Origin of the sequence: Nisaea acidiphila (assembly GCF_024662015.1) — a bacterium.
GTDB lineage: Bacteria > Pseudomonadota > Alphaproteobacteria > Thalassobaculales > Thalassobaculaceae > Nisaea > Nisaea acidiphila.
Map to the genome: position 1 here is coordinate 4649694 of NZ_CP102480.1, position 55005 is coordinate 4704698.

Here is a 55005-nt window from a genome sequence, read left to right on the forward strand (position 1 = left end):
CGCCGCGCGAGCCCATAAAGACGGTCGGATGCTCGGCGCTGATACGCGGGCCGTCGGAAGCGATCAGGAAGTCGGCCTTCAGCTTCGCTTTTTGTTGCTGAGCGAAGTCCGCCAATCCCGGCGAGCCGGATTCCTCGCCGCTCTCGATCAGGATCTTGGAATTGAAGCCGAGCTTGCCGCGGGTCTTCAGCACGGCATTGATGCCGGCGATATTGATCGAATGCTGGCCCTTGTTGTCGGCGATGCCGCGGCCATAGACCCGCTCGCCGACCTCGGTCAGGGTCCAGGGATCGCGATCCTCGGCCCATTGGCCCTCCATGCCGCGCACGACATCGCCGTGGCCGTAGGTGAGGACGGTCGGCAGGTTGTCGCCCTCATGCCGCGTCGCGATCAGGAAGGGGCCGCCCTTGGGCGAGGGATTGTCGAACCGCTCGCAGACATAGCCCATGGGCTCCAGTGTCGCGCGCATCTCCGCGAGATAGGCTTCCATCTCCGGCTTGCGCTCTTCATAGAGCTGGCTCTCGGTGCGGATCGCCACCCGGCGGCTCATGTCCTTCAGGAAGTCGCCGCTGTCGAAATAGGCGGCGGCGGCTGAGATGGCTTGCTCGCGGCTCACGTGGAAGCTCCTTGGATACGTGAAGTGATGTGAAATCAGGTAAGGGGGACGTCGGGCAGGGGAACGACCTCTATCCCCTTGGCCTCCAGTGCCCTGCGCACGGCGTCCGCGACGGCGGGGCCGGTCGGCTCGTCGCCATGGACGCAAATGGAATGGGCGATGACCGGCACCTCGACGCCGTCGGTCGAAAGGACCTTTCCGGTCTCGATCATCCGAAGCACATGCTCGACCGCCTGCTCCGGGTCTCGAATCATCGCATCGTCGCGCTTGCGGCTCGTGAGGCTGCCATTGGCGTCATAAGTCCGGTCGGCGAAGACCTCGGAGGCGGTTGGAACGCCGAGTTGCTCTCCGGCCTTCAGCAGTTCCGAGCCGGTCGTCGCCAGCAGGATGATCGCGGAATCGACCGCCTTCGTCGCCCGTACGATTGCCTCGGCGAGGTCTTTGTCCTCGGAAGCCATGTTGTTGAGCGCCCCATGCGGCTTCATATGGGTGACTTTGAGCCCGTGCATCGCCGCCATCGCCTGCAAGGCGCCGACCTGATAGGCCACCATCGCCTCCACCTCGCGTGTCGACATGGAGATGCGGCGCCGCCCGAAGCCCCAAAGGTCGTTGAACCCCGGATGGGCGCCGATGCTGACTCCCTCCGCTTTCGCGGCGGCGCAGACCCGGTCCATGACATTGGCGTCGCCGCCGTGGAAGCCGCAGGCAACGTTCGCGGATTTCACGATCTTCAGCATGGCCGTGTCGTCGCCGATGTCATAGGCGCCGAATCCCTCCGCCATGTCGGCGTTCAGATTAACTTTGGTCATGTGTCGCTCACGTGGCTATTGTCTGGGAGTGCGCGGGCGCCTCCCGGACGGAAGTCGATGGGTGCCCGAAGACTAACGCCATTTCCTTCGCACGGTCCATGTCCTCTGAAGAACCATAGTCATGTCGGAACCTGTCTTTCTTCCCGCGGGCGATACCGCGCTTGTGGTGCAGTTCGGCGAGGCGGTCGATGCCGCGGTGAACCGCCGCGTGCGCCATCTCGCCCTCAAGCTGCGTGAATCGGAGCAGAAGGGCATCGTCGATATCGTGCCGACGATCCGCTCCCTGATGGTGCACTACGATCCGCTCGTAACCGGGGCCGCGACGCTCGAGGCGGCGATCTCGGAGATGCTGCACCACGAGGATGCCGGCGAGGATGCCTACAGGCTCTGGTCGATACCGGTCTGCTACGAGGGGGATTGCGCGCCAGATCTGGACAACGTCGCGCGGGAAATGGAGCTCGATACCGCCGAAGTCGTACGGCGTCATGCGGCCGAACCGCTGGAAATCTTCATGATGGGCTTCCTGCCGGGGTTTCCCTATCTCGGCCTGTTGCCGGAGGAATTCGATATTCCGCGCTTGTTCGAGCCGCGCGTGAAGGTTCCCGCGCGCTCGATCTCGATCGCGGTGCGGCAAACCACGATCTACACTGTCGAATGCCCAGGCGGCTGGCACCTGATAGGCCGCACGCCGGTCGAGTTCTTCGATCCGTTTCGCGCCCAGCCGATCCTGGTGGCCGCGGGTGACCGGATCCGTTTCGAGCCTGTCGCCGCGGGCGAGTATCAAAGTCTGCGCAAGGCCGTTGAGGCCGGAGACTACGAAGCGGTCTCAGAGGAGGTCGCGCCGTGAGCAGTCTCAAGGTCATACAGGCCGGTTTCGCGCCGACGCTGCAGGATTTCGGCCGGCCCGCCTTCCAGAATCGCGGCGTGCCGGTCTCGGGCGCACTCGACCCGGTTTCGCTTCGCATAGGCAATGCGCTGGTCGGGAACGATGGCGGGGTCGCGGCCGTAGAGTTTCGCCTTGTCGGCCCGACCCTGGAGGTTTTGGCCGAGAGCGTCCGCGTCGCCCTGACCGGGACGCGCTCCGAATTGATCGTCGAGGCCGGTGAGCGGGTGGTTCTGCCGTCTTACCAGAGCGTGACGCTGCGGCGCGGCCAGCGCCTGTCCGTGGCACCGGTCGCCGATAGCGGCGTCGCCTATCTCTGCGTCGAGGGCGGGTTCGATCTGCCGCGGGTCTTCGACAGTCTCTCGACCTATGGCCGCTCCCGGATCGGCGGTTTCGAGGGACGTGCCTTGCAGGAGGGAGACGAGCTGCCGTTGCGGCTTGCCGAGGTCGAGGCACGGGGAGAGCTCCGGCTCGAAGACCTTTCCTATCTCGAAGAACGTGGCCCGATGCGCGTGGTCTTCGGCCCCCAACGCGATTATTTCACCGACGAAAGCGCGGCGGCCTTTCTCACGTCGGAATACACGATCAGCCGGGAAGCGGACCGTATGGGAATGCGTCTCGAAGGACCTGCGCTGGAGCATGCACGCGGTTACAACATCACTTCCGACGGGATCGTCACCGGCGCGATCCAGGTGCCTGGCAACGGCCTGCCTATCATCCTGCTCGCGGACCATCAGACGACCGGCGGCTATCCGAAAATCGGGACGGTGATCTCGGCCGACATTCCGCGTCTCGGGCGGATGAAACCCGGTGACACACTGTTGTTCGAGGAAATCGATGTCGCCGGGGCGGAGGAGGCGCGTCGCGCCCAGGAGAAAGAAGTTCTGAAATTGCTCGGCGCGTTGTCTCCGGCTGCGGCCTGGCTGGACGAAGCCGCGCTCTACCGGGAAAATCTCATCAGCGGTGTCGTGCAGGACGGGGAAATCGGCTAGGCGGCGCGCCCGTAAAGATAAGTCCCGTCTTCGGCCTCGTCCCTCCGGATCTCCCCGTCCCGCATCAGCAGATGCAGGTGCGCCAGCGTCTCCCCGATCGCGAAGCGGGTCTGGTGCAGGTCGAGTTCGCGGTCGAAGAGTGATTTCATGATCACAGCCGCCGAGGCGGGGCGCTCACAGGCCGAGATCGTTTCGTCCAGCCGTTCCTCGTGGTGGCTCTTGAGGGCGCCGATGCGGAAATTCACGCCGCGATAGGGGCCGTCATGGCCGGGCAGTACGAGCATTTCGTCCTCGCTGCCCTCCATACGGCCGAGAAAACTGAGGAAGTCCTGCAGCGGATTGGCGTCCGGTTCGGTCCACCAGACGGCGATGATCGGCGTGATGCGCGGCAGCAAAAGATCTCCGCCGAGCATCAGGTTATCCGTCTCCGAATAAAGGCAGACATGATCCGGTGAATGACCGGCGCCGAAATACGGCCGCCAGACCCGGCCGCCGATCGTGAGGCGCGTGTCGGGCCCAATCCGGTTGAAGGCGGGCGGGATCGGAGAGACCAGTTTCCGGTACTCGTTGCCGATCGCCCGCATTTCGCCGCTGACTTCGCCACCCAGTCCGAGACGCCCGTAGAAGCCGACCATTTGTTCGACGAAGTCGTCGGAGGTATCGAGATAGTAGGCTCGTGCGTTGAGCCATTCGGTACGGCTCATCCATAGCGGTGCGCCGGTCCGTTCCTGGAGCCAGCCCGCGAGGCCGACATGGTCGGGATGAAAATGGGTGCCGATGATGGCCTGCACCGGGTCGCTGCCGATGACGTCGGCGAGGATGCGCGACCAGGCAGCCCGGCAGTTCTCCGAGTTGAGGCCACAATCGACGATGACCCAGCCGGCATCGTCTTCGAGTAGGTAAAGATTTACGTGATTGAGCGCGAAAGGCAGCGGCAGCCGGAGCCAGTAAATACCCGGGGCCACTTCGAGCAGCGTGCCGTCTTCGGGGCGGCGGTCGCCCATTACGTAATTGAGTTCCTGAAACATGCTGGAGAATTTAGTTTGGGTTTGAAATATCTGAAAGTGCCGAATTTGCATGATCGAGAGCCAAACCGCTATTCGGTTCCGAAAAAACTATGTGACCATTTGATTAAATTGAAAAAATCGCGGGCAGAGCCCTCGCCAAAAGTGATGCCGCCGGGTACTACGGGAGTATGATTTTTAGCGTGAGGCCGTGCGATGCAGAATGAAGCCGGAACCGGGATTCTGTGGCTGGTTGTCGGCCCGTCAGGGGCCGGAAAGGATAGTCTTCTTGACGGTGCGAAAGAGTTGCTGCGGGAAAGTCCGCAGCACGTCTTCGTGCGTCGTGACATCACCCGTCCGGCGGAGGCCGGAGGAGAGGACCACAATCCGGTTTCCGTGGAGATCTTCGAGAGCAAACGGAATCGCGGTGAATACAGCCTCAGTTGGGGAGCTCACGGACTGTTCTACGGCGTTCCTGCTTCAATTGAGGTGGAGCTCGCGCGCGGCGCGCATGTAATCGTCAATGTCTCCCGCTCGGTCATCGACGAGGCGCGCGAACGTTTCCAAGACGTCCGAGTGATCAACATCTCGGTGCCGCGCGATGTCCTCGAGTCGCGTCTTCGCAGTCGCGGGCGGGAAACGGAGCAGGATATTCTCCGCCGCCTCGATCGCGCGGAGAGCGTGAGGTTGGAAGGCCCCGACGTGATTCAATTCTCCAATGACCGCCCGCTGGAAGAGTCCGTAGCGGATTTCACCGCGCTCATCGCGCGATAGCGGGCGGCGGAGAATGTCCGGCAATCGTGCCGGATAGTTACCGGTATTTCGCGAGAAAGTCGGCCGCCGAAAGGGCGCGAAAATCACCCATTCGCTCGGCCAGGAGGTCGTGCGGCCAATCCCACCATGCTAGGTCGATAAGGCCTTCCGCCGTTTTTTCGTCGACCCGGCGCTTGATCTCCTTCGACGGGACGCCGCCCACGATCGTATAGGGGGCGACATCCTTGCTGACGACCGCGCCCGCGGCGACGACCGCCCCCGTGCCCACATTGACGCCGGCGAGAATGGTCGCGCCATGCCCGATCCAGACATCGTGCCCGATGGTGCAGTGATGCTGACGGCGCCAATCGAAGAATGCCGCGTCGTCAGGCCCCATATCGTAGGCCTCGCTGCGATAGAGGAAATGATGCTGAGAAGCGCGCCAACTCGGATGATTGCCGGGATTAATCCGCGTATGCGACGCGATGGAGCAGAATTTTCCTATTGTCGCGTAGATGATGTCGCTGTCATTCACGACATAGGAATAGTCCCCCATCTCCGTTTCGATCACGGAGGTGCGGGCGCCGACCTCCGTCCAGGAACCGAGCTCGGAATCGCGGACCGTTGCGGTCTCGTGCACGCTCGGCATTGGGGAGAGTTTCTTCTGGCCCATTTCACTCACTCACTTTCAGACAGGCGGAACTACGCGACGCGCAGACCGGAGCGCATGACTTTCCGGATGACGGGGGTGCCGTCCTTGGCCTGACGGACGCGGACAATGTCAGCGCGCTTGCCGGGGGCAATCTCGCCGCGGTCATCGAGGCCGACCATGCGGGCGGGGTTGCGGGTCACGGTCGCGATGGCTTCCGGGAGCGGGACTCCGTGTTTTTCGTTAAGCAGGAACGCGCCGTGCAGCAGGCTCGCGGGCACGTAATCGGAAGAGAGTGCGTCGAGCACACCCGCTTCAGCAAGTTCCCCGGCCGAGACATTGCCGGAATGGGAGCCTCCCCGGACCACGTTCGGCCCGCCCATGATATTGGCGAGGCCTTTCTTGCGGGCGTGCTTGGCCGCCTCGAGTGTCGTCGGGAACTCGCTGATGGTGAGGCCGAGCTCGTGCGCCTCGTCGACATGCTCTTCCGTCGCATCGTCATGGCTTGCGGTGACAATGTTTCGTGCGACACAAGCTGCGGCGATGGTCCGCCGGTGTTTGTCCGAATAGAGAACCTGGTTCTTCTTGCGGTCCTCGATCATCTCGTCGAATTCGGCGTCGCTCATGGCTTGCTTGCCGAGATAGTAGACCCGCAATTTCTCGATATCGACGAACTGGCGCTGGCCTGGGGTATGGTCCATTAGCGAGACGAGGCGTACGAGCGGGTCGTCCTGGAACGGCTCGAACAGGGCTACCGCGCGGGGATTGCCGACTTCGCACCGCATGTGGAGGAAGTGGTTGGCGCGGAGCATGTCATTCTCGCTGGCCTCGTGGATCGCCGCGGCGGACTCCACTAGGATTTCGTCCCGGGCATCATCTTTCACGGTCCCGCCGACGGCGACGGCGTCGAGCACCGTCGTGATTCCGGCTGCCGCAACCTGCGCATCGTGCGCCATCAGGGCCGAGACCACCGGCCAATGTACTTTCGGGCGCGGGATCAGGTGTTTCTCAAGATTATCGGTGTGGAGTTCGACCAGGCCCGCGATCAGGAAATCGCCTTCGTAATCGATTGCTCCGGGGAGGGAGACGGGGCCTTCCGAGATATCCTCGATCTTGTCCCCGCGAACCGTCACCGTGCCCCGGACCTCTCCTTCCGGCAGGATGATCCGGGCATTGGTCAGGACGGCATCCGGCGTTTCGGTCTTGCTCACGCGGCTTTCCTCGCTTCTTCCAGGGTATAGGTCCGGGTCCCCACGGCCTCGCGGACCTGGCTGTCATGGAATATCCCGACAATCGCGGCGCCGCCCTCGCGGGCCTCGTTGATAAGGTCGACAACAGTCTGGCGGTTCTCGGCGTCGAGCGACGCGGTCGGCTCGTCCAACAACAGGACCGGATAGTCGAGAATGAGGGTCATCGCGATATTGACCCGCTGTTGCTCACCGCCGGAGAACGTCGCGGGCGGCAACGACCAGAGACTCTCGGGGATGCGCAAGCGGGTCAGCAGCGTCGCGGCTTTTTCCCGAGCGCCCCTCTCGTCCATACCGCGCGCGAGCAGCGGTTCCATAACAAGATCGAGCGTACTGACCCGCGGGATCACCCGGAGAAACTGGCTGACATAGCCGAGCGTGCGGGCCCGGATGTCGAGCACGACATGGGGCGGTGCCGTCACCAGATCGAGAAGCTCGTCGTCGTGGCGAACTTCCACCTTGCCGGACTGCGGCAGGTAATTCGCATAGAGCGACCGCAACAGGGTGGATTTCCCGGAGCCGGACGGACCGGCGAGAATGATGCATTCGCCGCGTTCGACAGAGAAGGAGACATTCTCGAGCACCGTAAGCGTGACGCCGCCCTGATTGTGCAGCGTGAAGCTCTTCACCAGGTTTTCGACATGAATCATTTCGTTGGAAGTGTCGGTCATATCGGGCTCACACGGGCAGGATCGAGGAGACAAGGAGCTGGGTATAGGCATGCTGCGGATCGTCGAGGACCTGGTCCGTAAGGCCTTGCTCGACGACCCGTCCCTTGCGCATCACCATCAGCCGGTCGGACAGCAGGCGGACGACGCCGAGATCGTGGGTGACGATGATGCAGGCGATGCCGAGCTGGCGGACAAGGCCGCGCACCAGGTCTAGAAGGCGTGCCTGTACCGAGACGTCTAGTCCGCTGGTCGGCTCGTCCATGAAGACGAGACGCGGCTTGGTTACGAGGTTCCGGGCGATTTGCAGGCGCTGCTGCATGCCGCCTGAGAAGGTCCGGGGCAGATCGTCCATCCGTCCGAGATCCATCTCGACCTTTTCCAGCCACTCGCACGAAGTCTCTCGGATCGACGCATAGTTTCGGTCGCCGACCGCCATCAAGCGTTCGCCGACGTTTGCGCCTGCCGAAACGTTCATGCGCAGACCGTCACGGGCGCTTTGATAGATGATGCCCCAATCGGTCCGCATCAGCATGCGGCGCTCGGCTTCCGAGAGCGCATAGATATCCTGCAGGCCGTCCACCCGGGTATTGAAGCGGACAGTGCCGCCTGTCGGCTGCATCAGCCCTGAGGCGCAGCGGAGCAGGGTGGATTTTCCGGAGCCGGACTCGCCCACGATGCCGAGCACTTCGCCGGGATAGAGCGAGAAATGGACGTCCTCACAGCCGATATTCTGGCCGTATTTCTGGGTGACGCCTTCAACTTCGAGGAGGGGGCCGTTATCTCGCCGCGCCGTCATTCTGCCGCTCCCTTGATTTCATCTTCGCCGGACTTTTCAGGCGTCACGCCCAGGTGGCCGACATGGCCGGCTTCGCGCCGTTCGGCACAGTAATCGCTGTCCGAGCAGACAAACATCTTGCCGCCCGCATCGTCGGTGATGACCTCGTCGAGATAGCTGTCATCCGCGCCACAGAGCGCGCAGGTGTCGTCCCAGGACTGGATGGTGAACGGATGATCCTCGAAATCGAGGCTTTTCACGTCCGTATAGGGCGGGACGGCATAGATCCGCTTCTCGCGACCGGCGCCAAAGAGCTGGAGCGCGGCCATCTGGTGCATTTTCGGATTGTCGAATTTCGGGATCGGGCTCGGAGCCATGATGTAGCGGCCGTTGACCAGCACCGGGTAATTGTAGGCCGTGGTGATGCGGCCGTACCGCGCAATGCTCTCGTAAAGGCTGACATGCATGACGCCATATTCCTCGAGCGCATGCATCTTGCGCGTCTCGGTCTCGCGCGGTTCGACCCAGCGGAGCGGTTCCGGGATCGGCACCTGATAGACCAGGATTTGTTCCTCGGTCAGCGGCTTCTCCGGGATCCGGTGCCGGGTCTGGATGACAGTCGCGTCCGAGGTCTTTTCCGTCGTCTCGACGCCGGCGGTCTTGGCGAAGAAGCGGCGGATGTTCACCGCGTTGGTGGTGTCGTCGGCTCCCTGGTCGATGACCTTCAGGGTGTCGTCCTCTCCGATCACCGCCGCCGTCACCTGCATGCCGCCGGTGCCCCAGCCATAGGGCAGCGGCATTTCCCGGCTGCCGAACGGAACCTGATATCCCGGGATCGCGACGCCTTTCAGAATGGCGCGGCGGATCATCCGCTTCGTCTGTTCGTCAAGGTAGGCGAAGTTGTATCCCTCGACCTGCGCGACCGGCTTGTCGTGTTCGGGCGCCTGCCAGGGCTGATTTTCTTGAGTGGTGCTCATGTTGTCGTCCTACTCGGCCGCGGCCAGTTCGTCGTCTTCGCTTTGGTTATGGTTTTCGCTCGCTTCTATTTCGGCCCTGAGCTCCCGGACCGTCACCAGTTCGCCCTGGAAATCGACATAGTGGGGAAGCTTCAGGTGCTGGACGAAGCCGGAGGCCTCGACATTGTCGGAGTGATAGAGCACGAATTCCTCGTCCTGCGCCGGCGCCGTGATCTCCTCGCCGAACTCGCGTGCCCGGAGTGCCCGATCCACCAGAGCCATGGACATGGCCTTGCGTTCGCAATGGCCGAAGGTCAGCCCATAGCCTCGGGTAAACTGCGGAGGAACCTTCGCTGAGCCCTTGAACTGATTCACCATCTGGCATTCGGTAACGGTGATCTCGCCGATTTCGATCTCGAAGCCGAGTTCTTCAGGGACAAACGAGACGGCCAGCTCGCCCATGCGTATTTCGCCGGCGAAGGGGTGATTGTTGCCGAAGCCGCGCTGGGTCGAATATCCGAGCGCAAGAAGGAAGCCTTCGTCGCCGCGGGCGAGGTTCTGAAGCCGCGTCGCTCGATCGGCGGGGAACGACATCGATTCCCGGGTCAGGTCGGAAACCGGCGCATCCTCGTCGTCCGGGATCTCAAGCTCTATCAGGCCTTCGTGGTCCAGGATATCCGCGACCCGCGGCATGCCGTCGGCTACCGGTTCGTCGGCTTTCGGCGCCTCGCCGGTTTCGCCGTTCGCGGCAAGAGTGAAGTCGAGCAGGCGATGCGTGTAGTCGAAGCTCGGGCCGAGGATCTGGCCACCCGGCAGATCCTTGTAGGTCGCGGAGATGCGTCGTCGGATGTGCATTTTTCCAGTGTCTATCGGTAAAGACGCTCCGAAGCGGGGCAGGGTGGTTCTGTAGGCGCGGAGTAGGAACACGGCTTCTTGGATGTCGCCATTGGCCTGCTTGACGGCGAGGGCCGCCAGATCGGGGTCATAGAGCGAGCCCTCGGTCATCACGCGGTCGACGGCCAGAGGCAGCTGTTCGCGGATCTGCGCGATCGTGAGTTCGGGAACGCGCCGGTCGCCACGGCGGACGTCGGCAAGATAGTGCAGCGAGTTCTCGATGGCCTTGTCGCCGCCTTTGACAGCTACATACATGGCACTATTCCTTTCCTGCCGTGAGGCTGACGGTCGTGGTGCGCGGGATCGCGACCATGGAGGCACCGGAAACGAAGACGAGGTCGATGCCGCGCGGGAAGTAGCGCTGCTTTGCCTCCCGTGCCGCCCAGAAACTGTCCGGGACGTCGGAAAGGCCGAGACGAGCCTGATCCTTGATGCCCGGGCCGGTCAGGACGAGGGGGCCGTCGTCCGAGATGGTTTCAATCTGGATGAGCAGTGTCGCGCCGTTTTCCGGATACTCGTCGGTACCTGAATTGAAGGCCGAGAGGTCGTCGGGCGCGCCGTCGAGGATGGCGAAAGTCGCGTCCTTGCTCTCGGTTGTGATCTGCGTGCCGCAATGGAATTTCAAATAGGCCCGAGATGCTTCGGTAGAGAGCGCGGGCGAGAGGTAGAGCGGCGTCTCGTAGTCCACGAGAGCGAGGGCAATGGCCGTTGCCGCGAGATCCAGGGTAGCCGGCCCGTCTATGTCAATTTCAATTGTCTGTGGCTTGCCGGGCCGCGACATGGCTTCGAGGAGCCGGCGAAAGACGTTCTGAGAGTCCGCGACGACATCGGGGAACCCGGGTGTGAGTGCGGTGGGCTGGGAAAGGTTTGCGTTCGGCATTGGGTCAGTTCTCCCGCGCGACAGTGAAGAACTCGACCTTGGTCGCTGCCGCCTTTCGGCTTTCTGCGAGCCGGCTTTGCTGGTGGCGGAGTTCGAGCGGTTTGATGATGGAGTGCTCGACGGTCTCTGCTCGCTCCTCGTGCTGCATCAGTGCATCTATTACTGCGGCGATTTCCGCATGGTCCTTGTTGCGTCCGGAAACATAGCCGTGTCCGATAACCCCGGATTTCAGCCCGACCGTGCAGCGCGTCACGGTCATTTCGCCCGCGTTAAACCGGTTGCCGGTTCCGCCCATGCGTCCCCGAACCATCACCATGCCGATTTCGGGCGCGCGGATGCGGCTCCATTCGGGCTTATCGGGCAGGTTCTGCCAGAGGCTGTTCAAGTCGTCATAGGAAGCTTTTGCGAGGATTGACATCCATCGCTTGCGGGGTGCTGTCGGGGTGGCGGGGGGCTGCCTGTCCATCTGGGCCTCTCGTTCGACAAATCGAATATTTGTCTAGATGTCTATATCTTTTAATGTTATAGACCTCCCGGTCGGTCCGCGCAATGGCACGGCCGGTGAAATTTTGATGACTCTCGGGGGAGTGCCGCGTGATCGAACGAAAAAGTGGTCAGGCTTTGTGGCGCCAGATTGCGACCGACATTTCAAACGCCATCCGCTCGGGCCAATTCGCCCCGGGAAGCAAATTGCCGACGGAAGCCGAGCTGTCGGAACGTTACGGGGTGAACCGGCATACCTTGCGACGAGCGGTCGCTGAGCTTGCCGAGGACGGAGTGATCCGGGTCGAGCAGGGACGGGGGAGTTTCGTTCAGGAGCATGTCCTGGACTATCTCGTCGCGAAGAAGACCCGGTTTTCGGATAACGTCCTGCGCCAAAAAAGAACACCGGGTGGGCGAACCCTGTTGGTCGAGACCGTGGAAGGGGATCCATCGATCCTGAAACAGCTCGAATTGCCGGAAGGAAGCGAGCTTATCCGGCTTGACCGGATCGGCGAGGTCGACGGTCGGCCGATCTCGGTCGGGAGTCATTATTTTCCGGCATCCCGTGTGCCAGGTTTCGCGGGGATTTACGAAGAGCTGGACTCGATCACCCGGACCCTGACCCACCTTGGCCATGGGGAATATACCCGAAAGGTCACGCGAGTGACGGCGTCGATGCCCGATGCCCAGGACGCCGAATGCCTTCAGCAACCGCGCAACCGCCCGGTCCTTATGGTCGAGTCCATCAACGTCACGCCAGACGGCGCGCCGATCGAGTATGGACTTGCAAGATATGCGGCGGATCGTTTCCAGCTCGTGTTCGAGAGCTGATTCCTTTGCTGGAACGATTGTTCGTCACGGATTCGAAAGAAACTGATCGCAAAGCGATCCTTGACCTCGGAAGCGCCACGGGCGAGGTAGTAGCGTCTTTGTAACCCGCGTGAAGCGGGACGATTCAAGGGAGGCGGGCAGCAGACCTGCCGATGGGACCGATGGCGACATCCACCTACGTATTGCGTCTCGTCAAAGACGTTTTCTCTCCACATGCCGTGTCCAAGAGCCTGCCTGACGCGTTCCGGATTCTGTATTGCAATTCCGGCGACCTCGCTTTCGAGGGGGGAGCCGCATTGAGGCCAGACGAGGCTCTGTACATGCGTACGGGCTATGCGCTGCGGGCCGGAACGGAAGGCGGAGAACTCTGGCGCTGGGAAGTCGGCGAATCCGCTGCAGATCCCGATCTCGATCTCGGCGAGGGGATCCGCAGCGAACTCGTGGTGGGCAACCCGGTGCCGAATGTCGAGAAGCTTGAGGACTGGCTGATCCGCTGCGACAGCGTCCTGTTTCCGACCGGCGGCACGGCAGTCCCTCACACCCATATCGGTCCGGGCATCCGCTGCATGCGGAACGGAAAGCTGACGCTCTCGACGGACACCAAGTCGCAGGATTATTACCCCGGCGACGCCTGGTTCGAACCGGGCGGCGAGGCGGTCTGGGCCAATGCCTGCACCGAGGAATGCACGACCTTCATCCGCGTGCTCCTGCTGCCCAAGGATCTGAAGGGCAAAAGCTCGATCCGCTATCTGAACGAAGCGGACCGGCAAAAACCGAAATCACAACGCTATAAGAGTTATGTCGATGAGCTCCTCTCCCTCAAGTAACGGTTCCGGTGCCAGCCGCCTCGGCGGCCATATTCTTGTCGATGCACTGGTGACCGAGGGGGTCGATCTCGTCTTTGGTGTGCCGGGCGAGAGCTATCTCGCGGTGATCGACGGTCTGCAGGAACGGAACGGGATCCGTACCGTGATGTGTCGCCAGGAAGGCGGCGCGGCGATGATGGCGGACGCCTACGGCAAGCTGACCGGCCGCCCCGGCGTCTGCATGGTGACCCGCGGTCCGGGGGCGACCAATGCGAGTGCTGGCGTGCATGTCGCCTTCCAGGATTCGACGCCGATGGTGCTGCTGGTCGGCCAGGTCGCGCGCTGGATGGTCGAGCGCGAGGCGTTTCAGGAAATCGATTACCGCCGGATGTTCGGCCAGATGGCGAAATGGGTGGCCCAGATCGACGACGCGGCCCGCATTCCGGAATATATCAGCCGGGCTTTCCACACCGCCGTGTCAGGCCGTCCGGGCCCCGTGGTTCTGGCGCTGCCGGAAGACATGCTGATGGACTATGCGGAGGCGGCGGAGATCGCGCCGTATGTACCGGTCGAGCCTCATCCGGGCCCGCAGCAGATGGCGGACTTCCGCTCCATGCTGGAGAAAGCCGAACGGCCGCTGATGATTGTCGGCGGCGGGGGCTGGGACCGGGCTGCCTGCGAGCAGATCGAGCAGTTCGCGGTCGCCAACGGGATTCCGGTCGGTGCCTCTTTCCGCTGTCAGGATTATTTCGACAACCGCCATTCGAACTATGTCGGCCATGTCGGAATCGGCATCGACCCGTCGCTCGCCGCCCGCGTGCGCGAAAGCGACATGGTGATTGCGCTCGGTACCCGGCTCGGTGAGATGACCACCGGCGGGTATTCACTCTTCGATATCCCGCGCCCGAAACAGGGGCTGGTCCATATCCACGGCAGTGCCGAGGAGCTTGGCCGGGTCTATCAGGGCGATCTGCTGATCAACGCCATGCCGCGGAGTTTCGCGGCGGCGCTGGCGTCCATGGAGCCGGTCGACGGCAGCGCGCGCGCGGAGGACATCGCCCAGGGCCATGCCGACTATCTCGCGACGCTGGAGCCGTCTCCGGTCCCGGGGGATGTGCAGATGGGCGAGATCGCGGCCTGGCTTAACAAGACCCTGCCGGAAGATGCGATCATCACCAACGGGGCCGGCAATTACGCTACCTGGATGCACCGCTATTATCAGTATCGTGGCTTCCGCACCCAGCTCGCGCCGACCAGCGGGTCCATGGGATATGGCCTGCCGGCGGCCGTCGCCGCGGCTCTGGTCCATCCTGACCGGGTCGTCGTGTCGATGAACGGCGACGGTTGCTTCATGATGCATGGCCAGGAACTGGCGACCGCGATCCAGCATGGCGCAAAACTGATCGTCATCGTGATCAATAACGGTATGTACGGCACCATCCGGATGCATCAGGAACGGGAATTCCCGGGCCGGGTGAAGCATACCGAGCTGCAGAACCCGGACTTTGCCGCGCTTGCCCGCGCCTATGGCGCGAACGGGGAGACGGTGCTGGAAACCTCGGAATTCGCGCCGGCTTTCGAACGGGCGCTTGCCGCCGACAAGCCGACCCTGATCGAGGTGAAGATCGATCCGGAAGCGATAACGCCGAAAACGACGCTTTCGGCGATCCGCGCGGCCGCGCTCTCCAAAGCCGACTGACTTCACGCAAGGTCCCGTCCTCGCGTCTATCCGATTGGAGTGGCATCGATCATGATGCCGCCCGTTTTCGTCGGACGCGGAGGAGTAGATCCATGCGAGCGCGGAGATGGTTGATGTGGGAACTGGAGCGGGAACGCCACGAGATGCCGCTCTGGCCTTTTTACTGGTTCGCCCCCCTGAGCCAGGTCGAGGCGGTTATTCTGGAAGCCCTGAGAGTGCGGCGAAACGTGGTCCGCTGAACCTCAGTCGTCGTCAAATCGGCGTTTACGGTCGAGCTTCTCGACAAGTTTGCGGCGCTGCTCGGGCGTCAGCTCTTCCATGATTTCGATCATGAAACTGTGCGTCTCGGCACGCATCCGGTCATGTACCGCACTCATACGATCCAGCGCCACCAGATAGGCCTCCCTGTCGAACGGCTCCTGGATCAGGATGTCGCGGATCTCGCGCCGACTTTCGCGGGACTCCCTGAAGGTCTCCTGCATCGCATCGTGATGCCGCTCGAGGCGCTCCCGAATCTCTGGCGTCAAGCTGTCTCCGAGCGTGTACTCGATGATCTTGGACATCGGTTTGCCGTGCCGGGGGCCGTCATGCGGGCCCCTGTGCCAGTCCCACCGGTCCCATCGCCCGACGGACATGCCGGCGACAAAGAGGTTGAAAGCGACAGAGACGAACAGCAGCAGCGCGAGTGTACGGGTCCGTGTCCAGGTCATTGGTCTATCTCCAGCGCGTCGGCACCGAGTGCCCGCTCAACGATCGTCAGTTGGTCTGTGTAGGCGGTCGAGGCTTCCGTAGCGGATAGGTCGTCGATATTCACGCCGACGAGGAACCCGGCCAGGCTGGCGACAGCAAGGCCCGCCGCCGGCTGCCAGAGTCCTCCGAACGGCCAGAGCGAGTTCAGCAAGCCGCGAATGTCGAACCCGCCACCCTGTTCCAGAATCGGATCGCGCATGAAACCGGTGTCGTGGAGCTCGGCGTCGTTCATGAAGCCGTCGAGCAGCGCGTCGAGTTCGGAACTCGCGTGCAACACTGGCGAGAGATCCGGTGTTTTCGACAGGAGGGCAAGGGCCGCGTCGCGCTCTTGCTCCGGCCATCTCTCCAGATTTCCGCCAAACGCGTCGGCGAGCTCCCGGAAGCGGGTAATGGTCATCTCGGTCATCAATGCTCTCCAACTGCCGTTCTGGCATAGGCATCCGGTTGTTGTTCCCGGACGATCTCCTTCAGTTTCGCACGCGCTCGCCGGAGCAGGGATTCCAGTGCGTCGACACTGATCTCCATCGTATTCGCGACCTCATCGGCGGTCATGTCTTTCAAGTGAAAGAGAGAGACCGCAATCCTCTGACGTTCGGGAAGCCGGGCGACGGCGTCGTGAATACCCGTTTCGGCGCGTTTCCTGGCCAGTTGCTGTTCCGGGTTGGGTTTCGTGTCCTCGAACTCCCGCCCTTCTATATCGACGGTCGGCCGTCTGGCTCTCAACCGGTCTATGCAGAGATTGTGCACGATCCTGTAGATCCATGATTTCGCACTGCCGTCCGGGTTCCAGCGTGGTGCGTTGCTCCATACTCGGGCGAAACACTCCTGCAGGATCTCGTCGGCGTCGCTACGGTTGCCGAGCATACGGTACGCGAACGCGGATGCCGGACCGCGATGGCGGTACACAAGCCTGTCGAATGCCGCCCGGTCGCCGTTGGCGACCAGGCTGAGCAGGTCGTTATCCGACTCGGCCATGCGTGTTTCCGGTATCCTGTTGGATTGATCGCCTATTAGTGCCGGTAACCCCGGCCGTCGCAAGAGCCGCCAAATTTGCCGCCCTGCCTTCCGGCATGAGGTCCCCGCATCTCGGTGACTTCTTCCAGCGTGACGACGCCGTCCCGATCGCTGTCCATACGCCGCATCATGAAGGAGTCGGCGCGGGCATATTCTTCGGTCGTGACCACGCCGTCACCGTCGGAGTCGAGCCGGTCGAGCATGCGCGCCATCCGTTTCATGCGGACTTCCTTTCGGGCAGCGTCCATCTCCTCGGCGCTGATCGTACCGTCATTATCGGTATCGATAGCGGCGGCGCGGGCGCCCCGGGCCTGATACATTTCGGCCTTGGTGAGCTTCTGGTCGCCGTTGGCGTCCGCTTCCTTGAACCGCTCCAGCATTTCGGCCTTGTGCTCGGCCGCGCCTTGGCCGCCGCGCATTCCGTGGCTTTCGGCAACGGTCGGCAGCAGAATCGCGGTACCGAGCAGGGCGGCGACAATCATCTTTTTCATTTGAGCAGATCCTTTGTCTCGTTAACCCGTTCCTTGTGAGCGGGATAACCTTTCAAACGACGGCGGATCCGGAATCCGTCGCACGGGTGAGAAAAAAATCTCTCGTGCCGCCGCGGCGCTTTTAAAGCGCTGGGGTGGGGAGTAGCCTGCAAGCGGTTCAACGGCTTGATAAAAAACTGGAGGAAGCGATGGCCGCGGCAAACAACAAAGTGATTATTACCTGCGCGGTGACGGGATCGATTCATACCCCGACGATGAGCCCGCATCTGCCGCTGACGCCGGACGAGATCGCGAAGGATGCGATCGCCGCCGCCGAGGCCGGCGCCTCCATTCTCCATCTACATGCGCGTAATCCCGAGGACGGCAGCCCGACGCCGGATCCGGACATGTTTATGCAGTTCCTGCCGCGCATCAAACAGTCCTGCGATGCCGTTGTGAACATCACCACCGGCGGCGGGCACGGAATGTCTCTGGAAGAGCGGCTCGCAGCGGCTTTTCGCGCCAGCCCGGAGATGACCTCGCTGAATATGGGCTCGATGAATTTCGGCCTGTTCCCGATCCTCGACAAGATCAAGGACTTCCAGCATCCCTGGGAGCCGCAGTTCCTGGAAAACTCCCGCGATTTCATCTTCCGCAACACGTTCAAGGATATCGAGTACATCCTGAAGGAGCTGGGCGAGGGGCACGGGGTGCGTTTCGAGTTCGAATGCTACGATGTGGGCCATCTCTACACGCTGGCGCATTTCGCCGACCGTGGTCTGGTGAAGCCGCCATTCTTCGTGCAGACGATCTTCGGCATCCTCGGCGGTATCGGTGCGGACGAGGAAAACCTCATGCATATGCGCCGCATCGCCAACAAGCTGTTCGGTGACGATTACCAATGGTCCGTGCTGGCGGCCGGACGTCACCAGATGAATTTCTGCACCATGGCTGCGATGCTCGGCGGCAATGTCCGGGTCGGCCTCGAAGACAGTCTCTTCATCTCGAAAGGCAAGCTGGCGGAGAGCAACGCGGATCAGGTGGCGAAGATCAAGCGCATCGTCGAGGATCTGTCGCTCGAGGTGGCCACACCGAAGGAGGCCCGCGAGATGCTCGCACTCAAAGGCGGCGACCAGGTGAAGTTCTGAACCCATGGCAGCAACCCTCGACGTAACGGGGAGAACGCGCGTTTACGGTTGTATCGCGGATCCGATCGATCACGTGCGCGCTCCCATGGTCTTTAATCCGCTCTTCGAGGATCGCGGCATCGATGCCGTTATGGTTCCGGTGCATGTCGCGCCGGACCGCCTCGGGGAAGCCGTGGCGGGTCTAAAAGCACAGCTCAATTTCGGCGGTATGGCGGTAACCGTTCCGCACAAGCTTTGCCTGATGGAGCTCTGCGACGAAGTCGGGCGGCAGGGACAGCTGGTCGGGGCGGTCAATGCGGTCAAGTTCGACTCACGGCGCAGGATGATCGGGGATAATTTTGACGGTGCCGGGTTCGTCGCCGGCATGCGTGCGGAGGGATATGAGGTTGGCGGCCGATCCGTTCTCCAGCTCGGCGCCGGCGGTGCAGGACGCGCCATCGCCTTCGCTCTTGCCGATGCCGGAGTGTCGCGCCTGGTGATCCATAACCGGACGCGCGAGAAAGCGGAGGAATTGGCATCCGCGGTCTTAACTGCTTACCCGGAGGTTCCGGTAAGTGTCGGCGATGCCGATCCGGACGGATGTGACATCCTGGTCAATACGACATCGATCGGTTTGCATTCTGAAGATCCCCTGCCGCTCGACGGTTCGCTGTTGCGAGCGGACCTGCTGGTCGCCGAGATCATCATGATTCCGGAGCGGACGAAGCTTCTCGAAGCGGCGATTGAGAAAGGGGCAAAGGTTCACTACGGAAGACATATGCTCGATCATCAGATCGAACTCATCGGTGAATTTCTCGGCTGTTTTCCGTAAAAGTGTGACGAATTGGCACCATAAAGTACACAGAACGCACGCTAGTGGACTGATTTCTGGTCTTTTGCCGAAAAATTGTGTCTTCTCAAACGGTTTGGTAAGCAGGCCTGGGACCGAGTGGGAGGTCTATGAGCAAAGAGGCTTCTAAAGCGGATCTTTCGCAAATCCGCATCGCTCTCTGCGGTCTGAATCGGCAGGTCCTTCTGCCTGTGCGCTCCGAGTTGATGGAACTCGGGTATCGTAGTGCCGAATGGATACGCTCCGACGAGGCGCTGCGCCTGTGGACCCAGCAGGGGATCCCGGATCTCATCGTTGCCGATCATCAGTTAGATGACGGTGCGGCAGTCAAGACCGTCCGGGAAATCCGGAACGGGGATCTGGGCGCCAACCCTTTCGCCGTTGTGATCATGACGACATGGGCCAATGATCCGGAGAACGTGCGCGAGGCGATCAATAGCGGCGTCGACGATCTACTGGTTGCCCCCTATTCGACGGGACAGCTACTGGAGCGCATCAAGAAACTGATAACGGACCGCAAGCCTTTCATCGCAACAAGCGATTATGTCGGGCCCGAAAGGCGCCGCGATCCCGCGCGTAAGAGTGAGATTCCAACTTTCGAGCCGCCGAACACGCTGCGGATGCGTCAGGAGGGCGAACAGGTGGACGCGGCCGCTCTCAAGGAACAGATCGAGGCCAGCAACACGCAGATTCAGGAAGAGAAACTCCGGCGCATCGGGTTCCAGATCTCTTTTCTCGTCGATCTCGCTTTACCGAAATTCGGCGTCGGGGAGTTCGATCAGGATACCAAGGAGCATCTAGATAGACTGGCGATGATGAGTGGCGAGGCGGTCCAGCGGTTGGACGGGACGCAGTACGAGGGAATTTCTCAGCTCTGCAAGTCGATGCACAAACTCGCGAAGCGGATTGCCGCCGATCCCTCGGCGGCGTCGGCGGACGATGTCGAACTTCTGAAACCCTTGTCCCGCGCCATTCTCGAAGCGTTCTTCCCGTCCGAGAGCACTGGCGACCTCGTCAGCCAGATCGCCGGTGCGATCAACAGCTACAACGACCGCAAGAACCGTTTTTCCGGCTAATTGGACCGAAATTGAAAGGCCCCGGACATTGTCCGGGACCTTTCAGATGATTTTCCGGCGGATTAGCCGGCCTTGGCGACAGCCCGCTTCGCCATCACCGTAATCAGGTGCGCGCGGTAGGCTGCGCTGGCGTGGATATCTGCGTTCAGATCGTCTTCCGCCACCTTGATTCCGGAAACCGCGTCGGCAGAGAAATTACCTGAAAGGGCGCTTTCCATCTCCGGCACCCGGAAGACGCCGTCCTGACCCGCGCCGGTCACGGCGACACGCGCGCCGCCGCCGGTCTGGGCGACGAATACGCCGACAAGGGCGTAGCGCGAGGCCGGATTTGGGAACTTTTCATATGCCGCCTTGCTCGGCACCGGGAAGGAGATCTTGGTGATGATCTCGTCTTCCGCCAGCGCGGTTTCGAAGAGGCCCGTGAAGAAATCGTCTGCGGAGATTTCACGTTGGCTCGTGTGGATGGTCGCGCCGAGGGCCAGACAGGCAGACGGGTAATCTGCAGCGGGATCGTTGTTGGCGACCGAGCCGCCGATCGTGCCCATGTTCCGGACCTGCGCGTCGCCGATATTGTCGGCGAGCTCCGCGAGGGCCGGGATCGCGGACTTCACGTCAGCGGAGGACGCAACCTCGGCATGCTTGGTCATGGCGCCGATGGTCACGGTATTTCCCGAAACCGTGATGCCTTTCAGCTCGCCGACACCGGAAAGGTCGATCAGGTCGGACGGGCTTGCCAGCCGCTGTTTCAGGGTCGGGATCATGGTCTGGCCGCCGGCGAGCAGCTTGCCGTCATCCGCGCCCTTCAGGGCGCTGACCGCGTCGGCGACGCTGCCCGGTTTGTGATGCTCGAACTCATACATCGTCAGGGTTCCTTCCTGGCTATCGCTTACTCGGCCGCCTGCAGGGCAGACCAGATCTTCTCCGGCGTCGCCGGCATGCTTATATCGCGCACGCCCTTGTCCCAGAGCGCGTCGATGACGGCGTTGATCACCGCCGGCGGGGAGCCGATGGCTCCGACCTCGCCGACGCCTTTCACGCCGAGAGTGTTGTGGGTACAGAGCGTGCTCTGCGTCGCCACGTTGAAGGACGGCAGATTGTCGGCCCGCGGCATGGTGTAGTCCATGAAGGAGCCGGTCACCAATTGGCCGCTTTCGTCATAGACTGCGTTCTCGAGCAGCGCCTGCCCGATCCCTTGGGCGACACCGCCATGCACCTGGCCTTCGACGATCATCGGATTGATGACCCGGCCGATATCGTCGACCGCGGTGAAGTTCACGACCTCAACCGTGCCGGTATCCGGATCGATCTCGACCTCGCAGATATGGCAGCCTCCCGGATAGGTGAAGTTGGCGGGATCGTAGAACGCCTTCTCGTCCAGGCCCGGCTCAAGTTCGTCATGCGGGAAGTTGTGCGGAACGTAGGCTGTCAGCGCCACGTCGCCGAAGGCCATGGAGCGGTCGGTACCGGCGACGGTGAAGTTGCCGTCCTTGAACTCGATGTCCTCGGCCGAGGCTTCGAGCACATGGGCCGCGATTTTCTTCGCCTTGTCGATGATCTTGTCCACGGCACGGATCAGCGCTTCGCCGCCGACCGCGAGCGAGCGGGACCCGTAGGTTCCCATCCCGAACTGCACCTTGTTGGTGTCGCCGTGGCTGATCTCGATATTCTCCAGCGGCAAGCCGAGCCGGTCGGAGACGAGCTGAGCGAAGGTCGTCTCGTGCCCTTGGCCGTGGCTGTGTGTGCCGGTGAACACCGTGACGGAGCCGGTCGGATGGACCCGGACCTCGGCGGACTCGTAGAGCCCGGCACGGGCGCCGAGCGAGCCGACGACGGCCGACGGCGCGATGCCGCAGGCCTCCAGATAGGTCGAGAAGCCCATGCCGCGGAGCTTGCCTCGGCTTGCCGCCTCGGCTTTGCGGGCCGCGAAACCGTCAACGTCCGCGATCTTGGTCGCGGAGGAGAGGGTCGCCTCGTAGTCGCCGCTGTCATACTGCAGCGCGACCGGGGTCTGGTAGGGGAAGGCGTCGGCCGGAATGAAATTCCGGCGGCGGATCTCCACCTTGTCGATCCCGGTCTCGCGCGCCGCCTGATCGACGATGCGCTCGAGCAGGTAGGTAGCTTCCGGCCGTCCGGCGCCGCGATAGGCGTCGACCGGCACGGTGTTGGTGAAGATCGCCTTCACATTGGCGTGGATCACCGGCGTGGTGTAGGTGCCGGCGAGCAGCGTTGCCGAGAGATAGGTCGGAACGCAAGGCGCGAAGGTGGAGAGATAGGCACCCATATTGGCCTTGGTCTGCACCTTGAGCGCCAGGAACTTGCCGTCCTTGTCGAGGGCCAACTCGGCGTGGCTGATATTGTCCCGGCCATGGGCGTCGGAGATGAAGCTCTCGGCCCGTTCCGCGACCCATTTGATCGGCCGACCGACTTTGGGCGCTGCCCAGGTGACGATGGCCTCCTCGGCGTAGTGATAGATCTTGGAGCCGAATCCGCCGCCGACATCCGGCGCTACGACACGCAGCTTGTGCTCCGGAATGGAGAGCACGAAGGCGCCCATGAGCAGGCGAATCACGTGCGGGTTCTGGCTCGTTGTGTAGAGCGTGTATTCGCCCGTCGCCGGATCAAATTCGCCGACCGCGGCGCGCGGTTCCATCGCGTTCGGGACCAAGCGGTTGTTCACCAGGTCGATCTTGGTGACGTGTGCCGCCTTCGCGATCGCCGCATCCACCTCGGCTTCGTCGCCGATCTCCCAGTCGAAGCAGAGATTGGTGCCGATCTCGTCATGCACCAGGCTCTTGTCCGTGAGCGCCGCGTCCATCGTTGCGGCCGAGGGTAGGATCTCGTAACCGACCTCGATCATTTCCGCGGCGTCCTTGGCCTGTGCGTAGGTATCCGCGATCACGACCGCGACCTGATCGCCGACATAGCGGACCTTGCCCTGAGCGAGTGGCGGGTGGCCGGGCTCGTGCATCGGCGTGCCGTCCTTGGAATGGACCTGCCAGCCGCAGGGCAGGGAGCCGACCTGCATGTCCTCGCCGGTAAAGACCGCCAGCACGCCGCTCGCGGCCTTGGCAGCGGATGTGTCGATCGACGTGATCTTCGCATGCGCGTGGGGGCTGCGCAGAATATAGGCGTAGCTCTGGCCCGGACGGTCGATATCGTCCGTATAGTGGCCTTTACCTGTCAGAAATCTGAAATCCTCGATCCGCTTCACCGAAGCGCCGATACCCGTACCGTTATTCCCGTCCGGCATTTTATCCTCCCTCATCCTGAAGCGGTTGTTCCGCTATTATTTTCAGGTATTTAGACGCCGGCGGCCTGTTGCACCGCCTTGACGATATTGTGGTAACCCGTGCAGCGGCAGATGTTGCCTTCGAGCCATTCTCGAATTTCGTGCTCGCTCGGTTTCGGGTTCTTCTGCAAGAGGTCTACCGCGCTCATCACCATGCCGGGAGTGCAGAAACCGCACTGCAGGCCGTGATTATCCCGGAAGGCTTCCTGCATCGGATGCAGCGTGTCGCCGTCGGCAAGTCCCTCGATCGTCGTAACGTCGGCACCATCGGCCTGAACCGCCAGCATGGTGCAGCTCTTCACCGAATTGCCGTTCACATGGACGACGCATGCTCCGCACTGGCTGGTGTCGCAGCCGACATGGGTGCCGGTCAGACGCAGCTGTTCGCGGATAAATTGAACAAGAAGCGTGCGCGGCTCAACATCTCCGCTGACAGCTTTCCCGTTCACCGTCATGGATACGGTGGTCATATTGTCTCTCCCTGCAATCTCCCCAAGGCGTCGCTAGGGTCGACGCCCTCGGATCCCAAGATCCTGAATATGCCGAAAAGTTCGCGCCTTCCGACCTTGGCGCTCAGTCTCACAGCCAATCGCGGTCGAGGTCAAGCGACGATAGAAGCGACGGCACATTCGTGATCGGGAGGTATCCGTTCGAATGAAAAACGGCGCGTGGACCGAGCCACACGCCGTTATGGACCGGCCGTCTCCGGCCGGGAAATTCAACCGCTTAGAAGGAAAGCGCGGTCATGGCGAACCAGATGAGGCTGCCGATCGCGACGACCGTCGTCAGCGCCGCCGTCCAGTGCAGGCCGTGATACTCGTTTTCCGCCGGGATGCCGTCTTTGGTCATGTCCTTGTCCTTCCCATGATCTGCCGTAACCGGGGCGGATGCCTCCGCCGCCGGCGCTTCGCTACCTTCTCCAACGACCTCGCTGAAGGTCTTGAAGAAATCGTTCGCCATTTTTTTCGCGGTCGAGTCGATCAGCCGCGCCCCAATCTGGGCGAGCTTGCCGCCGACCTGTGCGTTGACCTCGTATTTGAGCATCGTGCCGCCGTCGGCATCTTCCAGCGCCACCTTGGCACCGCCCTTTGCGAAACCGGCTGCTCCGCCTTTGCCCTCGCCGCTGATCGTGTAGCCGTTCGGCGGGTCGATGTCCGAGAGGGTCACCGCACCGGCGAAGCGTGCTTTCACCGGTCCGACCTTGGCCGCGACTTTCGCGTCGAAACCGGTGTCAGAAGTCCGGTTCACTTCCTCGCACCCGGGGATGCATTGCTTGAGCACCTCGGGATCGTTCAGCGCCTCCCATACTTTTTGCCGGGGCGCGGGGACGAGATACTCGCCGCTCATGTCCATGGTGACGAACCTTTCTGCAAGAATCCAAAACCTGCGGCGAAGCCCTTAACACTTTTCCTGCGACCGTTCCAGATCGGCACGGAATATTGCAACCAGTGCAATATCCGCCGTCAAACGGCCGAATAGCTGACCACCAAGGCAACCAGCAGCAAGATTGCAACGAGGGCGACCGCGTTTCCGGTTCCGACCATGCGGCCATAGAGCCCGCCGGGCGCGAAAATTTCCGCAGAAAGCGATATGGCTGCACCAATGACGGTTCTTCCCACATTGGTGACATGGACATAACCGGTGTCGATCGCGCGGCCGAGCGCGAGGAGCTGACGCGGAAGCAAGCGCCGATAGACCCAGTCGAAATCGAGATTGGTCGATTTCAGCTCCGGCGGGTAGATCCGGGTGAGCATCAGCACGGTGAAGGCCAGTGCGGAGAACATAAGCAACTGGAGTTGTGTGATCACGTGCGACGTCGTGTAAGGGACATAATCGACATCGTAGGGCAGCAGCGCATAGAGAGGTTCCGGCCAGACGCCGATTCCGACGCAAAGTACCGCTGCGGCACCCATCGCGAGCAGCATGTTAACGGGCGCTTCTTTAGGGCGCTGGCCGCTGTCATGGGCGAAGAATGCGAAATAGGGAATCTTGATGCCGGAGTGGTGGAACACGCCGGCCGAGGCGAAGAGCAGGACACCCCAGACGAACCAGTATCCCTCCTTGCCGCTCGCCGACATGATCAGTGATTTCGAGACGAAGCCGGAAAACAGCGGGAAAGCGGAGATCGAGGCGGCGCCGACGACGCAGAAGATCATCGTCAGAGGCATGGTCTTGTAGAGCCCGCCGAGCTCCGAGCCCTTGCAGGTCCCGGTTCGGAACAGCACCGCGCCCATCGACATGAAGAGCAGTGCTTTATAGAGAATATGGCAGAAGGCATGCGCCGCCGTGCCGTTCAGCGCCAGCTCGCTGCCGATGCCGACCCCCACAACCATGAAGCCGAGCTGGTTGTTCAGGCTGTAGGCCAGCACACGCCGGAGGTCGTTCTCGATGACGGCATAGAAGATCGGAAAGGCGGTCATCGCCGCGCCGATCCAGATCAGCATCTCCGTGCCGGCGAAACCGCGGGCGAGAGTGTAGACCGCGAGCTTGGTGGTAAAGGCGGAGAGCACGACCGTGCCGGTCACCGTCGCTTCGGCATAGGCGTCCTGCAGCCAGTTATGCAGCAGCGGGAAGGCACACTTGATGCCGAAGGCGAGCAGGATCAGCGGCGCGCCGGGCGCATCGAGGCCGAGATGGTCGAAAGCGATCGAGCCGGTCGCGTTCACGTGAACGATCAGCCCGGTCAGGAGGATGACGCCGGAGCCGACCTGAATGATCAGATAGCGCATGCCGGAACGGAAGGCGCTGTCGGTCCCGCTCGCCCAGATCAGGAAGACGGAGGAGATCGCCGTCAGCTCCCAGAACACAAAGAGCGAGATCATGTCTCCCGCGAGCGCGGCGGCAATGGCGCTGCCGGCATACACCTGAGCCGCGGTGCGCTGCACCGGGTCTTCCTCGTGCCAGGCGTAGAGGTTTCCGAGGATCGCCGCGATCATGAAGATCGTCGCGAAAATCCGGGAAAGATTGTCTATCCGGAGCAGCTCCAGTTCGAAACCCAGGAAGCTGATGGCGCCATGCGATCCGTCCGGAAGCATGAAGATGTAGGCAAGGAGGACGGCCGGGAGGGCGAGCACGTAGATCCGCGCCACCCTAGCGCCGATGAACGGCACGAGAAGGCCGCCGAGCGCCAAAAGGATGCCCGGGCTCATGGGGAAGAGGAGATCAGCGATCATTGTCATAATAATCCTCGTCCCGCATCAGGAAGACCCGCATGAGCTTGGCGGCCAGAACCAGCCCGACGCACATGACGAAGCCGTAGATCGCGTAGAAGCCGAACCAGGACTCGGCCGCGAAGTAGGGATGCTTGTGATAGAAGGCGTCCGCGACGAAGAGCAGCGCGCAGATCGCGACGAGCGCATAGACGATCTTCTTCACATTCGCCGGATTGTCGAGCCAGCGCGGCTCTTCGCCGGCGGGTTTAGAGTGATGTTGGCTATGCTCGCTCATGACACCGGCCTCATTCGACGATCAGGCGCAGCAACGCGATGATCGCGTCGGCGTAGAAGAACAGGACGAAACAACCGAAAGCGGTCAGACACGGCGGCAGCACGCAGAGCAGTGGCGCCTCTTGAATGCCGCTCTTGGACGGAGCAACCGCGGCGCCGGCCGAGGCGGTCGCAAGTCCCGGCGCCGGTCGGAAGAAGCCTTTTGCAACGATCGGCATCAGGTAGGCGATATTGAGCAACGAGCTGACCATGTAAACGCCCACGACAATCAGCATGCCGGTCTCCGCGGCGCCGAGCGCCAGATACCACTTGCTCCAGGTTCCGGCGAGCGGCGGCAGGCCGATGATCGAGAAGGCGCCGATGCAGAAGGCCGCGAAGGTGAAGGGCATCTTGCGCCCAAGCCCCTGCATGTCGCTGATTTCGGTCTTGTGGGTGGCGACATAGATCGCGCCGGCGCACATGAAGAGGGTAATCTTGCCGAAGGCGTGGGTGGCAATGTGCAGCGCGCCGCCGAGGATCGCGTAATGGTTCGCGAGCGCCGCGCCGAGCACGATATAGGCGAGCTGGCTGATCGTCGAATAGGCGAGCCGGGCCTTCAGATTGTCCTTGCTCATCGCCACGAGCGAGGCCGCCAGAAGGGTGAACGAGGCGACCCAGATCAGCCAGTTCGACGCTCCGGTCTCGGCGAGGAAGTCGATGCCGAAAATATAGACCACGACTTTCAGCACGGTGAACACACCGGCCTTCACCACGGCGACGGCATGGAGCAGGGCGCTGACCGGGGTCGGCGCGACCATGGCGGAGGGGAGCCAGCGATGGAACGGCATCAGGGCCGCCTTGCCGATCCCGAACATGTAGAGCGCGAGCAGGAACGGCAGAAGTACCGGGTCGACCTTGCCGGAAAGGATGCCGCCGGCGGTGAAATCCAGTGTTCCGGCGGCGATCCAGGTCCAGATGATGGCGGCCAGCTGCAGGCCGATCGAGGTCCCGATCAGGATCCCGAGATAGATCCGCGCGCCCCGCTTCGCCTCCTCGGTCTCCTTGTGCGCGACCAGAGGATAGGTCGAGAGCGTGAGAACTTCGTAGAACACGAAGAGCGTGAACATGTTGCCCGCGAAGGCGATGCCCATGGCGCTGGAGATCGCGACGGTGAAGCACATGTAGAAGCGGGTCTGCTTCTTCTCGCCGTTGCCACGCATGTAGCCGATGGAATAGAGCGAGTTCACGATCCAGAGGCCGGACGCGATGCAGGCGAACAGCATGCCGAGCGGCTCGACCTCGAAGGAGAGCGAGAGGCCCGGCATCACCTCGATCAGATCGATGCTCGGCCGCGCGCCGTCGAGCACGTCGCTCAGCAGAGAGAGAACGATTGCAAAGAGTGCCACGGCCGTCACCAGCGTGACCGCTTCGCGCAGATTTGGCGATTTTCCGGTGAGCGCGATCAGCATCATGCCGACGAGCGGCAGGAAAAGGGTGGCGAGGATGGCGGTTTCGGCACTCATTGCATCGCCCCCACGAGACCTTCTGCGGCGACACGGGCGACGGACACAGTAAAGTCGGCCTCAATACCGAAATAAAGATTGGCGCCGACGAGCACCCAGGTCGGTATCAGCATCGAGAGCGGCGCTTCCGTGACCGTCCGGCCGGGCACCGGTTCCTTGAGATAGGCGGTTTCGACGACCCGCCAGACATAGATCACCGCGAGCAGCGAACTGGCGACGATCAGAGCGACAATCCACCAGGCTTCCTGCTCAAGCGCGGCTTGGATCAGGTACCACTTGCTGATGAAGCCGACGGTCAAGGGTACGCCGATCAGGCTGAGCCCCCCGACCACAATGGCACTCATGGTCCAGGGCATCTGCCGGCCGATCCCGGCGAGGTCGCCGATATTGACCGAGCGGACCCGGAAGAAGACGCAGCCGAGCGCCATGAACAGCGCCCCCTTCATGAGCGCATGGTTGAATAGATGCAGCGTGGTCGCCATTACACCGGTCACGCTGAGGAACCCGAAGCCGAGCACCATGTAGCCGATCTGCGCGACGCTTGAGTAAGCCAGCATGCGTTTCAGATTGTATTGGTAGATCGCCGCAATCGACCCCGCGAACATGCCCGCGAGGGCGAGTGGAATGCCGACGGTTCCCGCCATCGGCGCGAGCAGCCCGGAACCGGTCCCGAACACCGTGAAGGAGAAGCGCAGCATCAGGTAGACGGCGGCCTTGGTCGCGGTCGCGGCCAGGAAGGCGGTTACCGCGCTCGGCGCATGGGTGTACGCGTTCGGAAGCCAGGCATGAAGCGGGAACAGGGCGAGCTTCAGCGCCAGCCCGACAACGACAAAAGCGAAGGCCACGTCGACAGTCCGGGTTTCCTCGATATCCGCCAGCCGGTTGGCAATGTCGGCCATGTTCAGGCTACCGGTCGCCATGTAGAGCAGCCCGATGCCGATAACGAAGAAGGTCGCGCCGACAGTCCCGAGGATCAGGTAATTGTAGGCCGCGGTCAGCGCCCGGCGGTCCGTCGAGGCGCCGGCCGCAACAAGCACGTAGGTCGAGAGCGACGAGACCTCGAGAAAGACGAAAACGTTGAAGGCGTCCGCCGTCGCCGTGATCCCGAGCAGCCCTGTCAGGCAAAGCAGGTAGGCGGTGTAGAGCAGGCTGTGCAGCTTCTCTGGCACTTCCGCCTCGAAGCTGCGCTTGGCGAATGGCAGTACGATCGAGGAAATGCCGGAAATGATCAGCAGGACGATGCCGTTGCTGGCGTCGACACGGTACTCGATGCCCAGGGGCGCAGCCCATCCGCCGAGTTCGTATACGAGCGGACCACTGGCCATGACCGTCTGCAGCAGGTGGATCGAGCAGAGAAACGCACCGATGCTGACGGCCAAGGTGAACAGCCAGGCGAGATTCCGTATTCGGAGCAGGGAACAGACTGGCGCGGCGATCAGCGGTCCGACGACCTGAAGGACGGGAAGATGCTCGGCGCCGATCATTGTGCCTCTCCCTTTGAGCCCGATTGCTCAGCCTTCATGACGGCGATGTTGAGGTCTTCCAGCTCGTCTTCCTCAATCGTGTTGTAGCTCTCCCTGATCCGCACCACGAGGGCGAGACCGAGCGCGGTCGTCGCGATACCAACCACGATGGCGGTGAGGATCAGCACATGCGGCAACGGGTTGGAGAAAAGTTCCGTCTCGCCCGTCAGGATGGGCGCGGTGCCGCCTTCGGCCTTGGCAAGCGAGATGTAGAAGAGGAAGACCGAGGTCTGAAAGACATTCAGCCCGACCAGTTTTTTCACCAGATTGCCGCGGGAGATGACGATGTAGAGCCCGAACAGCATCAGGGCGACGACGACCCAGTAGTTATATTTGTCGAGTATGAGCTCAAGCATGGCTTACCAGTCGTCGTCCTGAATGTCGTCGGTGCGTCCGGCATAGGCGAAAAAGACCGCGATCATCACCGCGGTCACCGTCACGCCGACGCCGAATTCCACGACCAGAATGCCGAGATGCTGGCCGCCGGTCGGCGTCGAGGCGAGGACGTCGTAATCTAGATAGGTGCCGCCGAGCAGGAGCGAGGCGATACCGGTCGCGGCATAGATCAGCAGCCCGAGTGGAACCAGGATCGCGAGCCAGCTTGCCGGGAAGGCCTTGCGGGCGGTTTCCACACCGTAGATCAGGGCGTAGAGGATGAAGGCCGCTGCAAAGATCACACCTGCCTGAAATCCTCCGCCCGGCCCGTAATCGCCGTGGAACTGAACATAGAGCGCATAAAGCAGGATGAAGGGGATCAGCAGCTTGGAGACCACGCGCAGGATCAGGTGATGCCTCATGCCTCGTCCCCCGGAGCCTTAGGGCCGGTCTCGGTGGCATCGTCTTCTCTCCGCTTTCGCCCGATCAGGAACATGACCCCGATACCGGCGGTGAAGATCACCGCGACTTCGCCGAGCGTATCGAAACCGCGGTAGCTCGCCAGGATTGAGGTCACGATATTCGGCACCTGAATATCGTCGCGCGATCCGGCGATATATTCCGGAACGATGTGATTGAATCCGGCGGCCTCGATCGAGCCGAATGGCGGCATGTCGACGGTACCGTAAATGAGTGCCGCACCCACTGCGAGGCAAACCAGTATCGGTCCGATATGGAGCTTCACCGCATGCTTCTCGCTCCGCCGGGTCAGCGTCATCGCGCCGAGCATCAGAACCGTGGAGATTCCGGCGCCGACCGCGGCTTCGGTGAAGGCCACGTCCACGGCGTCGAGCGTCACGAAGAGAGCTGCGGTGATCAGACTGTAGATGCCTGAAAGCATCGCGGTCGCGAAAAGATGGCGGGAGCGCATGATGCCGATCGCGGTGATCGTCAGCAGCGTCATCAGCGCGATATCGATCAGAATGTTCACAAGGCCGGTTTGCATCACACGTCCTCCTTCGAGGTCCGGCGCAGGTCTTTCTCGGGCACTCCGTAGGGGCGCAGGCCGACGGAGTTTGCCGCGTTGGCGAGGGCGTGGGTCGCTGTCGGGCTGGTGAAGAAAATGAAAAGCGAGATCATCAGCAGCTTTACGGTGGCCAGAGACCATCCGGCCTGCAGCATCATGCCGATCAGCAGCAGTTCCATTCCCATCGTGTCGGTGATCCCCGCGGCATGCAGACGCGTATAGAAATCCGGTAGCCGGAGCATGCCGAGGGTTCCGATAAAGACGAAGAAGACCCCGGCCAGGATGAAGCCCCAGGAGAGGATATCGATTACGATCTCCATCATGCGGCCCCTCCGTCGCCATTCCCGTTCCCGGTCTCTCCGGCGATGCCGAGATTGCGGTAACGGAAGAATTTCAGGATCGCGATGGTGCCGACGAAATTCATCAGAGCATAGAGCAGGGCGATATCGAGAAAGTCCGGGCGCCCGCCGATGAAGCCGAGCACCGCGATCAGTAGAACCGTCTTGGTGCCGAAGCTGTTGCCGGCGAGCACGCGGTCATAGAGGGTCGGTCCCATCAAGCCGCGCGCGAGAGCCATCAGCATGGGAATGATCAGGCCGGCTGCGGCTGCGGCAAACATCATCGGATCCTGGCCTCCACGGCCGTTATGCGGTCATCCATGTCGCTTTGCAGCAGTCCCTCGGCCATTTCGTTAGTGATCGCATGTACGAGGATTTCGTCATCCTCGATATCGACGGTTACTGTGCCAGGAGTGAGCGTGATTGAATTCGCAAAAGTAGCGATGCCGACATCGGTCTTCTGCGTGGCTTTCACCCGCACCATTCGAGGCGATATCTCCAGCTTCGTAGAGAGCACGATTTTTGCGACGTCGATATTCGCCTTGCCGATTTCCTTGGCGAGCCAGATCCAGTACCGAATCAGGCGAGGACGAAGATTGATGGAAACCGGATTGCCGTCGATCCGGTCCATGCGCAGGGCGAGAAAGACTGTAAGGACCACCGAGGCTACGCCAAAGCCAAGGACCAGTTTATGGTCCAGGCTTACGGAGCCGGATAGCAGCATCCAGAAGGCGGCGAGGCTCACCCCAAGACTTATGATGTGCCCCATCGATGCGCCCCCCCTTGAGCAACCCAACCAGACTCGTTTGCCTCGCTTGGCGTGCTCTGGTGTACCAGGAACCAATCCGACAGTAAGGCAATGATGTCAATATAATGACGACATTTCTGGGAGAAAGGTGTTTATCGGATAGCAGAGTCGGAAACGAAAAAAACCGGCTTAATCAAGCATGTGGCACCCGGTAGTGGGAGGAATGAAAAATGACATGGCTTCTGGAGAACGCGGCGCTGCGACCGGCCGGCGATCGGCTGGCGGCCCTTTGGGAGCGCCCCGGGATTCTTCGCATTCCCGGTGCGCACGACCCGTTTTCCGCAGTTGTCGCCAGAGATACCGGATTCGAGACACTCTATCTCTCGGGCGGAGCCCTCTCGGCCAGTCTTGCGCTCCCGGACCTGGGTATGATGACGATGGAAGAACTCATAGGGCAGGTCCGCGGTATAGTTCGTGCTTCCCGTTTGCCGCTCGTGGTCGATGGTGACACCGGATACGGCGAGGCGCTGAACGTGATGCGTCTCTGCCGGGAGTTGGAAGAGGCAGGTGCCGCAGCGGTCCAGCTCGAGGACCAGGTGCTGCCGAAGAAATGCGGGCATCTGTCCGACAAACTCTTGAACGATACGGACTCAATGTGCGCGAAGATCGCCGCTGCTCGAAAGGCGCGGCGGTCGCTTCGTATCATTGCACGGACCGATGCCATGGCATCGGAAGGGCTTGAAGCGGCGATCGCGCGCGCGCAGTCCTACGTTGCGGCCGGTGCCGATGCGATCTTTCCCGAAGCTCTGACCGACGAGGGGCATTTCAGGGCATTCGCGGAGGCTCTGGACGTACCGTTGCTCGCCAATATGACGGAGTTTGGGAAGACGCCCTATTACACGGCCGAACAGTTCGAGGCTTGGGGGTTCAAGATGGTGATCTGGCCGGTCACGTCGATGCGCGCCGCCGCCGGGATTGTTCGGGACTTGTATGCCCATCTCGCGGAGTTTGGTGGCCAAGAGGGATTCCTCGATCGGCTGATGGCACGGAAGGACATCTACAAACATATCGGTTACGCGGATTACGAGTCGCTCGATGGAAGCATCGCGGCAAGTGTCGTGCCCGAGGTGGATTGAGTTTTTGCTGTTTTCCGCCAGAAAATTGTCTCCATGACAAGTTTTGCGTGGTAGCTCCTGCATAAATAGGTCAGAAATGCTGTCCTGTTTTGTTGCTCAAGGAGTCTGCAGAATGAAACAAATATTCTTCTATCGCGGTGAATGGCTATCAAACGAACCGATGGTCAGCGGTCCGCTTCAGATTTCGTTCTGGTCCGGAAGCTCGGTCTTCGACGGGGCGAGGGCCATCAAGGGAGCACTTCCGGATATCGGCTTGCATGCGCAACGCGTGGTCCGCTCGGCAAAGGCGATGTTGCTCAATCCGGGGCTGGAAGCGAAGGAGATCGAGAGTCTCTGCCGTGACGCCGCCGCACGTCTACCGGCAGACCGGGACTATTACATCCGGCCAATGTTCTACTCGACGGGCCAGGGCGTTGCCCCGGAAGGGAACGACACGGAGTTCGTGCTTGCCGTCTTCGAGGCGCCGTTGCCGGATCCTATTGCAGGAGGTGCCTGCCTCTCGAGCTTCCGGCGCTGCGCGGTCGACCAAGGGCCTACGAACGCAAAGGCGGGCTGCCTCTATCCGAACGGGCAACGGGCGCTCTTGGAAGCGCGCGACCGGGGCTTCGACCTGCCTGTTCTTCTCGATCCGAATGGAAACGTCGCGGAATTCTCGACGGCGAACATCTGGATCGTGAAGGACGGTGTCGCGAAGACGCCGGCGGCGAATGGAACGTTCCTCTCAGGCATCACGCGCCGCCGTCTGATCAGGCTCCTGACGCAAGACGGCATTCCGGTCGAGGAAGCGGTGCTGTCGCCAGAGGATCTCGCGACAGCGGAAGAGATCATCGTCTGCGGCAATTTCGGGAAAATTCAGGCGATCGACCGCTTCGAGGACCGGATGCTGACCCCGGGACCGGTCTTCGAGCGGGCACGTGCGCTCTATATGCAGTTCGTGGAGAGCGAGCGGCAGGTGCCTGCCGCCGCCGAATGATTTATGGCCCCGCGCGTCCCGTACCGGACGCGCGGGGAAATGGATCGCTATTGCAGTTCGGTCGCGTAGGCGGTGACGTCGGTCGGTTTCGTCACAAGACCGGTCTCCCGCATGAAGGCTTCGAAGCGGCGATAGCGCCCGCTATCCAAGGCCGCCGGGCGGAGTGCGAAGCGGGGCAGGGTGTCGCGCCAGGCACGCTTGTTCAACTCGTCGTCCAGGTCCTTGCGGCCGTCGATAAAGGCCTCCCAAGCCTCTCCCGGATGGTTCACGAGATATTGCGTCGCCTTTTCCACCGCAGCAAGAAAGCGCTTGAGGCGCTGGTCTGAGAGACTATCCCGGTGCGCGACATAGATCAGCTCGTCATAGGGCGGCACGCCTTCCTCCTCGACGAAGAAGGCCCGGCCCGGCTGGCCGACAATGTCCATCTGGTTGAGTTCGAAATTGCGGAATGCGCCGATCACCGCATCGACCTGGCCTGAAATGATCGATGGCGAGAGCGAGAAATTGACGTTCACCAGCTCGACGTCCGAAAGCGCGAGACCGTGCTTTTTCAGCATGGCGCCGAGCAACGCATCCTCGAACCCTCCGACGGAGAATCCGACCTTGCGGCCCTTCAGGTCCGCGATGGTCTTCACCGGGCCGTCCTTAAGCGCCACCAGGGTGTTGAGCGGAGTCGCCACCAGGGTTCCGAAACGCACCAGCGGGAGGCCTTCGGCGGCCTGGATGTGCAGCTGCGGCTGATAGGAAACGGCAATGTCCGCCTTCTTAGCCGCGACCAGTTTCGGCGGGTCGTTCGGATCGGCGGGTGCGATCAACTCCACCTCGAGACCCTCCGCGGCAAAGAAGCCTTTGTTCTCGGCCACTATCAGCGGGCCGTGATCCGGATTGACGAACCAGTCGAGCAGGACCGTCAGCTTATCCGCGGCTCTGACGGGGGCCGATCCCAGGACAAGAAGCGCGACGAGGAGCGCGGCGGTGCGGGTGAACATTCAGTTTCCTCCAGTTCAGTTATAGGCGGTATCTGCGGCCGGCCGGGCTTCGCCGGCCTGCCAGGGCATCGCGGCCCTCAACAGGACATCGACCCCGTAGTAGAGCGACAGGGCGAGGATCGAGAGGGTAAAGAGTGCGGCGAACATCAGGTCGATCTGAAGCCGCGCATTGGCGTGCAACATCAGGTAGCCGAGCCCCGAGCTGGAGCCGACCCACTCTCCGACCACGGCGCCGATCGGCGCGACCGCCGTCGCCACCCTGAGGCCCGAGGCGAAGGCGGGAAGGGCTGCCGGAAGGCGGACATGAAGCAGCAGGTCGAGACGCCCCGCGCCGAGCGTGCGGGCGCAGTCGATGAAGAGCGGGTCGGTTCGGCGCAGCCCATCGAACATTGCGGCGGTGACGGGGAAGAAAATGATCAGGGCCGCCATAGCCACCTTGGAGGCCATTCCGTAGCCGAGCCAGAGCACGAGCACCGGCGCCAGCGCGAAGACCGGCACGGCTTGGCTGATGACAAGTACCGGAAGCAGCCATGGCCTGACCCGCGCCGACCAGCTCAGTGAGAGCGCCGCCGCGGCACCGAAGAGCGTACCGATGCCGAGCCCAAGGAGAATCTCGGCAAGCGTCGTTGCGGCGTGCGGCAGAATGAGGTGGGAACTCTGCCAGAGAGCTTCGGCGACGAGTGCCGGTCCCGGGAGGATGTAGGGCGGCGTGCCGCTGAGGCTGACGACGCCCTGCCAGAGCATCAGCAGTCCGGCCGCGATTACGATGGCGCGGATCATCGCCATGTCGTGGACCGACTGGGATACCGATATGCTGAAACGTGCGGCCTAACGCCGATGGACATCTGGCTCTCCCTCCGCCGGCATTACCCGGATCAGGTTAAGGGTCGTTCCTTATGGAACCTCTCAGCCGCCGGTGCGGCTCCCCTGAACGGACCCGATAATGAGTGAGCTTTTCCGACATGGCAAGCGGGTGAAGCGCGCGCCTCTGGATGAGGGAACGAAAGCGCGCTACCTAAGATAACCAGTACCGATTTTCTCGCGGAGGTCATGTGAGCGACGCCGGACCGGCCATAGGACTGGATGCACTTGAAGCGCGGGTCCGCGACGATCTGAGGATCATTTCCTACCCTGACGGAAACTGGGTTCCGGAGCGGCGCGGACCGGACGGACGCCCGGTGCTTGATGTCCTGGTGATCGGCGGCGAGCAGGGCGGCCTCGCGATTGCCCATGCATTGAAGCGGGCGCGTATCGACCGCGTGCGGATCGTCGACCGCGCGCCGGAAGGCCTGGAAGGTCCGTGGATGACCTACGCCCGGATGCCGACGCTGCGATCTCCGAAGGAGGTGAACGGGCCGGACCTGGATATCCCGTCCCTGTCCTTCCGCGCATGGTTCGTTGCCCAGCACGGCGAGGCGGAGTGGTCGGCGCTCAACAAGATTGCGAAAGAGGACTGGGCCTCATATCTCCTCTGGCTGAGGCGGGCGCTTGATATCCGTATTGAAAACGGGATCTCGGCGGAACGGATCTCGCCGTCGGATTTTGGTGATCTGGTTGCAGCGGAACTCGTGGATATGGCCTCCGGCGCAAGGGAATCCGTGCTCGCGCGCAAGATCGTCGTCGCGACCGGTATCGAGACGCCCGGCAAATGGTGGACGCCGGAAGAGGTCGCGGCGCTTGACAGAAGCTATTGGGCACACGCCTCCGCGAACATCGATTTCGAGAGCTTGAAAGGACGTCGGGTCGCTGTACTGGGCGCCGGCGCATCCGCATTCGACAATGCGGCCATGGCTCTGGAGGCGGGCGCGGCGCGGGTCACCGTCTGCTGCCGGCGTGAGGATCTTCAGAGGGTGCAGCCCTTTAAATGGCTGTCGTTTCCCGGATTCCTCGGGCATTTCGCCGAGCTTGACGATTCCTGGCGCTGGCGCTTCATGAACCACCTTCTGACACTGCGCGAAGCATTCCCGCGTGAAACCTGGGAAAGGGTGGCGAAGCACGAGGCGTTCGAGCTGTTGACGGGGGCGCCGTGGCTCTCCTGCCGCGCTGCGGGCGGCGGGGTTGAGATCGAGACGCCGGGACAGACCTTCGAGGCCGACTACCTGATCGTCGGTACCGGCTTCGACATCGACCTTCCCGCGCTTCCCGAATTTTCCGATATCGCGGCGAATGCGGCGCTCTGGCGCGACCGTTTCCATCCGCCGGCGTCCGAGGAAAACCCGAGACTGGGGCGTTACCCTTATCTCGATTCCACGTTTGCCTTTCAGGAACGCGTCCCCGGCACTGCGCCGTGGCTCAGCCATGTGCGGCTTTTCACCTTCGGCGCGACCGTCAGCTTCGGCCCCTCCGGTTCTTCGATCAATGCGATGAAATTCGCTGTGCCGCGGCTCGTCTCCGGCATTGTGAGGGATCTCTTCACGGAGGATGTGGAGCAGCACTGGGACAGCCTGAAGGACTATAATCTGCCTGAGTTTCTGCTTCCCGGCGAAAATGGGGAAGCTGCACCTCAGCAGCCTGTCATCGGCAGGACCGCATGAGCGCCGAGGTTTCGCAATTCGACCCGCCGTCGAGTGCGCGGATCCCGGCGTCGTTCCCGGACCGGCCGTTCATGATCGGCAGCGAGATCTATCGCCGTTCGCGATACGGCGTGAAACACCCGCTGTCGATCCAGCGCGTGACCCCGGTCATGGACCTGGCTCGCGCCCTTGGCCTGGTGGGCGAGGACCGCTTCGTCGACAGTCCCATGGCAACGCCGGAAGAGCTCTCCCGGTTTCATGCGCCGGATTATGTTGCCGCCATTATGCGGGCCGAGAGGGACAGGCAAGTCAGCGACGCGGTGAAGGAGAAATACAATATCGGCCGGGCCGGCAACCCGGTCTTTCCGGAAATTTTCAGCCGGCCGGCAACCGCCGCCGGCGCTTCCCTTCTGGCCGGCCGGACTCTGGCGGGTGTCGAGCGTGGGATCATCCATTCACTTGCCGGCGGCACCCATCATGGGCGGCCTGACATGGCCTTCGGCTTCTGCTTCTTCAACGATCCGGTACTCGGAATCCTGGCGATGCTCGATGGAGGGCTGTCGCGGATCGCCTATGTCGATCTCGACGCCCATCACGGCGATGGTGTGCAGGATGCCTTTCACGACGAGGACCGCGTGCTTACCGTATCCATCCACGAGGAGGACCGCTGGCCGCGAACCGGTCCGGCGGACGACCGGGCGGGTGGCATGGCCCGGAATTTCCCGGCGCCAAAGGGTCTGAACGACACGGAGTTCCGGTTTCTCGTGGCGGAGGGCGTCCGGCCGATCGTGGAAAGTTTCGGGCCGGACGCCATCGTGATCCAGAGCGGCTGCGACGCGCTTGCCGACGATCCGCAAAGCAAGCTGGAGCTTTCGAACAACGCACTTTGGGAGGCGGTCGACCGGCTCGTCCGTCTGGCTCCCCGGGTTCTGGTCCTCGGCGGCGGAGGCTACAATCCCTGGGCGGTCGCGCGGTGTTGGACCGGCATCTGGGCCGCCTTGAACGGACAGGACCCGCGGGGGATTGCGCTCAATGCGGAAAGCGAAAGCGTGTTGCGCGGTCTCTTCTGGAACCATAGCCGCGGGCGGAACCCGCCGGAACACTGGTTCACGAGGCTCGCCGACGCCCCGAGGGAAGGGGCTGTCCGGCAGGAGGTGGTCGACTTGGCCCGAGCGGTCCTTTAGGAGAGGCGCGGAAGCACGTAACGGGGGGCGCGTCGGGAGAATGGAAAGATATGGCTGGAAAAGCCTTTTCGGTGTCTGCCTCGCGTTATTGTTTGTCGTGGGGACCTGCCTTGCGGCCGATCAAGGCAAGACGTCGCCGCTCGTCATCCATAGCGGCGGCAATGAGCATGTCTTTTCTGTCGAACTCGCCGACACGCCGGAGGCGCGCGCAGAAGGGCTGATGTATCGCAAGCAACTCGCCCTCGATGCGGGGATGCTGTTCATCTATCCCAGCAAGTCGCGAGTCTCCATGTGGATGAAGAACACATATGTCAGCCTCGACATGCTGTTTCTGGACCGGGATGGCACCATCCTGCATATCGCTGAACGCACGGTTCCGCAGTCGACAGCCGTGATTTCCTCGCGCTTCAGGGTAAAGGCAGTCCTGGAGCTCTTGGCGGGGACTGCCTCGAGGCTCGGCTTGAAGGCGGGAGATCGCGTGGAACACACTGCACTGGCTGTGGCGAAGTAATCTCCGACGGAAATCGTCAGGCGAGGCACTGCATTGTTGCGCCAGCCGCGCAAAACCGTTACCTAGCGAGCGCCTTCGGGCCTTGTCGGGGTGTAGCGCAGCCTGGTAGCGCATCTGCTTTGGGAGCAGAGGGTCGGCGGTTCGAATCCGTCCACCCCGACCATTCCTCTACGGTTATTTGAGGAATTTTCCACACCGCCGACAGTATCGCCGACTTCGCAGCGTTACGGACGCTTCTTATCTTATTTGCCTGAGCGCGAAAGCTGAGAACCGTCATCAATGCGGTTGATGGGGCCGCGCGCGCCTTATGTGACGTCAGCCGGGATCTCTTCGGGTATCGAACGGCGGATGAGCTCTTCAATCCAGCGCTGCAGAAACGGCTCCAGCCCGTCTAGGCGTCTGCGAAAATCCTCACCGGGCACGGCTTCGAGTACCGTTCCGTCTTGTGCCGCGATCGCTGTCGCGGTGCGTTTTCCGTTGTCGAGGATGAAAGCGTATTCGCCGAACAACTCACCGGGCCCGAATTCGGCAATGACGTCGTTTTCCCGGTCTATACTCGGGACGATCCGGACCTTGCCTTCAACAACGAAGAATGCCTCTTTAGCGGCCTCGCCGGTCCCGAAGACGAGTTTTCCTTCCTCAAAGCGCTTGGTTCTGCTCACGATCCGCTTCCCTCGTCGTAGCGATGTCGGCCAGGATTGAAATAGAGATCGCGCAACGAGCGCGTTCGCCAGGCCTCCGGGCTGACCTCGTTGAGCGAGCCGCGATGCAGGCCGATATTGAAACGGCTTAGCGAATAATAGGTGAAGCTCGAAAGCATCAAGATGATGAAACCGATCTGAACCTTTGTCAGAACCGCTTGCGCCCAGAAAAACGTGCCGAGTTCGGTGTCGAGCGGGCGCAACGCAGTCGATTTTCCTATGCTGATCCCGACGAGAGCATCCTGGATTGAGAGACTTTGCGCTTGGGGCTTTCTCCAGAACGCATATTGAATGCGGGCGCCCAGGCGATCGTTCGGAGCGGAATACCCTTGGCTGGCATGGACGAGATGGAAAAAATCGCTCCTCCATCTCGGAGTAACCGGAAGAGGGCCCTGTGCCTCCAGATACTCAAGTGCCATGATCGCGGTTCGGTGTTCCTGCCGCGAGAGATGCAGGATCTTTCGCGCGTCCCCCAACAGGACGGAAACCGTTCCCCGGGTCTTTCTTGGAAATTCATCCAGCTCTAGCGTGTCGAAGGACTTCCGAGGCTTGCCGGCAGACGCGTCGGCCGTTTCGGTCGCCAGCAAGCCGGGCTTCATGAGGTGTTGCGTTCCCGCTGCCTGAGCGTTTTGGCTCTCCGCGGGAGTGAAGCGTCGCCGATACTCTGTGATCTGAGTCAGGAGTTCAGCGGATCGCATCTGCGTATCCGATGGAGTCCGGCTTTTCCAAACCGCATCGAAGATGTCGCGATCGCTGACAGCGTCATCGTGGCGGAAGGGAAACAAATCAACCGCACGGCATACGGTTGGAACGTCCAGCACCAACCGTGTCAGCTCCCGTTCCCAGCTGCAGTAAGCCGCATATTTGACTAGGATATGTTCGATGTCGGCGGGCGCGCCGGCATGCAGTTTCTCGGAGGTCAGTGAGAGTATGGGCGCGAGATTCACGATGAACAGTCCGGCAAACAAAGCTGTCCCGTGTTTCCACCAGGTCATCTTCCATGACGAAGAGCTGTGCGGCCAGCGCCGCACCGGTTCCTCGACCCTGACGTCCCATGCTTCCCGGATGAGATAGCGCCGGTCTCGGCGCAAGCGGTTGAGGAAAAAAACGACCGCGCCGGCATAGACGCCGGCCCCAGCCCCCCAGGGCGCCATTCGAAGCACGACATCCGGTGGAGTGGCCCATGTGCCGGAGAGTTGGGTGAAGAGGAACGACATTCCGGCTACCGAAAAGACGACCCCCATCAGGCTCGCGACGACCACGCCTGTCGTACGGTCCAGAATCTTGCCCGAGAGGGAATACGAGACCTTCTGTCCGACGAGAAAAATCATTACCGGAAGGAAGAAGGCAAAAAGTCCGTAGAAAACCCAATAAAGAATATGGTCGGTCTGAATGTTGCCGCTGAGATACCCGATCGCTCCTTTCCAATTCACAAACAGTCCGGACAACCACAAAAACGCCGGCGGGAGCATTGCGCCAATGGCAATCGAGCCTGGAACAACGGCCAATAACAAGACCAGTGGGCGAACCGGGTCGGGATAGAATCTTTTGTCTTCGAGGCCATTTGCGCCAAGGTATTGCAGGTCGCTCCAGACATCCTCGTCATTGTCGTTTGCCGACAGGAGCAAGGCCGCGAATGCCTGACATACGCGATCGAGGAGATGTGTAAGTTCGGTCTTCACCAATTCGCGATCCGGGACGAGGCCGTCGTCCGGATTTGATTGGGGTTGTTTGCCGGATTGCGCTTCGTTCAACGCGCGGACCCGCTGCCAGTTCAAGGCAAAGCTTCGTTTCAGTCCGGGCCAGTCAATCGCCGCGTCCTTGAAGAACTCTCCGGCCTGGCCGAACTGCTCGCGCTGCGACAGCCGCCACATCAGATAGTAGTTCACCGCCCATTGCCGTTCGATCGAGCCGAATGGCTTCTGGAAATGGCCGGGCGAGGGGCATGGGTCTTCCGGCTTAGGGGCTTCCCGCATTTTTTCCGGAGAACGGCAATTCTGAGATCCCAATAGGGAATCGGAGCCAAGCATATCGAAGAAGTCGGCGTCCCGCGGGACAACCGAGGCAACGGCATCGGTCAGCCTGTGGAACTCTTCGGGAATAGACGCTGCATGCAGAAGCATGCGCCTGAGCCAGGTAAACGGATTGAGCTGGAAATCCTGGCTGACGAGCATGCTGATAACGGCGGCCGCTGTTATCGCCATGATGTTCTTTATGGGAGTTTCTTCAGACGGGGATCCGGCGGAATCGCCGCTATTCGGCGCCAGATTGCCGAGCTTGTTCACATCGTTCATGACCTCGGGGATGAAAGCTGCGGCCAGAAACAGAACGCCCGCCGTTCCGACAAAGATCGCTTTTGCCGTGGTCAAGGCATCGCGCCGGGTAATGAAACGGGCGCGGAAGCCGTTTTCTATGGTTTCGCGGATTGCGCGGTTAAATGCCTGGCTTCCCGTGTAGATGACGGCGGCCAGACCAACGAAGATCAGAATGCCGGTGAGGATCGTGCCTCCTTCGGCATTTTCCGCCGCGTTCACCGGGGAGGCGGACAAAAGGAGTATGCCCGCGCTCAAGAGCACGGTTCCCAACTTCGCGATCCCGACCGTTTTTCTCCGCATGTTTCCTCTTTGGCCGAGGACAATTCTTCACGCAGGGCCTGATTGGCGTCGCGCGAAGAGATGAAATTAATTTTCAATTAATGATAATCTTTTTCTGAATTCGAACGATGAAAATATTTTCGAAGTTTCGCAGGGCTGAAAAGAGAAGTGGCTCGCCGATTTTGTCGTACGTCAGTTCGACCATTTATTTGAAACGCGCGAGAGACAGGTTGGCGGTACGCGAGATTTCAACGCAATGTGAAGGTATTGCGAGCGGGGGAAGCGGTCTCCCGGCTGGTAATTGCGAATGAGACCTATTATCTTTTAGCCTGAAGGATGCGATGTCCAAGCGTTGCAGAAGGATGGGGGCTCAACATGGAAAACCGCAATCCGGGATGTACCCGCAGCGTATTGGCGTCACTTGCGGTGACGTTCTTCCTGCTCGCAGGCTGCACCACGCCAACGCCTTACGCGCCAGCAACGGACCGGTTCGGCTATCGGGAAAACGCGATCGAGAGCGACCGGTTCCGCGTCAGTTTCCGGGGCAATTCCGCGACCGATCGGGAAACTGTCGAGACATATCTCCTCTATCGGGCGGCGGAGCTGACCCTGGAAAAGGGCGGAACCTTCTTCACCGTCGTTGCCCGCGATCTCGAAAAGAACAAGCGGTACGTCCATCACACCTACTATCCGTTCGCCTATAGCGGCTACGGCGCGTACGGCTATCACGGCGGCTATTACTTCCGCAGTTCCTTCGCGCACGGAACCTCGGACAGCATCGCCATCACCCGCTACGAGGCGATCGCCGAGATCGTCATCGGCGGCGAGGAACTCCGGACGGACGGTCCGAGCGCATACGATGCGCGTGAAGTGCTGGAAAACATCGGCCCCCGGGTCGAGCGCCCCCGGAACTGAACGCCTGCCGCATTGACCTCCGCGTGCCTTTGAGCGATACGGAACCAAAGGCAGGCCCTTCGGGCGCCTGAAAGGTCCGTAAGGACCTCGGGGACGAGGAGAGAGAGATGACCGTACGGATCTACCGGCCGAGCAAGTCGGCGATGCAGTCCGGCCGCGCCAAGACCAGGCGCTGGGTGCTGGAGCCCGAACTCGAAACCGCGCGGCGGCCTGAGCCTCTGATGGGCTGGGTCAGCAGCGGCGATACCAAGAACCAGATCCGGCTGACCTTCGAGACCAAGGAAGAAGCCGTCGCCTATGCGAAGAAGCACGGTCTCGATTACATCGTCCAGGGCGAGCATAACCGCAAGCTGAAGCCGAAAGGCTATGCGGACAATTTCGCCGCCGAACGCTTCGCGACCTGGGGCACCTGGACCCACTGAGATTTCCCGCGTTTCACGCTTTTTGCGGCCCCGTAGCTCAACTGGATAGAGCACCGGACTTCTAATCCGACGGTTGCAGGTTCGAGTCCTGCCGGGGTCGCCATTCCTCGCCGCGCCTTACATGCCGGCCGAAAACCTGACATTCCGCGCCATTTCGACCAGCCTCGGGCCGAGCTCGTTCTCCAGACGCTCTTTCGAGAGGAGATAGGCGGGACCGCCGCAATTGAAGGCGAATACCGGGTCGCCGAGATTGGGGCTGCGGAACGGGACGCTGACGGCGTGGACGTCGGGCTGCCAGTCGCCGAGATTGGCGTAGAAGCCGCGCTCCCCGATCTGCGTAACCGCATCGGCAATCACGCCTTCGACATGATCCCAATTAGACGGATCGGTCTCGGCCCTGATCTCTTCCATGACGGAGACGCGCTCGTCCGGTGGCAGGGAGGCGAGATAGGCGCGCCCCATGGCGGTGTCGGTCAGCGACACCCTTGAGCCCACTCCGAGGAGCAGGGACACCATTCCTGAACTGCGCGCGCAGGAAACGTAGAGCATGCTGGTGCCGTCACGCACGCCGAGAGCGACGAGGACGCCGGAGCCGGCATGGTCGGCGAGATCCTGCATGTAGGGCTGGGCGATCTCGCGGACCTTCATCCCGGAGAGACAGGCGTACCCGAGTGCAAGCACTGAGGGGCCGAGTTTGTACTGCCCGAGATCTTCCGCGTAGATGAGATAACCGAACTTGGCGAGCGTGAAGGTGAGGCGTGAGACCGTCGCTTTCGGGATACCGCTGCGTTTCGAGAGCTCCTGGTTTCCGAGGAACGTGTCCTCGTGCTGGAAGCAGCGCAGAAGCGTCAGCCCCTTGGCGAGAGACTCCACGACTTGACGGTCGTCCTGGGTGCCCTCTGGAAGGTTCGTCCGGCGGTTCGTCATCTGGCCTCGCAATCCAAGGGGTAATGCTCTCATCCGAGTGGTCTACGGCGCAATCTAGCAAAAATGTATGCGTGTTTCACACAGTGAAATATGGGGTCCAATTTTGATTGTTCGGACTCCTTACGCGTGATAACGACTCTGTCGGCGCGCCGGGATTACTGCTTGGCGCCGTCTCTCTTTCCGGAGCTTCCGGCAGCGGCCGAACGCTTCGGCCGCAACCGCATCGGACCTTGCCATGACCGAGATAGACACACAGCGGATCCTGACGGACGCCGCTCTCGACTGGACAATCTGGCCCTTCTTCGACGACTCGCATCGTGCGCTTCAGACGCGCATCAAGACGGAGCTGGCCGCCGATCTCGCGGACATCGTCGAAGACGAACACAAAGGCACGAGCGGTGCCGACGAGATCAGCGTTCGGTTCGTGCGCCGCCTCGGCCAGCGCGGCTGGCTCCGCTTTGCGGTGCCCGCGGCATATGGCGGCGTCCACGACGAGCTTGAATCCCGATCCCTGGTGATGATGCGCTGCGCCCTCGGCGAGTTGAGCGGCCTCGCCGATTTCGCTTTCGCGATGCAGGGGCTCGGTTCGGCGTCCGTCTCGCTATTCGGTTCGGAAGAGCTGAAAAGCGCGCTGTTGCCGGATGTCGCGACAGGCGACCGGATCGCTGCCTTCGCGCTGTCGGAACCCAATGCCGGAAGCGATGTCGCGGCACTGGAAACCGTCGCGACGCCCGATGGCGATGGGTTCGTTCTCAACGGCCTCAAGACCTTCATTTCCAATGCCGGGATCGCCGATCACTACGTCACCTTCGCGAAGATCGAGGGCATCGAGGGACGCCGCAACATGGGGGCCTTTGTGATCGAAGCGGACACGCCCGGCCTGACGGTCGCGGAGAAGATCGACGTGATCGCGCCGCATCCGCTTGGCGCCCTCAGGTTCGAGGATTGCCGGGTGCCGGCGGCGCGGATGCTCGGCGCGCCCGGCGACGGTTTCAAGATCGCCATGGCGACCCTCGACATCTTCCGTCCAACCGTTGGGGCGGCCGCGCTCGGGTTCGCCCGCCAGGCCTTCGCACACGGAATGCACCGGGCGCTGACCCGGCCGATGATGGGCCAGATGCTCGGCGAACATCAGATCACCCAGACCAAGCTCGCGGAAATGGCCCTGGCGCTCGAATCCTCTGCGCTGCTGATCGCGCGCGCCGCGTGGGCCAAGGATCGCGGCGAGCACCGCACGACCCGCGAGGCGGCGATGGCGAAGCTCCAGGCGACGGAAGCGGCGCAGCATGTGATCGACGCCGCGGTGCAGCTCTGGGGCGGTCTCGGCGTCGTCTCGGGGATGCCGGTAGCCCGGCTCTATCAGGAGATCCGGGCGCTGCGAATCTATGAAGGGGCGAGCGAGGTCCAGAAGCTGATTATCGGACGCCATTTGCTGTCTTGCATGCAGGAGAAGAATTGAGATGACCACCCCGCGCTGGAAGAACAGGCCGGAAGGCTCGAACTGGGGCGATTTCGGGCCGGACGACCAGATCGGCCGCCTCAATTTCCTGACGCCGGAGAAGGTGCTGCAGGGGATCGCCGAGGTTAAACACGGCAAGTCCTTCTGTCTCAGCATGCCGCTCGATTATCCGGGCGGCACCGTGCTCAGCGCACGCCGCCGGCCGCCGCAGGTCATGGCCGGGATGCGAAACGGGCGTCCTTACTACAACTACGCGATGCAGGACGAGAACCCTGACCTGACTGACGTGATCACCGACGATGCGGTGCTGATCTACACTCAATACTCGACACAATGGGACGCGCTGGCCCATGTCGGCAGCCATTTCGATGCCGACGGAGATGGCGTGGACGAGATGGTCTATTACAACGGCTTTCGCGCCGGCACCGATGTGATCGGTCCGGAGGAGCCGCATTTCGACGAGGGAACCGGCTGCACCCATAGCGGGGTCGAGGCGCGCAAGCTCGGCATCGAGTCCATGGCGGCGACCGGCGTGCAGGGACGCGGCTGTCTGATCGATCTCGCGCACCATTTCGGGATGGAACGCAAGCTGATCGGTTATGAGGAGGTGATGCGGGCCTGCGAGGCGGACGGGGTCGAGGTGGAGAAGGGCGATCTCGTGTGCCTGCATACCGGTTTCGCCAAGGTCATTCTCGACATGAACAAGAACCCGGATCCGAAAGTCGTCGCCTCCTCCTGCGTGGAGCTCGACGGCCGGGACGAAAAGCTCCTTAAATGGATCGACGAGTCAGGACTGGCGGCGCTGATCGCGGACAATTTCTCCGTCGAGGCGTTCCCTGGAACGAAGACGGAGGGCCGGCACGCGACCTTGCCGCTCCACGAACTCTGTCTCTTCAAGCTCGGCATTCATCTGGGCGAACTCTGGTACCTGAGCGATCTTGCGAACTGGCTGCGCGAGAACGGCCGCTCCCGGTTCCTGCTGACCGCGCCGCCGCTCCGGCTCCCGGGCGCCGTCGGGTCGCCCGTGACTCCGATCGCAACTGTCTGACGGACGGTCGAGATGACGCTTCACGAGCTTCTGGCCGAGTTGGCTGCAACCCATCCGGACCGTCCGGCCATTGTCGACGGCGACCGGACGGTGACCTTCTCCGCCTTGAGGGACGAGGTCGATCACGTGGCCTCAGGGCTTGCAGCGCTCGGACTTGCCCATGGCGACCGGATCGCCGTCTGGCTTCCCAACGGGCTTCCGATGATCACTCTGGTGCTCGGAGCCGCGAAGCTTGGGGCCATCTCGGTGATCATCAATACGCGGTACCAGAAAGCCGAACTCGAGGGACTGCTGAGCCGGACAAGGGCAAAGGTTCTCGCACTGGCGACGGACTTCAGGGGGATCCCGTTCCTCGATATCCTTGAAGCGGTCCCCGCCGAGAAGCTCTCGCACCTGAAATATGTCGTGAACTGTCCGCCTGCGGCGGACATCGGCGCGCCGGTCGGGCAGATGCTGTCATACGAAAGCCTGACGGCAGCGACGCCGGATAAGATCGCGCCGGCCAATGAGCAGGATCCCTGCGCCATGTTCGCGACCTCCGGCACGACCCGGGCGCCGAAGCTGGTGATGCATTGCCAACGGGCGATCGTCCGCCACGGCAAGGATAACGGGCAGGCGCTCGGATATGCGTCGGAGGGCGCGGTAATGCTGCAGGCCTTGCCGCTCTGCGGTGTATTCGGCTTCTCGCAGTTCATGGGCGCTCTGGCGAACGGCCGGCCGTCGGTTTTCATGGAGGCGTTCGACTCGGGGGAGGCGCTCCGCATCATCGAGAGGCACCGGGTAACGCACTTCAACGCGACGGACGACATGTTGGTCCGGATCCTGGACGAGGCGAAACCGGGACAGCTGGCCTCGCTTCGCGAAGTCGGTTTTGCCTCCTTTACCGGCACCAATGCGGAGGCCCTGGTGGCGCGGGCGCAGGAGGAGGCGGGTATTGTCCTGCGTGGCCTCTTTGGGATGAGCGAGCTGCAGGCACTCTACGCCGCGCAGCCCGCCGATCTGCCGGTCTCGGAACGGGCTAAGCCCGGCGGGTTCCCGGTTTCCGCGGGTGGCGCCGCGCGCGTCACGCATCCGGAAACCGGCGAAGTACTGGCGCCGGGCGAGATCGGTGCGCTCGAGTTCAAGGGGCCCAGCCGCTTCGTGGCTTATTACGAGGATCCCGAGGCGACGAAAGAGGTCCTCTCGGAGGACGGCTGGTTCTCCAGCGGGGATGCGGGGGAATTGGAGGCGGATGGGCGCTTCCTCTTCCGCGGACGGATGGGGGACACCCTCCGCCTCGGCGGTTTCCTGGTCAGCGCGCGGGAAATCGAGGGTGTGCTGGACGATCATCCCGATGTCGCGAGCACCCAAGTGGTCGGCGTTAATGACGGCGCCGTTCCGGTCGCGGTCGCTTTCGTCATTCCGGTCGAGGGGAAGACGCCGGACGCGGACGCCTTGCGCCGGCATTGTGCCGATCATCTCGCGAAATACAAGGTGCCGAGGACGGTCATTCCGGTTGCCGAGTTCGAGACCGTGACCGGGCCGAACGGAACCAAGGTGCAGAAGCAGAAACTTCGCGAAATCGCCGAGCAGGCCATCCGCTCCGGATAGGGCAGCAGTTTTGCCGGCCATCCCGGACGATGATCCAGACCTCCTGCGTGCCGGCGTTAGCCCGGGTGTGCAGGCTGCCAGAGATTTCAATATGCCGGAAAGTACACTGATTAGTGTTCTTTTTGGAAACAGCCCGAAAAGCCCGATGGTTGGGCGTTTCAGCGCATTGATGCTGCACGTAAATCTTTTGTGTGCGCCGCCGCATTGTATCCCTTCAGGCCGAACCATATCTGCCGGTGATCCGGGCGCGGCAGGCGGCCGTCTCCGGTTGTTTTCGTTCAATCTAGTGGCACCGGGGCGAGATCGTCGGCCGGTGCATGGGGATCCAAATGAAGCGCATGCGTCATTCGAAAGCGGCACTCTTACAGACGACGACTCTGGTTGCAGCCGGGCTCATCCTGACTGCGGCACCGGCGGAAGCGGCGGAGAAGCTCAAGCTCTCCGTTGGCGGTTACGCCGAGCAATGGTTCGGCTATACGGATATTGACGATGAGGGAAATCAGGATCTCGACCTCACCGGCTTTGATGTCAAATCGGACACCGAGATCCATTTCAAGGGAACGACCACGCTCGACAACGGCCTCGAAGTGGGGGTCAACGTACAGCTTGAGGGCAACAGCGACTCAGGCGACCAGATCGACGAAAGCTACCTGACTGTCAGCGGCAAGTTTGGCCGGATAGACATCGGTGACGAGAACTCGGCGCTTTACAAGACCCACGTCGCGCCGACCGAATACGGCATCGGGATCAATTCCGGCGACACTGTCGAGTGGGAACTCACCGGGGCTACCTCGATCAGCGACAGCGGCTATTTCCGCGCGCCGTTCGGCGGTACGTACATCGAGCCCGCCCGCACCAATGACTCGACCAAGCTGACCTACTACACGCCGCGTCTTGAGGGTTTCCGGCTCGGCATCTCCTATGCTCCCGATACCAACCAGGACAGCAATGTACAGCCCGACCGGAATTCGGGACTGACGGACGGCGTCATGGGCGGCATCGATTTCAGGCGCGATTTCAACGGCGTCGGCCTCGCGGCATCGGCAGGATATGGCACTTTTCTGCAATCCGGGGATGGGGTGGATGAACCGGAAGCATACGCCTTTGGCCTCACCGTCGATTACGCCGGTTTCCAGGTCGGCGGATCCTATGCCGGCTTTACCGATTCCGGGGCGAATGACGGGGACGGCTACACGTTGGGCGCATCCTATGATTTCGGAGAGTACGGGGTCAGCCTTACCTATCTACACGGCGAGCGCGACGGTATTGCCGGAAGCGTCGATCCCGATACGGTCCAGGCCGACAGGGACTCAGTGGCTCTGGCTGGTCGCTACATTCTGGGGCCGGGTGTGAGCGCGGAGACGACTCTCGGTTATTCCGAATATACGAGCGACGCTGCCGGTGCCGGCGATATCGAGGCGGCCTATGTGATTACGGGGATCCGTGTGACTTTCTGATGCGGCGGTGCGGAGGAGCGCAATATGCGCTCCTCCGTCTTCTGGAATGGTATTTTGGCCGCTTACTTCTCTCCGATAAGCGCATATAATGCGCTTCTTGAGGAGGCGGCATGACGTCTGGCGAATTCAAGAAACTGCGGAAATTCCTGAAGCTCTCGCAGAAGGAAATGGCCGAGGCTCTCGGGCTGAAGCGGCGGATGATCCAGTATTACGAGAAGGGCGAGCGGGACGGCGAGCCACTGGATATTCCGAAGGCGGTCGAGCTCGCCTGTTATGCGCTGTCGGCCGGGGTCCGTGATTTCACTTTCATTCCTCCGAAGCGCGCCGGCCGGGCCGCAAGCGACCTAAGGATTTGATTTCCCAGCTTCCTCCGCGCGGCGTATCCGTTCGCGATGCAGGATGTATAGGCCGCTGCCAATTACCAAAAAGGTGCCGGTGACGATCCAGAGGTCCGGGATGTTGCCCCAGACCACGAAGCCGATCAGAACCGCCCAGACGATACTGGTATATTTGAATGGCGTTACGAATCCCGCTTCGCTGTAGCGGAAGGATTCGATCATCAGGAACTGCGCGCCCCCGACGAACAGGCTGCTGACCGCAAACAGCCCCATCTCGCTCCATCCGACCGGTTTCCACTCGTCGAAAGCCAGGCTGGCGAAGCCGGAGAGGGTCACGATGGTCATCCCGACGGCCAACATCGAGAGGGTGGTCTCCGTCGCGTGCATCTTCCGGGTCACGATATCCCGGAACGATCCGCATACCGTGGCCAGCAGCGGCAGCAAGGCGACGGCGGAAAAGGTCTCGGGAGTCGGCTTGACCATGATGAGAACACCGCAGAAGCCGACAAGAATGGCGGTCCAGCGGCGCCAGCCGACCTGCTCTCCGAGAAGCGGCACGACGAGTGCGGCGGTGACGATCGGTCCGGCGAAGGCGATCGCGGTCGCATCGGCGATTGCCATGAGCTTCAGCGCCCAGATGAAGCTATAGGTGCTGAAGACGATTATGACAGCGCGAAGTAACTGTAGCCGCCAATGACGAACCTTGAGCTGGTCCTTACGTCCGGTCGCGAATGCAAATCCGAAGACAAGGACCAGCAGCAGAATTCCGCGCAGCGCGATGACCTGTCCGACCGGATAGTCGCTGGTCAGCCATTTGGCGATCCCGTCATTCAGCGTAACCAGACCGATGCCGCCGGTCATGCAGGCGGCGCCGTGCATCCAACCGAGCCGGGGTGCCGGGCCGGGTTCGGCCGGCTCGGCGGAATGAGGGGAAGCCGAGGGGCTCAGCGGTTGCGCTCCCTCTGCAAGGATTTCTTTTTTCGGAGACACGAAGAATGGCCTTTTGTTGCTTCCGAGCCTCTACCTCCGCCGGTGATTTTGCAAGAGCGCTCGCGCGGGATTGGCGCCGCGGGGCTGCGATGCTATCAGGCGTGCCATGATCCAGATTACCGACATGACCTTCCGGATTGCCGGCCGCTCCCTATTCGACGAGGCCTCGGCCACGATTCCCGACGGACATAAGGTCGGGCTGGTGGGGCGCAACGGCACGGGCAAATCGACGCTCCTGAAGCTTTTGACCGACGAATATCACCCAGATGGGGGCGAGATCCTGGTCAGCGGCGGGCGGGGCGTCGAGGATCCGATCGGCATGGTGTCGCAGGAAGCGCCGAGCGGCCCGGACACGCCGCTTGAGGTCGTGCTGCGCGCCGATAAGGAACGCGAACGTCTTCTTACCGAGGCGGAGACGACGGACGATCCGATGCGGATCGCCGAGGTGCAGACGCGGCTCGCGGATATAGGTGCCCATGCGGCACCCGCGCGAGCGGCGGCGATCCTCGCAGGCCTTGGTTTCGACGACGCGATGCAGGCGGCGCCGATGTCGAGTTTCTCGGGCGGCTGGCGCATGCGCGTCGCTCTGGCGGCGGTGTTGTTCGCCGAGCCGGAGATCCTGCTGCTCGACGAACCGACCAACCACCTCGATCTGGAAGCGACGGTCTGGCTGGAGGCCTATCTCGCGCGCTATCCGAAGACCCTGGTCATCGTGAGCCATGACCGGGGGCTCTTGAACAAGGCGGTTGACGCGATCCTGCATCTGGAGAACCTGAAGCTGACCCTCTACCAGGGCGGCTACGACCGGTTCGAGAAGACCCGCGAGGAGCGGCTGGCGCAGATCGAGGCGCAGCGGGCGAAACAGTCGGCGCAGCGCAAGCATATGGAAGCCTTCATCGAGCGCTTCCGGTACAAAGCTTCGAAGGCGCGGCAGGCGCAGAGCCGGATCAAGGCGCTGGAGCGGATGGAGAAGCTGCCGGACGCGGTCAACGAGCCGACGACGCGCTTTTCTTTCCCCAATCCGGAGGAGCTTCCGCCGCCTTTGGTCACCTTCGACAACGCAAGCGTCGGGTACGAACCGGGCAAGACGGTGCTCAAAGGACTGGGTTTCCGGATCGACGGCGACGACCGGATCGGTCTGCTCGGGCGGAACGGCAACGGCAAGTCGACGCTTGCGAAACTGATCGCCGGCCGGCTGGCGAAATTCGACGGTGACGAACATCGCAGCGCCAAACTCCGGGTCGGGTTCTTTGCCCAGCACCAGATCGAGGATCTGGACCCGGAAGCGACCCCGGCCGAACATATGGCGCGTCTGATGCCGGGCGCGCTGCCGGACAAGGTGCGGGCACGTCTCGGCGGCGTCGGGCTCGTGCAGGACAAGCAGACGACCAAGGCGAAGCATCTTTCCGGCGGCGAGAAGGCGCGTCTCACGCTGGCCCTGATCACCTACGACAGCCCGCATGTGCTGATCCTCGACGAGCCGACCAACCATCTCGATATCGACGCGCGGGACGCGCTGGTACAGGCGCTGAACGACTATACCGGCGCGGTCATCCTGATCAGCCATGACCGGAGGCTGCTCGAACTCACCGTCGACCGGCTCTGGCTGGTCGCGAACGGAACGGTGAAGCCCTATGAGGGCGATCTCGACGGCTACCGGGACTGGCTGCGGCAGGAGGAACGGGCGGCGCGCGTGGCTGCGTCGGAGGACGAGCCGGACAAGAAGAACGACCGCAAGCAGGCACGTCAGGCCTCGGCGGAGAAGCGCCGGCAGACGGCCGATATTCGGAAGAAGATTCGCGAGGCCGAGAAGAAGCTGGAGAAGCTCACTCAGCGCAAGGCGCAGCTGGAAGAGCGGCTCGCCGACCCGAAAATCTACGAAGGTCCGACGGCAGACCTGAAAGAGGTCATCCTGAAAAAGGAGGCTGTCGATCGGGAAATCGAAAGCGCCGAGGCGGAATGGCTGGAAGCCGAGTCCGCTTTGGAAGAAGCAAGCTAGGAACCGCGGGGGAGGGAAGGCATGGCCCGAAGCATTACGGCGCGTGAGTTGAAAGACGCGCTCTACGGGACGGGCGAGATCGCCCTGGTCGATGTCCGCCCGGAGGCGGTCTACGGCGCCAATCACATCCTGCTCGCGAGCAACGTTCCTCTGGGACACCTGGAGCTCCGGATCGCCGATTTGGTGCCGCGGCCTGGAACGCCCGTCGTTCTCTGCGATGGCGGCGAAGGGCTGGCGGAGACGGCAGCCGCGAAACTCGCCGGGTTCGGTTATTCGGATATCTCGATCCTGGAAGGCGGGGTGAATGCCTGGGGCGCGGCGGGGCTGGAGCTTTTCAGCGGTCTCTATGTCCCGAGCAAGGCCTTCGGGGAGTTCGTCGAGCACGAATACGAAACGCCGTCGGTCTCCGCCGAGGAACTGAAGGGCATGATGGATGCCGGCGAGGATATGGTGGTGCTGGATTCCCGCCCGATGGGCGAGTTTACCATGATGAATATCCCGACCGGCATCGATATGCCGGGCGCCGAGCTTGTCTACCGGGTTCAGGAGGCGGCGCCCCGTCCGGAGACCACCATCGTGGTGAATTGCGCCGGACGGACACGCAGCATCATCGGGGCCCAGTCGCTTATCAATGCGGGGGTTCCGAACAAGATTGTCGCTCTGCGGAACGGGACGATGGGCTGGCACCTCGCGGGCTACAAGCTCGAGCATGGCAATATGCGACCGCCGCCGGAAGTCAGCGCGGACGGCGCCGGCATGGCGCGCCGGCGTTCGCG

At 62.0% G+C, this 55005-nt stretch carries 59 protein-coding genes, 2 tRNA genes and 1 riboswitch (2 of these 62 running past the window's edge); of the genes, 26 read left to right on the forward strand and 35 right to left on the reverse strand.

The window, feature by feature from the left end; genetic code table 11:
* Together NUH88_RS21740 and NUH88_RS21745 are read right to left on the reverse strand one after the other, a co-directional pair.
* Nucleotides 1-616, reverse strand: partial view of a M20 family metallopeptidase gene (locus NUH88_RS21740; RefSeq protein ID WP_257768948.1) — the 5' portion only. Its footprint begins 779 nt before the window's first position; only the first 616 of its 1395 coding nucleotides appear in the window; it begins with the start codon at nt 614-616; its stop codon lies off the left edge, out of view.
* A 35-nt stretch (nt 617-651) separates the two neighbouring features.
* A complete protein-coding gene (locus NUH88_RS21745) occupies nt 652-1425 on the reverse strand; it encodes a LamB/YcsF family protein (RefSeq protein WP_257768949.1) in 774 nt (257 codons plus the stop codon).
* A 121-nt stretch (nt 1426-1546) separates the two neighbouring features.
* On the opposite strand from NUH88_RS21745, the gene pxpB reads away from it, so the two are divergent.
* Together pxpB and NUH88_RS21755 are read left to right on the forward strand one after the other, a co-directional pair.
* Entirely contained in the window at nt 1547-2272 is a 726-nt protein-coding gene (gene pxpB, locus NUH88_RS21750; RefSeq protein ID WP_257768951.1) for a 5-oxoprolinase subunit PxpB, read from the forward strand.
* Nucleotides 2269-3300, forward strand: a complete 1032-nt coding sequence (locus NUH88_RS21755; protein ID WP_257768953.1) for a 5-oxoprolinase subunit C family protein — start codon at nt 2269-2271, stop codon at nt 3298-3300. Before pxpB ends, NUH88_RS21755 begins: the two co-directional genes overlap by 4 nt.
* On the opposite strand, the gene NUH88_RS21760 is transcribed toward NUH88_RS21755, so the two are convergent.
* Nucleotides 3297-4328, reverse strand: a complete 1032-nt coding sequence (locus NUH88_RS21760) for an MBL fold metallo-hydrolase (RefSeq protein WP_257768954.1) — start codon at nt 4326-4328, stop codon at nt 3297-3299. The genes NUH88_RS21755 and NUH88_RS21760 overlap by 4 nt on opposite strands.
* Before the next feature lie 192 nt (nt 4329-4520).
* Between NUH88_RS21760 and phnN the strand changes: the two genes are divergently transcribed.
* The gene (phnN, locus tag NUH88_RS21765) at nt 4521-5078 is read left to right on the forward strand and encodes a phosphonate metabolism protein/1,5-bisphosphokinase (PRPP-forming) PhnN (protein ID WP_257768956.1); all 558 of its coding nucleotides are present in this window, start codon (nt 4521-4523) and stop codon (nt 5076-5078) included.
* Between the two features lie 37 nt (nt 5079-5115).
* On the opposite strand, the gene NUH88_RS21770 is transcribed toward phnN, so the two are convergent.
* Genes NUH88_RS21770 through phnG form a run of 8 tightly spaced genes read right to left on the reverse strand, consistent with a single transcriptional unit; the run spans nt 5116 to nt 11547 of the window.
* Complete coding sequence (locus NUH88_RS21770) at nt 5116-5730, reverse strand: LbetaH domain-containing protein (protein ID WP_257768958.1); 615 nt, start codon at nt 5728-5730, stop codon at nt 5116-5118.
* Between the two features lie 29 nt (nt 5731-5759).
* Nucleotides 5760-6917, reverse strand: coding sequence for an alpha-D-ribose 1-methylphosphonate 5-triphosphate diphosphatase (locus tag NUH88_RS21775; RefSeq protein ID WP_257768960.1), 1158 nt, complete (start codon nt 6915-6917; stop codon nt 5760-5762).
* A complete protein-coding gene (gene phnL / locus NUH88_RS21780; RefSeq protein WP_257768962.1) occupies nt 6914-7624 on the reverse strand; it encodes a phosphonate C-P lyase system protein PhnL in 711 nt (236 codons plus the stop codon). Before phnL ends, NUH88_RS21775 begins: the two co-directional genes overlap by 4 nt.
* 7 nt (nt 7625-7631) lie before the next feature.
* Nucleotides 7632-8420 (reverse strand): phosphonate C-P lyase system protein PhnK, encoded by a 789-nt coding sequence (gene phnK / locus NUH88_RS21785; RefSeq protein ID WP_257768964.1) that lies wholly within the window; start codon nt 8418-8420, stop codon nt 7632-7634.
* Complete coding sequence (locus tag NUH88_RS21790) at nt 8417-9376, reverse strand: alpha-D-ribose 1-methylphosphonate 5-phosphate C-P-lyase PhnJ (RefSeq protein ID WP_257768966.1); 960 nt, start codon at nt 9374-9376, stop codon at nt 8417-8419. Before NUH88_RS21790 ends, phnK begins: the two co-directional genes overlap by 4 nt.
* A 9-nt stretch (nt 9377-9385) precedes the next feature.
* Nucleotides 9386-10504: a carbon-phosphorus lyase complex subunit gene (locus tag NUH88_RS21795; RefSeq protein ID WP_257768968.1), complete on the reverse strand. Its 1119-nt coding sequence runs from the start codon at nt 10502-10504 to the stop codon at nt 9386-9388.
* Between the two features lie 4 nt (nt 10505-10508).
* Entirely contained in the window at nt 10509-11129 is a 621-nt protein-coding gene (gene phnH / locus NUH88_RS21800) for a phosphonate C-P lyase system protein PhnH (RefSeq protein WP_257768970.1), read from the reverse strand.
* Between the two features lie 4 nt (nt 11130-11133).
* Nucleotides 11134-11547, reverse strand: a complete 414-nt coding sequence (phnG, locus tag NUH88_RS21805) for a phosphonate C-P lyase system protein PhnG (RefSeq protein ID WP_372743531.1) — start codon at nt 11545-11547, stop codon at nt 11134-11136.
* A 176-nt stretch (nt 11548-11723) separates the two neighbouring features.
* Between phnG and phnF the strand changes: the two genes are divergently transcribed.
* The 4 genes from phnF (at nt 11724) to NUH88_RS21825 (ending at nt 15187) form a co-directional block, all read left to right on the forward strand.
* On the forward strand, nt 11724-12443 hold the full coding sequence (phnF, locus tag NUH88_RS21810; protein WP_257768974.1) for a phosphonate metabolism transcriptional regulator PhnF: 720 nt from the start codon (nt 11724-11726) through the stop codon (nt 12441-12443).
* A gap of 161 nt (nt 12444-12604) precedes the next feature.
* Complete coding sequence (locus tag NUH88_RS21815; RefSeq protein ID WP_257768976.1) at nt 12605-13270, forward strand: cupin domain-containing protein; 666 nt, start codon at nt 12605-12607, stop codon at nt 13268-13270.
* Nucleotides 13248-14948 (forward strand): thiamine pyrophosphate-binding protein, encoded by a 1701-nt coding sequence (locus NUH88_RS21820; RefSeq protein ID WP_257768978.1) that lies wholly within the window; start codon nt 13248-13250, stop codon nt 14946-14948. The genes NUH88_RS21815 and NUH88_RS21820 overlap by 23 nt, the downstream gene beginning before the upstream one ends.
* A gap of 92 nt (nt 14949-15040) precedes the next feature.
* Complete coding sequence (locus tag NUH88_RS21825; RefSeq protein WP_257768980.1) at nt 15041-15187, forward strand: hypothetical protein; 147 nt, start codon at nt 15041-15043, stop codon at nt 15185-15187.
* 3 nt (nt 15188-15190) lie between these two features.
* Here the strand turns inward: NUH88_RS21825 and NUH88_RS21830 are convergent, their stop codons facing one another.
* From NUH88_RS21830 to NUH88_RS21845, 4 genes are read right to left on the reverse strand one after another with little or no spacing between them, the layout of a single operon-like run.
* A complete protein-coding gene (locus NUH88_RS21830) occupies nt 15191-15658 on the reverse strand; it encodes a periplasmic heavy metal sensor (RefSeq protein WP_257768982.1) in 468 nt (155 codons plus the stop codon).
* The gene (locus NUH88_RS21835) at nt 15655-16104 is read right to left on the reverse strand and encodes a hypothetical protein (protein WP_257768984.1); all 450 of its coding nucleotides are present in this window, start codon (nt 16102-16104) and stop codon (nt 15655-15657) included. The genes NUH88_RS21830 and NUH88_RS21835 overlap by 4 nt, the downstream gene beginning before the upstream one ends.
* Entirely contained in the window at nt 16104-16673 is a 570-nt protein-coding gene (locus tag NUH88_RS21840) for a sigma-70 family RNA polymerase sigma factor (RefSeq protein WP_257768986.1), read from the reverse strand. The genes NUH88_RS21835 and NUH88_RS21840 overlap by 1 nt, the downstream gene beginning before the upstream one ends.
* A gap of 35 nt (nt 16674-16708) precedes the next feature.
* Nucleotides 16709-17203, reverse strand: a complete 495-nt coding sequence (locus NUH88_RS21845; RefSeq protein WP_257768988.1) for an EF-hand domain-containing protein — start codon at nt 17201-17203, stop codon at nt 16709-16711.
* Between the two features lie 188 nt (nt 17204-17391).
* On the opposite strand from NUH88_RS21845, the gene kce reads away from it, so the two are divergent.
* The 3 genes from kce to NUH88_RS21860 all read left to right on the forward strand — a co-directional run bounded on the left by kce (nt 17392) and on the right by NUH88_RS21860 (nt 20235).
* A complete protein-coding gene (gene kce / locus NUH88_RS21850; RefSeq protein WP_257768989.1) occupies nt 17392-18330 on the forward strand; it encodes a 3,5-dioxohexanoate:acetyl-CoA acetone transferase in 939 nt (312 codons plus the stop codon).
* Nucleotides 18331-18334: 4 nt separating this feature from the next.
* The gene (locus NUH88_RS21855) at nt 18335-19141 is read left to right on the forward strand and encodes a shikimate dehydrogenase family protein (RefSeq protein ID WP_257768991.1); all 807 of its coding nucleotides are present in this window, start codon (nt 18335-18337) and stop codon (nt 19139-19141) included.
* 128 nt (nt 19142-19269) lie between these two features.
* Nucleotides 19270-20235, forward strand: coding sequence for a response regulator (locus NUH88_RS21860; RefSeq protein ID WP_257768993.1), 966 nt, complete (start codon nt 19270-19272; stop codon nt 20233-20235).
* Nucleotides 20236-20297: 62 nt separating this feature from the next.
* Here the strand turns inward: NUH88_RS21860 and NUH88_RS21865 are convergent, their stop codons facing one another.
* The 14 genes from NUH88_RS21865 to NUH88_RS21930 form a co-directional block, all read right to left on the reverse strand.
* Nucleotides 20298-21095, reverse strand: a complete 798-nt coding sequence (locus NUH88_RS21865; RefSeq protein ID WP_257768995.1) for an FAD binding domain-containing protein — start codon at nt 21093-21095, stop codon at nt 20298-20300.
* A 26-nt stretch (nt 21096-21121) separates the two neighbouring features.
* A complete protein-coding gene (locus NUH88_RS21870) occupies nt 21122-23485 on the reverse strand; it encodes a xanthine dehydrogenase family protein molybdopterin-binding subunit (protein ID WP_257768997.1) in 2364 nt (787 codons plus the stop codon).
* 50 nt (nt 23486-23535) lie between these two features.
* Nucleotides 23536-23994, reverse strand: a complete 459-nt coding sequence (locus NUH88_RS21875) for a (2Fe-2S)-binding protein (RefSeq protein WP_257768999.1) — start codon at nt 23992-23994, stop codon at nt 23536-23538.
* A gap of 256 nt (nt 23995-24250) precedes the next feature.
* The gene (locus NUH88_RS21880) at nt 24251-24877 is read right to left on the reverse strand and encodes an SRPBCC family protein (protein WP_257769001.1); all 627 of its coding nucleotides are present in this window, start codon (nt 24875-24877) and stop codon (nt 24251-24253) included.
* A 110-nt stretch (nt 24878-24987) separates the two neighbouring features.
* Nucleotides 24988-26697 carry a Na(+)/H(+) antiporter subunit D gene (locus tag NUH88_RS21885; protein ID WP_257769002.1) on the reverse strand — a complete coding sequence of 570 codons (1710 nt, stop codon included), beginning with the start codon at nt 26695-26697 and terminating at the stop codon, nt 24988-24990.
* Nucleotides 26687-26971 (reverse strand): hypothetical protein, encoded by a 285-nt coding sequence (locus NUH88_RS21890; protein ID WP_257769004.1) that lies wholly within the window; start codon nt 26969-26971, stop codon nt 26687-26689. The genes NUH88_RS21885 and NUH88_RS21890 overlap by 11 nt, the downstream gene beginning before the upstream one ends.
* 10 nt (nt 26972-26981) lie before the next feature.
* Nucleotides 26982-28472 (reverse strand): monovalent cation/H+ antiporter subunit D family protein, encoded by a 1491-nt coding sequence (locus tag NUH88_RS21895; RefSeq protein ID WP_257769010.1) that lies wholly within the window; start codon nt 28470-28472, stop codon nt 26982-26984.
* Nucleotides 28469-29956, reverse strand: a complete 1488-nt coding sequence (locus NUH88_RS21900; protein ID WP_257769012.1) for a monovalent cation/H+ antiporter subunit D family protein — start codon at nt 29954-29956, stop codon at nt 28469-28471. The genes NUH88_RS21895 and NUH88_RS21900 overlap by 4 nt, the downstream gene beginning before the upstream one ends.
* The gene (locus NUH88_RS21905) at nt 29953-30351 is read right to left on the reverse strand and encodes a cation:proton antiporter subunit C (RefSeq protein WP_257769014.1); all 399 of its coding nucleotides are present in this window, start codon (nt 30349-30351) and stop codon (nt 29953-29955) included. The genes NUH88_RS21900 and NUH88_RS21905 overlap by 4 nt, the downstream gene beginning before the upstream one ends.
* A 3-nt stretch (nt 30352-30354) precedes the next feature.
* A complete protein-coding gene (locus NUH88_RS21910) occupies nt 30355-30792 on the reverse strand; it encodes a Na(+)/H(+) antiporter subunit B (protein WP_257769016.1) in 438 nt (145 codons plus the stop codon).
* A complete protein-coding gene (locus NUH88_RS21915) occupies nt 30789-31376 on the reverse strand; it encodes a DUF4040 domain-containing protein (RefSeq protein ID WP_257769018.1) in 588 nt (195 codons plus the stop codon). Before NUH88_RS21915 ends, NUH88_RS21910 begins: the two co-directional genes overlap by 4 nt.
* Nucleotides 31376-31720, reverse strand: a complete 345-nt coding sequence (gene mnhG / locus NUH88_RS21920; RefSeq protein ID WP_257769019.1) for a monovalent cation/H(+) antiporter subunit G — start codon at nt 31718-31720, stop codon at nt 31376-31378. The genes NUH88_RS21915 and mnhG overlap by 1 nt, the downstream gene beginning before the upstream one ends.
* Nucleotides 31717-32019, reverse strand: coding sequence for an MrpF/PhaF family protein (locus NUH88_RS21925; RefSeq protein ID WP_257769021.1), 303 nt, complete (start codon nt 32017-32019; stop codon nt 31717-31719). Before NUH88_RS21925 ends, mnhG begins: the two co-directional genes overlap by 4 nt.
* Nucleotides 32016-32504: a Na+/H+ antiporter subunit E gene (locus NUH88_RS21930; protein ID WP_257769022.1), complete on the reverse strand. Its 489-nt coding sequence runs from the start codon at nt 32502-32504 to the stop codon at nt 32016-32018. Before NUH88_RS21930 ends, NUH88_RS21925 begins: the two co-directional genes overlap by 4 nt.
* A 209-nt stretch (nt 32505-32713) precedes the next feature.
* Between NUH88_RS21930 and prpB the strand changes: the two genes are divergently transcribed.
* Both prpB and NUH88_RS21940 read left to right on the forward strand, forming a co-directional pair.
* Complete coding sequence (prpB, locus tag NUH88_RS21935; RefSeq protein ID WP_257769023.1) at nt 32714-33619, forward strand: methylisocitrate lyase; 906 nt, start codon at nt 32714-32716, stop codon at nt 33617-33619.
* Between the two features lie 112 nt (nt 33620-33731).
* Entirely contained in the window at nt 33732-34592 is an 861-nt protein-coding gene (locus tag NUH88_RS21940; RefSeq protein ID WP_257769025.1) for a branched-chain amino acid aminotransferase, read from the forward strand.
* 47 nt (nt 34593-34639) lie between these two features.
* Here NUH88_RS21940 and NUH88_RS21945 read toward each other — a convergent pair whose 3' ends face one another.
* Both NUH88_RS21945 and NUH88_RS21950 read right to left on the reverse strand, forming a co-directional pair.
* A complete protein-coding gene (locus NUH88_RS21945; RefSeq protein ID WP_257769026.1) occupies nt 34640-35581 on the reverse strand; it encodes an ABC transporter substrate-binding protein in 942 nt (313 codons plus the stop codon).
* 15 nt (nt 35582-35596) lie between these two features.
* On the reverse strand, nt 35597-36367 hold the full coding sequence (locus NUH88_RS21950) for an ABC transporter permease (protein ID WP_372743532.1): 771 nt from the start codon (nt 36365-36367) through the stop codon (nt 35597-35599).
* A 49-nt stretch (nt 36368-36416) separates the two neighbouring features.
* Nucleotides 36417-36520, reverse strand: a riboswitch (TPP riboswitch).
* Nucleotides 36521-36633: 113 nt separating this feature from the next.
* Here NUH88_RS21950 and NUH88_RS21955 point away from each other — a divergent pair.
* The 4 genes from NUH88_RS21955 to NUH88_RS21970 all read left to right on the forward strand — a co-directional run bounded on the left by NUH88_RS21955 (nt 36634) and on the right by NUH88_RS21970 (nt 39952).
* A complete protein-coding gene (locus NUH88_RS21955; protein WP_257769027.1) occupies nt 36634-38115 on the forward strand; it encodes an NAD(P)-binding domain-containing protein in 1482 nt (493 codons plus the stop codon).
* Nucleotides 38112-39278, forward strand: a complete 1167-nt coding sequence (locus NUH88_RS21960) for an acetoin utilization protein AcuC (protein WP_257769028.1) — start codon at nt 38112-38114, stop codon at nt 39276-39278. Before NUH88_RS21955 ends, NUH88_RS21960 begins: the two co-directional genes overlap by 4 nt.
* A 40-nt stretch (nt 39279-39318) precedes the next feature.
* Nucleotides 39319-39789 carry a DUF192 domain-containing protein gene (locus tag NUH88_RS21965; RefSeq protein WP_257769029.1) on the forward strand — a complete coding sequence of 157 codons (471 nt, stop codon included), beginning with the start codon at nt 39319-39321 and terminating at the stop codon, nt 39787-39789.
* Between the two features lie 86 nt (nt 39790-39875).
* Nucleotides 39876-39952, forward strand: a tRNA-Pro gene (locus NUH88_RS21970).
* Between the two features lie 142 nt (nt 39953-40094).
* On the opposite strand, the gene NUH88_RS21975 is transcribed toward NUH88_RS21970, so the two are convergent.
* Together NUH88_RS21975 and NUH88_RS21980 are read right to left on the reverse strand one after the other, a co-directional pair.
* Complete coding sequence (locus NUH88_RS21975; protein WP_257769030.1) at nt 40095-40451, reverse strand: cyclic nucleotide-binding domain-containing protein; 357 nt, start codon at nt 40449-40451, stop codon at nt 40095-40097.
* Nucleotides 40448-43105, reverse strand: a complete 2658-nt coding sequence (locus NUH88_RS21980; RefSeq protein ID WP_257769031.1) for a hypothetical protein — start codon at nt 43103-43105, stop codon at nt 40448-40450. The genes NUH88_RS21975 and NUH88_RS21980 overlap by 4 nt, the downstream gene beginning before the upstream one ends.
* 354 nt (nt 43106-43459) lie before the next feature.
* Between NUH88_RS21980 and NUH88_RS21985 the strand changes: the two genes are divergently transcribed.
* From NUH88_RS21985 to NUH88_RS21995, 3 genes are all read left to right on the forward strand, one after another.
* Entirely contained in the window at nt 43460-43999 is a 540-nt protein-coding gene (locus NUH88_RS21985) for a CC0125/CC1285 family lipoprotein (RefSeq protein ID WP_257769032.1), read from the forward strand.
* A gap of 107 nt (nt 44000-44106) precedes the next feature.
* Entirely contained in the window at nt 44107-44421 is a 315-nt protein-coding gene (locus NUH88_RS21990) for an ETC complex I subunit (protein WP_257769033.1), read from the forward strand.
* Between the two features lie 26 nt (nt 44422-44447).
* Nucleotides 44448-44524: transfer RNA gene (locus tag NUH88_RS21995), tRNA-Arg, on the forward strand.
* A gap of 14 nt (nt 44525-44538) precedes the next feature.
* Here the strand turns inward: NUH88_RS21995 and NUH88_RS22000 are convergent.
* Nucleotides 44539-45348, reverse strand: a complete 810-nt coding sequence (locus NUH88_RS22000) for an IclR family transcriptional regulator (RefSeq protein ID WP_257769034.1) — start codon at nt 45346-45348, stop codon at nt 44539-44541.
* A gap of 235 nt (nt 45349-45583) precedes the next feature.
* Here NUH88_RS22000 and NUH88_RS22005 point away from each other — a divergent pair, with 235 nt between their 5' ends.
* The 5 genes from NUH88_RS22005 to NUH88_RS22025 all read left to right on the forward strand — a co-directional run bounded on the left by NUH88_RS22005 (nt 45584) and on the right by NUH88_RS22025 (nt 51258).
* Complete coding sequence (locus NUH88_RS22005) at nt 45584-46807, forward strand: acyl-CoA dehydrogenase family protein (RefSeq protein WP_257769035.1); 1224 nt, start codon at nt 45584-45586, stop codon at nt 46805-46807.
* Between the two features lies 1 nt (nt 46808).
* Nucleotides 46809-47855 (forward strand): cyclase family protein, encoded by a 1047-nt coding sequence (locus NUH88_RS22010; RefSeq protein WP_257769037.1) that lies wholly within the window; start codon nt 46809-46811, stop codon nt 47853-47855.
* Nucleotides 47856-47867: 12 nt separating this feature from the next.
* Nucleotides 47868-49445 (forward strand): AMP-binding protein, encoded by a 1578-nt coding sequence (locus tag NUH88_RS22015; RefSeq protein WP_257769038.1) that lies wholly within the window; start codon nt 47868-47870, stop codon nt 49443-49445.
* Nucleotides 49446-49774: 329 nt separating this feature from the next.
* A complete protein-coding gene (locus tag NUH88_RS22020; RefSeq protein WP_257769039.1) occupies nt 49775-50902 on the forward strand; it encodes a porin in 1128 nt (375 codons plus the stop codon).
* A 110-nt stretch (nt 50903-51012) separates the two neighbouring features.
* Nucleotides 51013-51258 carry a helix-turn-helix transcriptional regulator gene (locus tag NUH88_RS22025; RefSeq protein WP_257769041.1) on the forward strand — a complete coding sequence of 82 codons (246 nt, stop codon included), beginning with the start codon at nt 51013-51015 and terminating at the stop codon, nt 51256-51258.
* On the opposite strand, the gene NUH88_RS22030 is transcribed toward NUH88_RS22025, so the two are convergent.
* The gene (locus NUH88_RS22030; RefSeq protein WP_257769042.1) at nt 51247-52101 is read right to left on the reverse strand and encodes a DMT family transporter; all 855 of its coding nucleotides are present in this window, start codon (nt 52099-52101) and stop codon (nt 51247-51249) included. The genes NUH88_RS22025 and NUH88_RS22030 overlap by 12 nt on opposite strands.
* Before the next feature lie 235 nt (nt 52102-52336).
* Here NUH88_RS22030 and NUH88_RS22035 point away from each other — a divergent pair, with 235 nt between their 5' ends.
* Both NUH88_RS22035 and NUH88_RS22040 read left to right on the forward strand, forming a co-directional pair.
* Entirely contained in the window at nt 52337-54229 is a 1893-nt protein-coding gene (locus NUH88_RS22035; protein WP_257769043.1) for an ATP-binding cassette domain-containing protein, read from the forward strand.
* A 21-nt stretch (nt 54230-54250) separates the two neighbouring features.
* A protein-coding gene (locus NUH88_RS22040) for a rhodanese-like domain-containing protein (RefSeq protein WP_257769044.1) crosses the window boundary here: on the forward strand, nt 54251-55005 show its 5' portion. It continues 835 nt past the right edge of the window; 755 of the gene's 1590 nt are visible here — the first part of the coding sequence; it begins with the start codon at nt 54251-54253; its stop codon lies beyond the right edge, outside the window.

Coding starts and splice junctions, on each gene's coding strand:
- NUH88_RS21745 (WP_257768949.1), bottom strand. CDS start 1,425: ATGACCAAAGTTAATCTGAACGCCGACATGGCGGAGGGATTCGGCGCC.
- pxpB (WP_257768951.1), top strand. CDS start 1,547: ATGTCGGAACCTGTCTTTCTTCCCGCGGGCGATACCGCGCTTGTGGTG.
- NUH88_RS21760 (WP_257768954.1), bottom strand. CDS start 4,328: ATGTTTCAGGAACTCAATTACGTAATGGGCGACCGCCGCCCCGAAGAC.
- phnN (WP_257768956.1), top strand. CDS start 4,521: ATGCAGAATGAAGCCGGAACCGGGATTCTGTGGCTGGTTGTCGGCCCG.
- NUH88_RS21770 (WP_257768958.1), bottom strand. CDS start 5,730: ATGGGCCAGAAGAAACTCTCCCCAATGCCGAGCGTGCACGAGACCGCA.
- phnL (WP_257768962.1), bottom strand. CDS start 7,624: ATGACCGACACTTCCAACGAAATGATTCATGTCGAAAACCTGGTGAAG.
- phnK (WP_257768964.1), bottom strand. CDS start 8,420: ATGACGGCGCGGCGAGATAACGGCCCCCTCCTCGAAGTTGAAGGCGTC.
- NUH88_RS21790 (WP_257768966.1), bottom strand. CDS start 9,376: ATGAGCACCACTCAAGAAAATCAGCCCTGGCAGGCGCCCGAACACGAC.
- NUH88_RS21795 (WP_257768968.1), bottom strand. CDS start 10,504: ATGTATGTAGCTGTCAAAGGCGGCGACAAGGCCATCGAGAACTCGCTG.
- phnH (WP_257768970.1), bottom strand. CDS start 11,129: ATGCCGAACGCAAACCTTTCCCAGCCCACCGCACTCACACCCGGGTTC.
- phnG (WP_372743531.1), bottom strand. CDS start 11,547: ATGTCAATCCTCGCAAAAGCTTCCTATGACGACTTGAACAGCCTCTGG.
- NUH88_RS21815 (WP_257768976.1), top strand. CDS start 12,605: ATGGCGACATCCACCTACGTATTGCGTCTCGTCAAAGACGTTTTCTCT.
- NUH88_RS21820 (WP_257768978.1), top strand. CDS start 13,248: ATGAGCTCCTCTCCCTCAAGTAACGGTTCCGGTGCCAGCCGCCTCGGC.
- NUH88_RS21825 (WP_257768980.1), top strand. CDS start 15,041: ATGCGAGCGCGGAGATGGTTGATGTGGGAACTGGAGCGGGAACGCCAC.
- NUH88_RS21830 (WP_257768982.1), bottom strand. CDS start 15,658: ATGACCTGGACACGGACCCGTACACTCGCGCTGCTGCTGTTCGTCTCT.
- NUH88_RS21835 (WP_257768984.1), bottom strand. CDS start 16,104: ATGACCGAGATGACCATTACCCGCTTCCGGGAGCTCGCCGACGCGTTT.
- NUH88_RS21840 (WP_257768986.1), bottom strand. CDS start 16,673: ATGGCCGAGTCGGATAACGACCTGCTCAGCCTGGTCGCCAACGGCGAC.
- NUH88_RS21845 (WP_257768988.1), bottom strand. CDS start 17,203: ATGAAAAAGATGATTGTCGCCGCCCTGCTCGGTACCGCGATTCTGCTG.
- kce (WP_257768989.1), top strand. CDS start 17,392: ATGGCCGCGGCAAACAACAAAGTGATTATTACCTGCGCGGTGACGGGA.
- NUH88_RS21855 (WP_257768991.1), top strand. CDS start 18,335: ATGGCAGCAACCCTCGACGTAACGGGGAGAACGCGCGTTTACGGTTGT.
- NUH88_RS21860 (WP_257768993.1), top strand. CDS start 19,270: ATGAGCAAAGAGGCTTCTAAAGCGGATCTTTCGCAAATCCGCATCGCT.
- NUH88_RS21865 (WP_257768995.1), bottom strand. CDS start 21,095: ATGTATGAGTTCGAGCATCACAAACCGGGCAGCGTCGCCGACGCGGTC.
- NUH88_RS21870 (WP_257768997.1), bottom strand. CDS start 23,485: ATGCCGGACGGGAATAACGGTACGGGTATCGGCGCTTCGGTGAAGCGG.
- NUH88_RS21875 (WP_257768999.1), bottom strand. CDS start 23,994: ATGACCACCGTATCCATGACGGTGAACGGGAAAGCTGTCAGCGGAGAT.
- NUH88_RS21880 (WP_257769001.1), bottom strand. CDS start 24,877: ATGGACATGAGCGGCGAGTATCTCGTCCCCGCGCCCCGGCAAAAAGTA.
- NUH88_RS21885 (WP_257769002.1), bottom strand. CDS start 26,697: ATGATCGCTGATCTCCTCTTCCCCATGAGCCCGGGCATCCTTTTGGCG.
- NUH88_RS21890 (WP_257769004.1), bottom strand. CDS start 26,971: ATGAGCGAGCATAGCCAACATCACTCTAAACCCGCCGGCGAAGAGCCG.
- NUH88_RS21895 (WP_257769010.1), bottom strand. CDS start 28,472: ATGAGTGCCGAAACCGCCATCCTCGCCACCCTTTTCCTGCCGCTCGTC.
- NUH88_RS21900 (WP_257769012.1), bottom strand. CDS start 29,956: ATGATCGGCGCCGAGCATCTTCCCGTCCTTCAGGTCGTCGGACCGCTG.
- NUH88_RS21905 (WP_257769014.1), bottom strand. CDS start 30,351: ATGCTTGAGCTCATACTCGACAAATATAACTACTGGGTCGTCGTCGCC.
- NUH88_RS21910 (WP_257769016.1), bottom strand. CDS start 30,792: ATGAGGCATCACCTGATCCTGCGCGTGGTCTCCAAGCTGCTGATCCCC.
- NUH88_RS21915 (WP_257769018.1), bottom strand. CDS start 31,376: ATGCAAACCGGCCTTGTGAACATTCTGATCGATATCGCGCTGATGACG.
- mnhG (WP_257769019.1), bottom strand. CDS start 31,720: ATGATGGAGATCGTAATCGATATCCTCTCCTGGGGCTTCATCCTGGCC.
- NUH88_RS21925 (WP_257769021.1), bottom strand. CDS start 32,019: ATGATGTTTGCCGCAGCCGCAGCCGGCCTGATCATTCCCATGCTGATG.
- NUH88_RS21930 (WP_257769022.1), bottom strand. CDS start 32,504: ATGGGGCACATCATAAGTCTTGGGGTGAGCCTCGCCGCCTTCTGGATG.
- prpB (WP_257769023.1), top strand. CDS start 32,714: ATGACATGGCTTCTGGAGAACGCGGCGCTGCGACCGGCCGGCGATCGG.
- NUH88_RS21940 (WP_257769025.1), top strand. CDS start 33,732: ATGAAACAAATATTCTTCTATCGCGGTGAATGGCTATCAAACGAACCG.
- NUH88_RS21945 (WP_257769026.1), bottom strand. CDS start 35,581: ATGTTCACCCGCACCGCCGCGCTCCTCGTCGCGCTTCTTGTCCTGGGA.
- NUH88_RS21950 (WP_372743532.1), bottom strand. CDS start 36,367: ATGGCGATGATCCGCGCCATCGTAATCGCGGCCGGACTGCTGATGCTC.
- NUH88_RS21960 (WP_257769028.1), top strand. CDS start 38,112: ATGAGCGCCGAGGTTTCGCAATTCGACCCGCCGTCGAGTGCGCGGATC.
- NUH88_RS21965 (WP_257769029.1), top strand. CDS start 39,319: ATGGAAAGATATGGCTGGAAAAGCCTTTTCGGTGTCTGCCTCGCGTTA.
- NUH88_RS21980 (WP_257769031.1), bottom strand. CDS start 43,105: ATGCGGAGAAAAACGGTCGGGATCGCGAAGTTGGGAACCGTGCTCTTG.
- NUH88_RS21985 (WP_257769032.1), top strand. CDS start 43,460: ATGGAAAACCGCAATCCGGGATGTACCCGCAGCGTATTGGCGTCACTT.
- NUH88_RS21990 (WP_257769033.1), top strand. CDS start 44,107: ATGACCGTACGGATCTACCGGCCGAGCAAGTCGGCGATGCAGTCCGGC.
- NUH88_RS22000 (WP_257769034.1), bottom strand. CDS start 45,348: ATGACGAACCGCCGGACGAACCTTCCAGAGGGCACCCAGGACGACCGT.
- NUH88_RS22005 (WP_257769035.1), top strand. CDS start 45,584: ATGACCGAGATAGACACACAGCGGATCCTGACGGACGCCGCTCTCGAC.
- NUH88_RS22010 (WP_257769037.1), top strand. CDS start 46,809: ATGACCACCCCGCGCTGGAAGAACAGGCCGGAAGGCTCGAACTGGGGC.
- NUH88_RS22015 (WP_257769038.1), top strand. CDS start 47,868: ATGACGCTTCACGAGCTTCTGGCCGAGTTGGCTGCAACCCATCCGGAC.
- NUH88_RS22020 (WP_257769039.1), top strand. CDS start 49,775: ATGAAGCGCATGCGTCATTCGAAAGCGGCACTCTTACAGACGACGACT.
- NUH88_RS22025 (WP_257769041.1), top strand. CDS start 51,013: ATGACGTCTGGCGAATTCAAGAAACTGCGGAAATTCCTGAAGCTCTCG.
- NUH88_RS22030 (WP_257769042.1), bottom strand. CDS start 52,101: ATGACCGGCGGCATCGGTCTGGTTACGCTGAATGACGGGATCGCCAAA.
- NUH88_RS22035 (WP_257769043.1), top strand. CDS start 52,337: ATGATCCAGATTACCGACATGACCTTCCGGATTGCCGGCCGCTCCCTA.